Source organism: Burkholderia sp. JPY481 (assembly GCF_038900515.1).
In the GTDB taxonomy this organism is placed as follows: Bacteria; Pseudomonadota; Gammaproteobacteria; order Burkholderiales; family Burkholderiaceae; genus Paraburkholderia; species Paraburkholderia youngii.
Map to the genome: position 1 here is coordinate 55,818 of NZ_JAYMRT010000009.1, position 56,471 is coordinate 112,288.

Consider the following 56,471-nt stretch of genomic DNA (forward strand, 5'->3'; position numbering starts at 1 on the left):
ATGTCGAGTTCGTCGGTGAAATCAACGAGGCGCAGAAACCCGAGTTTCTGTCGGGAGCGAAAGCGCTGTTGTTCCCGATCGACTGGTCCGAGCCGTTCGGCCTCGTGATGATCGAGTCGATGGCCTGCGGTACGCCGGTTATCGCGTTCAACCGCGGCTCGGTGCCCGAGGTGATCGACCACGGCGTGACCGGCTATATCGTCGAGGACGTGCAAGGCGCGGTAGCGGCTCTGCAGCGTCTGGACGAGCTGTCGCGCACCGAAATCCGCGCACAGTTCGAACGCCGCTTCAGTTCGAAAACGATGGCGCAGAACTATGTCGACGGCTATTCGGCCTTGATTGAAACGTCGCGGCGCCCGGTATTGCGCCAGGTCGCGGTCGGCTAAGCGCGCTTGAAAACGGCCGGCGCTTTTACGGCCGGCCGTTTTCGGTCCGCTTTGAAGCGGCGCTGTGAACCTTCGCTTATAACGCCCAATAGCGGACGAATCCGGCATCGGTATCGTTTGCAGGACCGGAAGACGAAGTCATTCTCGCCGCCGGACGCGAAAAAGCCGCCCTGTATGGGCGGCTTTTTTAATACTGCGATGGTGGCGCTTCCACCGCGGATTAGCGCGTAGCGATTAAGCCGAAGCGGCAAAAAACCTTCAGACCGCTTGCACCGCGTCACCTCGAGCGGAGATCAGGCCGAGCCAATCAGAAAGCGCTCGCGATTCTTGCCAACGATCCATTTGGGCGGCTTGCCGCGCCCGCTCCATGTATTGCCCGACTTGGGGTCCTGATATTTTGCCGGCAGCGGCGTCTTCTTGGGCGGGCGGCCGCGCTTGGCGGCGACCGCGAAACCGAGATCCTGCGCGGTCAGACCGTATTCGGCGATCTTTTGGCGGATGTCGGCAACGACATTGTCGATTTCCGTGCGTCGCGCTTCTTCTGCCTGTGCCTGCAATTTGGCTATCTGCGCCTTGAGGTCTGCATATTGAGACATTCGGTTCTCCCCTTTCTAGAACTCATTCGACCGCAGACTAGCTGCAATTATAGAAATTCGCAATGGCCACTAATACCGGTTTAGCGAATTTTCCTCTGATAATTATTAAAGCGTGTGAATTGTAAAACATGCGCTTTATCTCGTAATAGTTTATAAATTCTGTCCAGATTGACAATCCTTGACACCTGATTTGGCGCTGCCTACCTAGAATTGCGCGCTCAACGTACGTACTCGCGGTTTCCGATGCGTGCTTCTGAAGTGCCAATTCTTTTTAGGATCACCAAACATGCAGTTGTCAAAGCGCCTCGTTGCCGAACTGTTCGGCACCTTCTGGCTCGTGCTCGGAGGCTGCGGCAGCGCGGTCCTCGCCGCCAACTTCGCCGGGCCGGTTCATGGTCTGGGCATCGGTTTCGTCGGCGTGTCGCTGGCCTTCGGCCTGACCGTGCTGACGATGGCTTTTGCGATCGGCCACGTTTCAGGCTGCCACCTGAATCCGGCGGTGAGCGTCGGCCTGACCGTCGCCGGACGATTTCCGGTGCGCGATCTGCTGCCCTATATCGCCGCGCAGGTAGTCGGCGCGGTGTTCGGTGCATTCGTGCTGTCGCTGATCGCGTCGGGCAAGCCGGGCTTCGACCTGGTCGCGAGCGGTTTCGCGACGAACGGTTATGGCGAGCAATCGCCGGGGCACTATGCGCTCGCCGCCGCCTTCGTTTGCGAAGTGGTGATGACGGGCTTCTTCCTGTTCGTAATTCTCGGCGCGACTGATCGCCGCGCGCCGGCCGGCTTCGCGCCCATCGCGATCGGCCTGTGCCTGACGCTGGTCCACCTGGTCTCGATTCCGGTCACCAACACGTCGGTCAATCCGGCGCGCTCGACGGGGCCGGCGCTATTGGTCGGCGGCGCGGCGATCGATCAGCTGTGGCTGTTCTGGGCTGCGCCGATCATCGGTGCGGTGATCGCGGGAGTCGTCTATCCGCTGATCGCCGAGGATCGCTGCAGCGATGCGAGCAAGCTGGCGCTCGACTGACGGCTGGTTCGACGCGTCGGTCGCATGAATGGGCGCCCCGGCGCCCATTACTCATTGCGAGCGCCAATGCGATATCAATGCGCGGCGGCCGCGTGCCGGAGAGCACCGCTGCTAGAATCGGGCGACTTCCCAGCCTCGCACAGGTGCTTTCGATGAACCGTTTCCGCGGATTCCTGCAAGGCGTCGCACTGTCGCTCGGCGGCTTGTGCGCGAGCGCGCTGACGTTGCCGGCCGCGTCCGCGGCGACGAACACGGCGACTGTCGTCGCAACCGCAGCCCCCGCCACGGCTGGGGCGGGCGGCAATATCGAAACCCTCGTATTCGTTCGCCATGGCGAGAAGCCTGCGCAAGGCTACGGCCAGCTAGACTGCCAGGGGCTCAACCGAGCGCTCGCGTTGCCGGCGGTGATCGCCGCCAAATTCGGCAAACCCGATGCGATCTACGCGCCGGACCCCGGCCAGCAAAAAGACGACGGCGGTCATCGGTACTATTACGTGCGCCCGCTCGCGACGATCGAGCCGACCGCGATTCAATTCCAGCTACCGGTGCAAACGCCGTACGGCTTTGCGCAGGTCGACCAGCTCGGCAACGCGCTCGTCGACCCGGCTAATCGCGGCAAGCTGATCGTGATTGCGTGGGAGCACAAGCTGATCGAGAAGCTGTTGCGGCAGCTGTTGAGCGCGCATGGCGGTCGCGCGGCCGACGTGCCGAAATGGCAAAGCGACGACTTCGACAGCATTTACATCGTCCGGCTCGACTGGCAGAACGGCATGCCGCGCGCGAGCTTCAAGCATGACCGCGAAGGGCTCGATGGCCGGGCGACCGATTGCCCTTGTGCTGCGTTGCCGGCGGTGTCGGCGTCTTCGGCAGGCGCGGCCTCTTCCGCCAGTTCGACCGCTTCGGCGCCTGCGGCGGATTAATAGGGTAATACAGATGTAAGCCACGATTACGTGGGCCGGTGCATCAAGCTGCAAGCGTGTGCGACGCGCCGCCTGCCGGCCTGGATTGTCCGGCCGCAAAGCCCCGTGGGGCGCGGCTGCCAGCGAAGTAAGGTGTCTGCGCGCAACGTCCGCGAGTTCTTTCCGCCTGCCTTCGCTGACTTCGACGATGCTTGCAGTCCGTAACATCTGGTCGCAGTCCTCCCCGGCTCGAGTGCGTACATTGGTCCTGTGCGACAAACCTACGTCGCCTCACAGGAGAGACCAACATGAAGCGCATCGTCACTCACTTGCTGGTTGCTGCCGGACTCGCGGCGGGCGCATGCGGTGTCGCGCAGGCGCATACGGATCTGAGCGTCGGCCTATCGCTCGGCGCTCCGGTTTATGCGGCGCCCGCGCGCGTCTACGCCGCGCCGGAGCCGGTGTATTACGGCGGCTGGGAACATCGCTACCCGCGCGGCGACTACTACTACCGCGACTATCACCGCGATGACCGCGGCTGGGGTCACGACAATCGTCGCTGGGGCCATGACTATCGCGGTGAGCACCGCGGCTGGCGGGATTGACGGGCCTAAGCGGAGTGCCACACGTTTCGAGCTTCGCGATTAGCGAGCAACTCCTGCGGCCTGCATCCACGCGAGTGTGGATGCGGGCCGCTTTCAATTTGAGTAATTGCGGTTCAGGACGCCAGTTCGTCGTTGAGGGCAAACAGTTTGCGCAGATGATGCGCAACTCCCGCCTCGAAATTGTTGCCGATGCGCGGCACATGCGGCAGACGCGTGATCAGATCGGGGTTGGCGTTGTTCATCATGAATGGATGGCCGGCCGTCTCGAGCAGATCGATATCGTTCATGTTGTCGCCGAACGCGACGCACTGCGACGCGTCGATAGCGAGTCGCTCGAGCACGATCTGCAGCGCGCGCCCCTTCGACACATTCGCGGTCATCACTTCGAGACAATCCGGCAACGAATAGGTCACGTATAGTCGCTCGCCGAATTCGCGTTCCAGATTGGCGGCCACCTGCGCGAGATCGGCGGGATCGCCAATATAGAGTGCCTTCGCAATGTCGACGCCATTGTGCTTCGGCAGGTCGGTCACTTCGTACGTGAAGCCAGAGTCCTGGTGAAATTCCAGCAGATGGGGCGCGTCGCGATCGATCAGCCACGCCTCGTCAGCAAACAGACTGACGATCACTCGACCATGCGCGCCGACAATTTCTGGCTGCACGAGACGCTGGACGATCGCGGGCTGCAGATCGTCGGCGTGAATCACGGTGTTGTCAGGCGCGTGAACCCGCGCGCCGTTCGACGTGATCAGGTATGGATTGATGCCGAGCAGATCGCGGATGCCCGCGACGTCGCAGTAGTGCCGCCCCGTGGCGATCACGAACTGCAGCCCGTCGCTTTCGAGCTTGCGCACCGTGGCGACCGTGAACGGGTCGACCTGGTGGTCGGCGTTGAGCAGTGTGCCGTCGAGATCCGTGGCGATGACTTTATACATGGTGAGTCCGGCGGCTGAGCCGTCGAGGCAGCGTCAAAGCCGATATTTTACAGGTCTCGTCAAGCCAGCCGCTGCGCCTCGCGCCGCGCCAGCTGCAAGCCGCCATGCGCCGAATCCGCCCGCGGCTCGCGCAGGCGCGCCTGATACGCCTCGGGCACGTACTCGCGCAGCGGCGCGCCGAGGCCTCCGCATAGCGCGACCGGCAGCGCGCCCGTCGCGTCCAGCGCGGCGATCATCTTGCCCACTTCGACGCCAGCCTCGCCGAGCAGGCGCGCCGCGAACGGATGTGCGCGGTGTTCGATCGCGATCGGTGCGAGCCGCGCGTAGGCAGTTTGATTAGCCGCGCACAGCCACACGACCAGGCTGTCGCGATCCTGAGTGCCGGTATGCGCGAGCAACGCATGCGCGAGATCGTCGACGGCAGCGCGGCCGTCTAGCGCCTGTTGCGCGTGCACGATCAGCCGCAGGCCGAGCCACGCGCCGCTCGCCTCGTCGCCTGACGGAAAGCCGTAGCCGCTGGCCATGCGGAACTCGCCGTCGTTCGCAAGCGAGGCCGCGACGCTGCCGGTGCCGAGTGCGACGATCACGCCGGGCGCGCCTTCGTGCGCGCCGAGCAAGGTCGTGTAGGCGTCGGATTCGACGGCGAGTCCGGCCAGTCGCGGCGCGTGCTCGTGAAACTCGGCGAGCCAGTCGCGATTGTTGACGCCCGCAAGTCCGCAACCGAGCACGCAGCGCGACCAGTCCAGCGCGATGCCGGCTCGCTCGAACGCTTCGCCGCAGGCGGCCTGAATGGACTGCCATGCGCGCGGGATGCCGAGCCCGAGGCCCGATGGTCCGCTTGCCGCCTGCGCCAGCTCGCGGCCCTGCGCATCGGCGAGCACGACGCGCGTGCCGGTGCCGCCGCCGTCGACGCCGATCAGAAAGAAGTCGTGGTTCATCGAATCGAATCAGTTCTGTGGGTGAATAACGCTTAGCGTGGCAGGTCAGTTTGAATCGCGCAATTAGCCGATTGGCCAGCTTGCGGCGTACACCGCTTCCGCTATGCTGGCGATCGATACGACCACGCGGGAGCGCGACAGTGACACAACGATGCAACTGGGTATCGAGCGAAGCGCTCGCACAGTACCACGACACCGAGTGGGGTGTACCCTCGCGCGACGACCAGCACCTGTTCGAAATGCTGGTGCTCGAAGGCGCTCAGGCCGGATTGTCGTGGTCGACGATACTCAACAAGCGCGCCGGCTACCGCCGTGCTTTCGCGGACTTCGACATCGACAAGGTCGCTGCCTTCACGCCGAAGCACGTGGACGCGCTCGTCGCCGATGAGAGCATCGTGCGGCATCGCGGCAAAATCGAGGCGGCGATCCAGAACGCGCGCGCCGTGCTGCAGATCCGGGCCGAACACGGCTCGCTCGCGAACTTCGTGTGGTCATTCGTCGACGACACGCCGATTCAGAACGAATGGGCTTCGTATAAGCATGCGCCTGCGTCGACGGAAGTATCGGACGCGCTGAGCAAGGCGCTCAAGCGTTATGGCTGCAAATTCGTCGGGTCGACGATCTGCTATGCATTCATGCAGGCGGTTGGCATGGTCAACGATCATGAGACGACTTGCATGTGCCGTGAGCGATGCGCGTCGCTGGGCAAGAAGGGGCGTCGTCGTAAGGCGGGGTAAGGCCAAGGGGTCCGTCGGACGCGCAAACTCGCGAATTGGCGCCTTTTTTTCATGCTCGTAGTCGGTCCTTCGTCGGACGGCGCACGGTGGATACTCATCGCCATGCGCTCGCTCGATGTGCGCTCAACAACAAATAACTACCGCCTCGGACGCGGGAGACCAACCATGAAAACTCTTCGCTTCCTGACGCATCAGGACATATACGATCGGTCCGTCACGCATCTGTTCGAACAGAAACGCGCTGCATTGCTACCGAGGGGTGGCGGCGCCTACCGCGGCTATTGTGGCGGATGCCCGGTCGGCAACCTGATCAAGCCGCGCGACTATGTGACTGCGATGGAAGGCGTGCCCGTGCGCTTCATCGGCAAACCACCGACGGAAGTGCCCGCTTACATGGATGTCGGCGTGGCCGCGCTGAAAAAAGCGCTGCTGCGCGCCCGCATCAACGTGTATGACCCCGTGACCATCGCTCTGCTCAGTTGCCTGCAAAACGTGCACGACGTGTTCGGCACGTGGGAGTGGCACGACCGGCTGGGCTCGATCGCGCGCGAATTCGGACTGTCGGCCGAGCGGCTGAGGAACGCGGCGTAACGGCTGCCCCGGCGGCGCACAAATCCGATGCCGCAAAAGCAAAACGGCGGTGTGGCTTCTGTCGAAGCTCACACCGCCGTTCGGCGTACGTAAAAGCGTGCTTAGTGCAGCTTTTTCGGCAGCATCTGGCTGCGCAGACGCTTGTGCAGGCGCTTAACAGCTGCTGCCTTCTTGCGCTTGCGAGCCGTAGTCGGCTTTTCGTACGACTGGCGCTCACGCAGTTCAGCGATCAGGCCATTCTTTTCGATTGCGCGACGAAAGCGGCGAATTGCCACTTCGAACGGCTCGTTTTCCTTCAGAAGAATCGTCGTCATGTAATTCCTAACTCAATCACTAGATACGGGTTTAATTGCTTGGCGGTAACCGCTCAGGTCACCACTTACGCACCGGCACTCCGGTCACTCCGATTCATGGCCAGTAACAGGCAAACGCGAGGCTCATAAACAACCCCGGCCAAACCACGAATGAAGCGAGAGGCAAAGCGGCCACGGAGGCCGGAAAAGAGAGGTGGGGAGTTCACCGCGGAACGCGGACAGACGTAATGCAAAAGCCGCGTCTGTTGCCGTTTCGCCAACCTTTCATCAATGAAGAACACTGACGAAACAGGCAAAGATCTCAATTCACTCCCGATGATATCAGGAAACTCTCCATCCTACCAGGGGTTTACCGATTGCGCCAGGCTTTTCCCTGGCGCCGATGGCCTTCGCGTGGGCGATCGAGGCGCCCGCCTTATCAGGCGCTCGCTTCGTCCAGTTCACGGATATCGTCGGCGGTGAGGGACAGGTGGACAGCTGCGATCAGGCTCTTCAACTGCTCGACCGAGGTCGCGCTCGCAATGGGGGCCGTAACGCTCGGCCGCGCGATCAGCCATGCAAGCGCGATCGGGGCCGGCGTGCTGCCGTGCCGTTGCGCGACACGGTCGAGCGCGCCGAGAATCCGTAGGCCGCGCCCGTTCAGGTATTTCTCGGCCCGGCTCCCGCGTGCCTTGCCGGCCAGATCGGCCTCGCTGCGGTATTTGCCCGACAGGAACCCGCTCGCGAGGCTGTAATAGACCACCACGCCGAGATGATTCGCCAGCGCCACCGGTTCGTTGTCGCCCTCGTATTGCGCGCGGTCGTACAAGTTGTATTCGGGTTGCAGCAACTGATACTCGGGCAGCCCGTGCTCGCGCGACACCGCAAGCGCTTCCTCGACGCGCGCGCCACTATAGTTAGACGCACCGATCACGCGCACCTTGCCCGCCTCGATCAGCTTCTGATACGCACCGAGCGTTTCAGCGAGCGGCGTCGCGGAGTCGTCGTCGTGGGAGAAATAGACGTCGACGTAATCGGTTTGCAGGCGGCGCAGCGAGTCTTCTACGGCCGCCTGGATATTTGCCGCCGACAGCCCCTTGCGCTGCGGATGCTTCGACACCTTGGTCGCGAGCACGATCCGTTCGCGCTTGCCGCTTCGCCGGAACCACTTGCCGAGGATCGTCTCCGACTCCCCGCCCTGGTTGCCGGGCACCCAGGCCGAGTAGACATCGGCGGTGTCGATGAAATTGAGTCCGGCTTCGACAAACGCATCGAGGATCGAGAAAGAGGTGGCTTCATCGGCCGTCCAGCCGAATACGTTGCCGCCGAACATCAGCGGGGCGACCTGCAACGAGGAAGTGCCGATCCTGCGTAGTTCCATGATGGCTCCAGACTGGGGTGGACGGAATGGCGTGAGCGAACTGCTTGGGACGATGCCGGGACCGTTGAGCATACGCCGCCTTGCACCAGGTTGCAGCCGGGACCGACGGCTACGCTGCACGCCTCGTGCCTGAACGCAGTCGATGCATGGCACAAAAGATGACGCAATTGCTCGCGCGCGCCTCGAGCATTTTCAGAACACCGCTGGAGTTTTATGAATGCCGCCCTGCATTGTGCGCATTGCTGACATCCGCTAGCACCTCGAAATGCTCAGGCTTGAGCCCATCGCACCACCGCTGCCACATGATGCGAAACGCGCGCGACGCGGCATGAGCGATCATACCCGCATCGATAAGGACCGACTGCCTGCAGTAGTCGCGAAGCTCCCGCCGCACTACCGCGAGCGCTTCGGGGTCGGCGGCCAGCGCGGCGCACTTGCGCACGAAGTCGTCCTTGTCCCGCGCGACGAAGGCCGCGTCAAGCCCGAGGTGCGAAAGCCACCCCGTGCTGCTGCGGCTCGCCATCGAAACGCCGGGCAGGGTCATGGTGGGCACGCCCATCCACAGCGCTTGCATGGTCGTGGTCGAATTGCCGAAGGGGAACGTGTCGAGACAGACGTCGATCAGATGGTGCTGCTGCAGGTAGTGCACGACGTTTCCACGCTTCAGAAAGCTGAGGCGACTCACGTCGATGCCTTCGCCCGCGAGCAGTCCGGTCAGTTTGATGATCTGCTCCGGCTCGCTAATCGCACCGATAAGCAAGCGCGAATCCGGCACCTCGCGTAGCACCCGCGCCCAGAGCGCCACAACTTCGGGGCCGATCTTGACGATCCGGCTGAAGCTGCCGAACGTGATGAAGCCGTTCGTCAGCGCGGGCAGATCGTTGACTTCGGGCGCTTGCGGATGCGGCTTGAACGGCGCGAGCGCGGGGAGGAACACGAGTTTTTCGGAGAACCAGCTCTCGAACTGCTCAAGCGGCGTGACAAACCGGTCCGACAGGTAGTAATCGACGGAATCGAGACCGGTCGTGGCTGGGTTGCCGATCCAGCTCACCTGGACCGGCGCCGGCTTGCGTGCGAAGGTCAGGAGTCGGTTGCGGCCGGTATGGCCGGACAGGTCGATAAGGATATCGATGCCGTCGTTACGGATCTTCTGTGCGACCGTGTCGTCGCTCATGCCGAAGATTTCGCTCCAAGTCTGTGCATGGGCGCGAATCTCCTCGGTGAAGCTGTCAGTCACCGTGTAGTTCGAATAGATGTGCAATGACAAGCTAGGGTCGCGCGCCAGGTGCTCCAGCACCGACAGGAAGAAATACGCAACCGGGTGATTGATAAGGTCGCCCGAAACGAAGCCAATCCGCAAACGCCGCGCTGGGTCACGGTCGTTGGTGTGCCGGGGCCGACGCGTGTTCAGCGGTGCTTCGTGACGTGCCGCGAACGCGCGGAACTCCGCGAATGCGCCTGCTGCATCGAGGTCGGGCTTGTGCATCAGGTAGAACAGCAGGTTGCTGTGTGTCACTGACTGCATCGGAGCCAGTTCGAGTGCGCGGCGAAAGGCGGTTTCGGCTTCGTCGTACAGTCCATGCTTGCCCAGCGCGCAGGCGAGCGAGTCGAATTCGTATGCATCGTTCGGCGCTAGCTCCACGGCACGGCGGAGATAGCCAATCCCCTCGGCGAATTTGCCCATTTCCAGCAAGGCAGAGCCCAAGTTGCGGTGCAGTGAAGCATTCTCGGCGTATTTTTCGAGCGCCTGTCTGCAATGCGCCTCGGCACGCTGATACTGGCGAGTGACAATGAGCCGGTCTGCCAGTATTGTCTGGGCGAGGATGTGTTTAGGCAGCAAGCGGGCGGCATGCTCGGCCGCCTCGACGGACTCGTTGAAGCGTCCCGTGAGTTGCAGGACACGCCCAAGTTCGAACCAACATTCGCCGTGCGCAGGGTATTGCTGCGTCAGTCTGCGGGCAATCTTCAGCGCAGCTTCGAGTTTCCCGCTGTCCAACAAGTGCTGGTATTGGCGCATCTCCTTGAGGCTTGCTCGGCGCGTATCGATTTTCACGCGCTCGTCCGTCTCGGGTGCCAGAGCAGGTGCGTTGCAACCGCTCGCGTCGGCCTGCGGAGCGGTTGCCTCGCCCTCCGGATCAGACATGAGCCGCTCATTTTCCCCGTTAATCCGCGCGCCCAGCGTCCGGACGGCTGCATCGGGAAGGCCTTGTTGGCGCGCGACGTCGAGCGCGATCCGCGCCGCCTCGGTCTGCTTGCTGGCGACGAGGGCGTTGATGTAATAGACCCAGATCTGCCCGTTCTGCGGCACCTGCCCGAGCACCGTCTCGAAATGCGGCACGGCCTCGGCGGGCCGCTCCGTTTGCATGAACAGCACGCCGAGGTGGTAGTGCGCGTCGGTGTGATCGCTCGCGACCTCCAAGACAGATGCATAGAGCGCTGCGGCCTCACCATATTCCTGCTTCTGATGATGGTCGATCGCGCTCTGCATGGCGAGCGCGATGTCGTGATTCTGCTGTAGTTCGGAGGCAAACGGGACGGTGTCGGCCGGAATAGGAAAAGCGGTCATGACGAAGGCGCGCGTGTGCGGCAGGAAGTCGGAACGATGAAATTATGGGGGGCGGACAATTGCGCCGATGGTCCGAGCTAGCGTCAAAACAGCCGCCAATTTGGCTTCGATTACGAGGAATACGCGGGGAATCCAGCGTGAAACTCAGCCTCAATGAGAAGAACGATGGCAGCGCAAAGGGTTTTGGGCAGTCGTGAACTCCTTCTTTCTTGCCTGAAGTGATTGCGAAAACGGTCCGTTCTCAAGTCAGAGCAACGGAAAGGCGAGAAAAAGCCCGCACAAGGCGGGCCGGGAAGCGCGCGCGCCGCGAACGGCGCGATGGAACGTTAGGGCAGCTTCAGTACCGCGCCATGTTCAGATACTGCCCGGCGTTCCGGCTCGCTTGCATGCTCGCCTGATACTCGGCGCCCAGCGCCTGCTGCGCGGCCTGCGCGGCCTCGACAATTCGGCTGTCGATCTCGTGGATCGCCTTGAGCCGCGCCATGACCTCCTGCGGCTGGGGTGCGCCGAGCGCCGTCAAGAGCGGCGAGCGCTCGTCCGCGATTTGCGCGGCACGCTCCCACTCGCCGACAGCGACCGCCAGTTCGAGCTCTTTCGTCATCTGCCAGATGCGCTCGATCGTTGCAACGTTCTGCATGACTCGCTCCTCGTTGCGCTCACTTCTTGTTCGTGGCGAGCGCGCCTGCGCTGTTGGCGCCACCGAACAGTTGCGTGAGGTATTGCGAGTTGCTGCTCATCGTCGCCATGAGCGTGTTGAGCGCCGTGAATTGCGCGGTGTACATGCTAGTGAGCTGGGCCTGCCACGCCGTGAGCGTCGTCTTCTGATTCGAGAGGCTCGTCAGCTCGCTGTTGATCGCATCCGTGCGGTTCTGGATGATGCCGCCGGACGAGGTGTAGGTCGTGATGCTGTCGTCCAGTTGCGCGGCGATGCCGTTCGTCGGGTTGAACAGCGAGGCTACCGCCGACTGGTTGTTCTGGAGCGCATTGCTGAGCGTCGTGTTGTCGACCGAGAGGGTGCCGTCCGCCTGGAGCGTGATGCCGATCGCGGCGAGCGTCGTCTTCGAGGTGCCGCTGCCCACGCCGCTGCCCACGATCTTGGCGAGCTGATTCTGGATCATGTTCACCGTAGAATCGCCGATCAGCACGCCCTGCGACGTCGAGTTCGCGTTGTACGCCGTCAGCGATCCCATCGTCGTAACGAGCGTGTTGTAGAGGCTGACGAAATTGTTGATCGCCGAGGACTCTGCGCTGGTGTTCTGCGCGATCGTGAGCGTCTGCGTGGTGCCGACCGCCGCTGCCGTGAGGTTCAGCGTTACGCCGGACACGGCCGCCGTCACGGTGTTCGAGGAGCTGGTTACGCCGACACCGCCGAGCGTAAAGTACGCATCCTCGGCGGCTTGCGTCTGGGTCCAGCCCGTGCCGGTAATGGTCGACTGGCTGGGGTTGATTGCTTTGCCGCTGCTATCGGTACCCGTGAGGTCGCTCGCACTGGAGATCGACCTGCCAGCGGTAGTCGTCACCGCGAGTTGGTTCAGGGCATCGGCGTTGCCGCTCGCATCCTTATTCGAATCGTTGACAGTGATGCTGATGCCGCTCGACGCCCCGGTCGAGGCCGATTGCAGCACGAGGTGCGCGCCGTCCGCGCCGGTCACCACGGTCGCCACTACGCCGGGATTGTCGTTTGCCGAATTGATCGCCGATGCAATGCCGGCGATCGAGCTGTTCGAGCTATTCAGGGAAATCGTGCTGCTCTTGCCGTTGACCGTCAGGGTCATCGTGGCCGCGCCGGAAGCCAGGTTCGTGGCCGAACCGTAGCCCGCCGAGGTGAGTACTTGCGACGTGGCGACCTGCGCCACATTGAGCGAGTACGAACCCGCCACCGCGCCGGTGCTGGCGGTTGCAGTCACACCGCTGCCGCTCAGGGTGGTGGAGAACGAGTTGAGCGTCGCGCCGTCGCTGAGCGGCCCGGCGGCTGCCTGCAACGCGGACAGTGCCGCGGATAGCGTGCCGTATGCCGAGATCAGCGTGTTGTCCGCGGTCTGCTCGGCAGCGATGGTCGCGGCCTGGCCGGCGGTCTTGGCGTTGACGAGCGCGCTGACGAGCGAACTTGTGTCCATCGACGAATTGGTCGAGCCGCTAATGATCGACTGGGCGGCTGCCTGCACCGTGGCGTTGGCGCTTGCGGTCGTGGTGGCGACTGCACTTGCGATCGCGCTGGTGGTGGATCCGGTTACGGTGGACATGAGAAGGCTCCGAGCGTCGGCAATGCCGGTTAAAGCGATTTAACAAGCGGGGTAACGCAGGAAAAGACAATCGGGAGGCAAGCCTCCCGACGGGTTTGCGTCCGGCGCGCATCGAGCCGCGCGCCGGATGCCTGCAACGGGAAGCGCCTTACTGGAGGAGCTTCAGGATCTGCTGCGGTTGCGAGTTCGCTTGTGCCAGAACCGAGATACCGGCTTGCTGAAGCACTTGCGCCTTGCTCAGGTTAGCCGTTTCTTGCGCGAAGTCCGCGTCCCGGATCGACGACTGTGCGCTCGACAGGTCCGTCGATTGCGCTTGCTGCGTTGAGCCAATGACGCTGAAGCGGTTTTGTGCCGCGCCCAGCGTTGCCTGGAGGCTGTTAAGCGTGTTCAACGCGTTGTCGATCGATTCCATCGCCATGCTGCCGCCGCTCTGGGTGCTGATGTCGATCTTCGCAACAGTCGACGGCGTGTTGAACGCATTGATCTGAGCAATTGCATTGGCGTTGTCGAGTCCAGCTTGAGCTGCGTCGACGGCACTTTGTGATCCGGTGCCAGCGGCGAGATTTGCCTTGGCGGTACTGAGCGCAGTCTGGTAGGCGGACGCAGAGCTCACGGCGGCATCCGCAAGCGTCATAGCCGCACCGGTGCCGTTGAAGCTGCTGGCTGCCGCACCGAACACACCCGAGACTTCAGCGCTGGTCAGTGCCTGGTTGTTCTGATCCGTGAACGTGAAGCCACCGCTGCCGTCGGAGAGCACGTTGATGGAGGTGATCGTGGCCGTTCCAGTCGTAGCAGCACCGGCCGAGTCCAGCGACAGGTTGGTGAGTGTGCCGAGCGTATTGCCCTTTACCGGCACGCCGTTGCCGAGCTTCGCAGCCGACATGTCTTGCGTCAGGTTCAGGCTGATCGTCTGGCCAACGTTCGCGCCGACCTGGAACGACACGTTGCCCATCGTACCGTCGAGCAGGTTCATGCCGTTGAACGTCGTTTGCGACGCGATACGGTTGACTTCCGAAACTTGCTGTGCAACTTCCTTCTGCAGCGCTGCACGGTCATCGTCGGTCATCGAGCCGTTCGCCGATTGCGTAGCCAGCTGGCGGATACGCTGCAGGCTGTTCGTCAGCGACGCCAGGCCGCTCGATGCCGTTTGCACCATCGAAGTGCCGTCGTTCGAGTTCGACACACCCTGGTTCAGACCGTTGATCTGGGTCTGCATGATGTTCGAGATCGCAAGACCTGCTGCGTCGTCCGCTGCGCTGTTGATGCGCTTGCCCGACGACAGGCGCGTGATCGCCTGCGACAGCGCGCTACCCGAACCAGACAGGTTCTGTTGCGCGACGAGCGAGTTGATATTGCTGTTGATTCCGAGCATTGAAATTCTCCTGATGGGGCCCTCGGCCCAGTAACGGCAGCGGTTCGTTGGTTGGCCGCCTTGTTTGTGATTACGACCCCACCCGGGAAAACTTTAGCCACTTGTTGATACGCCCCTGCCCCCTTCCTACGTCAGCGCGTCGCGGGGGACACGTCATTAGAGATCGGGGGAACCTGGGCTTCGTCCTTCGGGTTTCCGCCGTTTGAGGCTCGGGGGCGTCGATGACCTCTTTCGCGTCGCAATGCTGATGCGTCGCGGATCGCGCTCGATGTGCGCCCGACCTTACGGCTTCGAAATACAAAGCCCGCGCTGCCCGTCATCGGTCGAATTGAACCGCGCTTCGCGCTCAATTCGGGCCGCCACCGCGCGAGCTCATACCTTAAGCTGCAAATCCACGATTCCCCCACGCCCACCGTGACCGCTACGAGCCCACTCGCCCCCACGCGCCAGCACATTCTGAGCGAAGCCACCGCCCTGAGCGCCACCGGACAGTTCGCCGACGCACTGGCGCTGCTTGCGCCTCTGGTCGGCACGGAGGCCACCCCCGAGGACGCGCAGCACGCCGATGCGCTCAACCTCGCGGCCGTGTGCGCGACGGGTGCGGGGCAGCCCGCGCACGCGCAAGCTCTATGGTTGCGCTGCATTCAGGCGAAGCCGGATTTCGCCGATGCGTATCTGGGCCTCGGAGCGATGCTCGCGACCCTCAACCAGCTTGCCGAAGCGGAAGCGGTTTATGGACTGCTTGCTGCGATACGCCCCGAGGATCCCGATGTCCACAGCAATCGCGGCATTGTCCTGCACCGTCTCGGACGGCACGACACCGCCGAGGCCGCGTACCGCGTGGCGCTCGCTCTTCGCCCGAATCACGTCGACGCGAATTACAACCTCGGCATCGTGCTTCACGAGCAGCGCCGCCTCGACGAAGCGGAGGCGGCCTATCGCACAGCGCTCGCCGCGAATCCTCAATTTGCGAAGGCGAACAACAACCTCGGCAATCTTTTGTGCGAACGCGGCCGGATCGAAGAGGCTGAAGAAGCGTATCGGCAGGCTCTGCTCGCGCACCCGCAATACCCCGAGGCACTGAACAACCTGGGCGCCATTTACAGGACGCGCGGCCGGCTTCGCGAAGCCGAGCTGGCCTGCCGGCTCGCGCTTCAGATCCGGCCGGCCTACGCGGACGCGCTCAACAACCTCGGCTGTGTGCTCACCGAACTCAAGCGCCTGCCCGAGGCGGAAAACGCCTACCGGCAGACGCTTGCGTTGCGCCCCGCGTTCGCCGAGGCGCACTACAACCTCGGTTGCGTGCTGCACGCCCTGGACAAACTGGCCGATGCCGAATCCGCGTATCGCGACGCGCTTCGGCTCGCGCCGAACCGTGTCGAAGCGGCCAATAACCTGGGCTGCACGCTGCTGGCGCAAGCTCGCCTCCCCGAGGCACTCACGGCGTTTCGCCACGCGCTCTCATTGCGCGCCGATATCGCCGAAACCCACTTCAACATCGGCAGCATCGTGAAAGAACTCGGCGACCTGGAGCAAGCCGAAGCCGCCTATCGCCGCGCGCTCGCACTGCGCCCCGATTACGGCGACGCGAAGTTCCGTCTCGCCACGCTGCTCATCAGCATGGGCCGCTTCGAGGAAGGCTTTCTGCTCTACGAATGCCGCTACCACATGCCTGACTTCGCGCATCACGCCTCGCAGTCGATGCTGCGGTGCCCGCGCTGGCGAGGCGAGCCGCTCGCCGGCAAATCACTGCTCGTTTGGCAGGAGGATGGACTGGGCGACATGCTGCAATTCGGGCGCTATCTGCGCCTCTTGAAGGCTCAGGGCGCCGCTCACGTCGCGTTTGCCTGTATGGCACCGCTACAACGCCTGTTCGCCGATGTCGATGGAGTCGACGCCGTGCTCACTCATGACGAAGCCTCCGCGCGTGCCGGCGATTTCGATTGCTGGACCAGCGCGCTCAGCGCACCGCTGTATCTAGGCACGACGCTCGACACGATTCCGCCGCCCCTGCGCATCACCTTGGCCCCGTCGCGCGTCGCCCATTGGCGCGCGCGCCTTGCCGCTCTGGGCGCGGGACACCGCGTGGGTCTCGTGTGGAAGGGCAACCCGAAACACCACAACGACGTGCACCGGTCGCTACCGTTGCTCAACGCACTTGCGCCGCTGTGGAGCCTGCCGGACGTGAAGTTCGTGAGCCTGCAAAAAGGCGCGGGGGAAGACGAAGCGCTGTCATTTCCTGCGAGCCTCCCGATCCTGCCTCTCGGCGCGGACCTCGAAGACTTCACCGACACGGCTGCGGTCATCTCGCAACTCGATCTACTGATCTGCGTGGACACGTCGACAGCACATCTGGCAGCCTCGCTCGGCAAACCATGCTGGGTGCTCTTGCCGGCACGCGACGTGGACTGGCGCTGGATGCACGGCCGCGACGACTCGCCGTGGTATCCCGATACAGTTCGTCTGTTCAGGCGAGGGCTGGATGAACCGTGGCCCGCTGTCGCGGAGCGCGTGCGACAGGCCTGCGCTGCGTGGTTCGGCGCGTGACATCAACGCCGCGCTTGCGGTGCAGTGAGCAGACAATTAATTAGGCCTGTGCGCGACGCGCACCGCCGTCTGGCGATCTCCCTGGCGGCATATGCCCAACGATCATCCCGGTTTCGTCCGCGTGAGTCCCCCGCTCATGTTCGGGCGCCTTCGCATTCGGCTGCGACCGCCGGCAAAGCCGCCTCGTTCTCGATCCTCGCCCTCTTTTCCGACGCCGGAATTCAACACGCAATTTGAGCCGGAATTACCATTCTTTTCATAATTAGGCTCAACCTGCGGGACTCTATACTGCCTCGACGAAATTCCGTTCTCGAATCTGGAACGCAGCAAATGCGCGAGTCACTTGCTGCTGGTCGTCCTCCGTCATGCCGAACCAAAGCGGCAACCGGATCAGCCGGTTCGCCTGCGATTCCGTCACCGCGAGCGAGCCGTGCGTGCGGCCATAACGCAGCCCCGCAGGCGAAGAATGCAGCGGCACGTAGTGAAAGACCGCATCGATCCCGTTTTGACGCAGCCGTTCCAGAACACGCTGTCGCTCGCTGAGCGATTCGACCAGCACGTAATACATATGCGCATTGTGCTGGCAGTGCTCCGGAACGACAGGCCGCCTCAGCATGCCTTTCGCCTCGAACGGCTCCAGCATGGCGTGATAGCGCGACCAGTTTTCCAGTCGCGTTTTCGTGATCTGCTCGGCCTCTTCGAGCTGGGCCCAAAGAAAAGCGGCAATCAGCTCGCCGGGCAGAAACGACGAACCGATGGATTGCCACGTGTACTTGTCGACCTGGCCGCGATAAAACTGGCTTCGGTTCGTGCCTTTTTCACGGATGATTTCCGCGGCTTCGGCGTATTCGGGCCGATTGACCAGCAATGCACCGCCTTCGCCCGAAATCACGTTTTTCGTTTCGTGGAAACTGTAGGTGCCGAGGTCGCCGATGCTGCCGAGCGCCCGCCCCTTGTACGTCGCCATCACCCCTTGCGCGGCGTCTTCCACCACCTTGAGATTATGGCGTTGCGCGATCTCCATGATCGTGTCCATTTCGCACGCAACGCCTGCGTAATGCACCGGCACGATCGCGCGCGTACGCGGCGTGATTGCGGCTTCAATCAGACGCTCGTCGAGATTGAGCGTGTCTTCCCGAATATCGACAAATACCGGAATGCCGCCGCGCAATGCGAACGCATTGGCCGTCGATACGAAGGTATAAGACGGCATGATGATTTCGTCACCGGGCTGGATATCCAGCAACAGCGCGGCCATTTCGAGCGCCGCGGTGCACGAGTGCGTGAGCAGCGCTTTATCGCAGCCGGTCGTCGTTTCCAGCCAGGTGTGGCATCGCTTGGTGTACGGGCCGTCGCCGGCCAGTTTTCCGTTGATGTGAGCCTGTGCAATGTAGAACAGCTCTTTGCCGCCCATATGGGGCTGATTGAACGGGATCTTTTTCATTTTATGACTCTAGTCTCGACGCAGAATTGCGAGTCCGAATCCAGTCGCTCCGAACCGGTCGCCGTTGTAAAGCATGTATCGTTCGTTTTTATGATCGAACACGTACGGGTACTCGATCATGTTGGCGTCCCAACCTTGCGGTGACGGCTCGATGCCGACTTCGTCGAGCGCGAGCACCCAGTTTTTGCCGTCGGCGCTTTTTGCATAACCGATCTGATAAGGCGTGCCGCTGCCGCTGCGATACGAAAACCACATCTCGTAGCCGCCTTGCGGATGCAGACAAACGGTGGGGCGAGAAAACGCCTGTGCCGTGCCGAGTTGATGCGGCACGACCTGACCGTGACGGACCCACTGATCGCCGTCGTCGGAGGTGGCGTAGTTGAAGACGTGCAGCATTTCACCGTTACCGGCATTCCACGTCACGGTGGAGCCGTACCACATCTGCAAACCGCCGCCCTCGGCGCCCATCACCCACGGATACGACAAGCTGACGGGATCGCAGGCATCGGAGCCCATCAGCATTTCGACGCGACTTTCGTCGAGCATCAGATCGTCGGTAACGGGCACCCGGCCGATATCTCCGCGCCAATGTCCGCCTTCGGGGTTTTGCCAGCCCATGAACAGCATGTAGCGGATGCCGTTCGCGACATAGCAATTGCCGATACTCACGCCGGCGGCATAAAAACTGCCTGAGGGGCCGTGAATCAGGAATGGCTCGCGATGCGTCGCGACAATCTCGCGCCGGACAATATCGACATCGACCGCGCCGACCGACGAGCGATTTTGCTCATCGCGGCCGCTATAGAAGATGCGATAGACGTCGCCGTCCAGCTGCAAAGGCAGCGGATTAGCCGCGTGCGAACGCAGTTTGGGATGCACGCCTGTTTCGGGCGGGCAGAAGATCATTCGCTGCTTCTCCCACCGTTGCGTCCTGTTCATATCCCGCGGAGCCTTGTGCTGGGAACGCGCGAACGTTCCGTCGCCTGGCCGATATAGACGCCTTCGCTTTCGGCATCGGCCAACAGGATGGCGCCGGCGCCAACCACGCATCTATCGCCGATCTGAATATGATCGCGAAGCGTCGCATTGACACCGATAAAACACTGCTCGCCGATCTTTACGCCGCCCGACACGACAATGTGCGAAGCCACGAAGGTGTGATCGCCGATCTGCGAGTGATGGCCGATATGATTGCCGCTCCAGAGCGTCACGTTGTTGCCGATCGTGGCGAACGGCTGGATCGTGTTGTCTTCGAGGATGAAACAGTTCTCGCCGATCCGGTTGGGGTCCGGCACATACGCACGCGAGCTGACATAGCTGGCGATGCCATAACCCATTGCCTTCGCCGCCAGATATTTCTCTTTGCGAATCGCATTGAGCTTCGAATAACTCAGAGCGATGAAGATGTCGTACTTGTCAGCGGGGTAAGTCGAGGCCAGCGATTCGAACGCCACCACCGGCCGACCGCAGAACACCGGCTTGTCGATCCAGGCCTCGTCGACCGTAAACGCGGCGACTTCACGATCCGAATCGTGCGTGAAGTAGAAGTGCGCGAGCTCAGCAATGTCACCGGCGCCAAAAATCACCAAAGGTTTCTTCATGGTTTCTGCCTTACGAGGATGGTGAACTCGTACAAACCGTAGTCGTGCAACAGCGCGACGTGCGGGGAATAGCGGCGCTTGCAGAAATCGAATGCCCAGGCCGGGTCGGCGTAATAGAGGTAGTCGCGCATCTTGTCGCGGTCGGAATACGACGTCAAACAATTGAAGGAGAAACCTTCACGACTGGATTCGGCGATCACATCGAGCGTTGCTTTGACGTAGTCGAGCCACTCGCCGTCCGTGCGCTCCATCCGCACATTGAAAATGCCGCTCGCCACGCTATAGTCGGCCGGCTCGGCGGGGCGTTCGGTAAACAGGAATTTCGCGTTATCGGCTTCGGCATGGCGATTGCGTGCGGCGACCACCATGTCGTTGCTGATGTCGGTGCCGACATAACTGAAATCGCGATGCGTCGTCGACAGAAAGTCGTAATACGCGCCGTACCCGCAGCCGATATCGTTGATCGAAAACTGTCGATCTGGGGCGATCACTTTGGAAAGCTGGACGAATCGCAGCGTCTGGCCTTCCTCGCCGTTCCAGTCAACGCCGCGCGGGCTTTCCCCGTGCTCGCTGAGCTTGCCGCTGTAGTACTTCGCCACTTCGGCGCGAATCGTGTCGTTATTCCGGGTCATATTTTTTCCTGATTACTGTCGCGATTCGCGCTGCGCGAAATAAGCATCGACAGAGGCGGGCTCCTGATGACCGAAGCCTAGGATCGCCTGATCCCGGGGCGTCAACGCCGCCGAAGCCAGATTGGCTGGAATATTGATCTGCTGCTTGAGGTACGGAATGGTGAATACGTGATTCACCGCGCGGCGTTGCAATGGCGAACTGTTGATGCCGCCGCAGTGGTAAAGCATGCAGTCCAGCAGAATGAACGAGCCGGCTTTGGCTTCGACCTGAAGCGCATTGCGGCGCACGTATTCGTCGCTCGGGAATTTCTCGGACTTGTGCGAGGCCGGGAGAATAAAGGTCGCACCGTTCTGGCTCGTGAAATCGTCGACGCAAAAGAGCGCGTTGATGGCGATCGGACGCGACGCCACAAAATGCTGGTACGGCAAATCCCGGTGCCACGCGGCCTGGCTGTACGCCTCTCCAGGCGGATTCACCAGTGCATTCTGCTGATTCAGAATGAACGTTCCGGTGATGGCGCACCTGAGCGTATCGAGTAGCGCCGTATTCAAGGCCAGGTCGAGGAACGAGCGGCTATCGAGCGTCAGCGGCGAGCGCACCGTATGAAACTCGTTCAGACGGCGCAGGCGGTCTTCGCCGAAATGATCGATATAGGCGTGGCGCACTCGTTCGAATTCCGCCTGCAATGCCTGCAAACCGGCGGCGTCGTATCCGGCGTCGAGAACGGCATAGCCGACATTGCGGAGGCTTTCGGCCGCGAGTTCTGCTTCGGAGGTTCCCTGGACCTGTTCCGTTATGCCGTAACGGCCGGTGGGGACAGTGCGTTCGACGAACATGGTTTCAGTTTTCCCGTCTTCCGACATCACGACGCGACGTACTTCATATACTGCGCCGAGGATTTCCCGCAGTTGAACAGCAGGTCCAGGATGGTCACGCCGTGCGTGAACTCTCCCCACTGCTGCGGATACTCGGGATACCCGGCGTACTCGAACCACTGCAATTCGATTCCGGCATTCTGAAAAATGCTCTCGTCGACGTAGTCTTTCGCCGCCGGCCCCGAGATATAGGTCGCCCCCCCAGCTTGCGCACAGAGATCGGCCAGCCGCTCCGTTTTGCCATCCGCCAGCACGTAATCCGACGAACTCGTAATACGCGTCTTGATGCCTAGATACCCACAAATCTCGCTGATCAGACTTCGATTGAAATCCGAAAGCAAGACGAACGATTTCTCCTCGTAGAACGGCGCAAGCCAAGCCGCGATTTCTTCGAAGTGCGGCGCCCGGCGGTAGTTCTGCGTCAACGCCTTCCAGTGATTGCCGGCCCAGGGCGTATCGCTGTCTATCTCCGTTTCATTGATTTTCTGGTCGTAACGGCCCTTGACGCGCACGGGCACCGTTAGCCATTGAACGCCTTGCGGCGTTTTGATCTGATTGCGATTGCGCCAGTCGCGTCGCGTGTATTGCATGTCGTCGTAGAGAATGAACTCGTCGACGGCCGCGATCATGTCGAAATATCCTTTCCACGGAATGTAGTTGGATTGGACGATGGCAACTTTTTTCATTGCACTTGCATTCCCGCTTGAATGGTTCCCGCCTCGGTCACAAGCGCCCAATCGAAAGTCGGCAGCGCGAGCAGTTGAGCGGCGGCGGCTTCGTATTCCCGCGGATTGGCGGCTTTCAGATATCGCAGTTTCGTCGTCCATTCCGGCAGGATGTCCTGCTGAGTAGTCAGCACAACACGAATCAAATCCCTGTACGGCGTGGAGTCGATATAACCGAAGGTCCGGTCGATCTGCTCGCCGCAACCTTCGGGATCGAGAACAAGCACGCCGCGCACGATTTCCGACGCACTCTCCGTTTGCGACGGCGGCTCGGGTTGTTCGACACCCAACGCGCTCATTAGCGCGCCTTCCAAAGACGCGGGCAATTCGCGCAGCGAATGCCATCTGCGCACCTTGGCCTGCGCCGTATGCGCCAGTTGCCGGCGCAGCGACGGCGTCTCGATCAATTTGCCGATGGCATCGATCCAGTCTTGCTCGGTGTCGTTCGCCAGCAAGCCGTCGTAACCGTTTTGGATCGCCGCGCCATACGCCGCGCGCGCGCTCGCGATGGTGGCCATACCGGCCGCGGAGAATTCCAGATACGACGCCGTCGAGCCGCTTTCATTGAAAGCGGTATTGTCGAGCGGCACAAGCGCGATATCGAGCTCGAGCTCATGCAGTTGACGCGCGCGCTCGTCGAGCGTCGGCGCGACTTTGACGAACCGGGCGCCCCGGCCTGCACCCCAGCCCGCAGGAGATGTCTCGCCCACGAACGCGAATTTGACCTGGTTGCCGTAACGGTCATGAATCTTGCGAAGCGCTTTGTCGAGCACCGCGAAATTCGACGCTTCCAGCGAATTGCTGAATACACCGATACGAACCACCGGCGCGGCCGCGCGAACCGGATGCTCGAAGAGCTCGAATACCACCTGGCTCGGTACGACATGCACGCGCGACGAGATCGCGCGATACGCGTCGGCCAATTGCTCATTGGCCACGATTACCGCATGGGCATGTTGCACGGCACAGTCGATCGATGCCTTGAACTGCTCGCTCTGCGCATCGAAACGCGCGTCCGTATCGTAGACAATGGGGATGCCGAGACGGAACAACTGTTTCAGCGCATCGAGCGAGAACATGCCGACGATGGCCCGTTGAAGCACAATCAGTTGCGGCGGATTTGTAAGGTCGACGTTGACCTGACCGTCCTGCAACCCTGACACGACTTCCCAGTCGTCCGGCGCGAGACCCAGCGGCTTGATGAGGCGCATGAGCGGCGCGGTGGCGCCTGCGGGATCGGCCGACAACAAAATCACGCGCTTTTTTGCGGGAATCAGGCCGGCTTGCGCGGCTTGCGCGGCTTGCGCGGACGCGATTTTGCGCACACGCGCTTGGGTCCGATCGATGAAAGCTTCGAGTTCGCGCAGGAACGATTGATTGACCTGCTCGTAGACCTCGGGAACGCGATCGATCGTGCGCCGCGCATGCTCGATCTGTTCGGGCGAATTGCCCCACGCCGAACCGACATCGGTCAGGTAGCTCGGCGGCGGCATGTCGAGCATGACGTTATTCGGCAGATACACGACCGGGCATCCGCACAGCATCGCCTCGAAGCAGGCTGTCGAGGGCTCGTACGTGTAGAGGAATTCGGCCGACCGATAAAGCGCGGCAAGCTGTTCGGGCGTGCGCCGCACGACACGGAACGATATTTCCGTGCACCCTTCCGTAATCGGACTGAGTTGCCCCCCGCGGCCCAAATAGCGATTAATGAAGACCAGACTGCCCGAGCGCTTCGTATCGTCGACGCCGTCGCGGTTGTAAATGCTCGTATTGATGAGCGGCAGTTGCAGCAGATCCGCTTCCATACCCGCAGGAACGACACAGCTTCCATGCGCGTAAATGAGGTCGTCGGCGCCCCACGTATATCCTTTCTGATGCAGAAAGCCCGGCACATTCAGCAGATAGCGGACGACGTGGCGGGCGTTGGCAGGGTTGCCGCTCACGACCTCCGGATAAACGATGATCGGCTCGCGATTTTCGGCGCGATGACGCTCGACCTCCTTGAGCGTGAGCGTGGGCGTGCGCAGACCGGGAGACACCTTGTCGGTCGTGACGTAGGCTTCTTCGCCTGCCAGATTGAGCGCATGACACAGGTAGTGCATCGCGCGAATGCCGCCGGATGCAAGCGTGAAATCCGGCGCATAGACGTAGTACGGCGAGTTGAGCTTGGCAAATAATTGCAGCTGGCGATTCATGAGTTTCTACTTTGCCGGGAAGGGGGGCCGATCAGGGGATCGCTACAGATGAGGATGAGACTAAATCGGATTGGGCTCAAACAAACCCCCGAACTGACGGTCAAATCCTCGCCAATTCCTCTGCCAGTCCATTGAATCAGAAGAATCGGCGGTAATGGGTCGTGTTTGACGGGGGCGATCGAGGACCTGGCGTCGGCGCTTCATGCGTCGTGCGTGACGCTGCGCGGGGCCGGCGCGGCGTTGCTCGCCCGCGCGCAGGCCGACGGCGATGCGCGCGCCGATCGTGTGTTCGATTTGATTACCGGGGAGATTTTGGCGAAGCGCAGCGCGGGAACGGATTGACGAGCGTGCCTTGCCCGCGCAATCGACCGCCGACTATGAACTCTAGGGGGAAAAATTCTTGGCGCGCCCGGCTGGGATCGAACCAGCAACCCCTGCCTTCGGAGGGGACGGCTTCATGCAGCGACGGCGCAAGTATAGCGCAGATAGAACGCAGTTCGTGCGCAATAGCAGATATTGAGCGCAACTCTCGCGCAGACTGATCGAGGTCGAGCATTCTGTTGGTTGACCAAAGCACAACAATCGCGACGGCGGCCGCCGCCCGACGTCGAACACGCACTTTCGGCGCATCTCTCATAGTCGCGGCACCTACAAGACCTGCGACGTTTGCGCCGTTGTGCGCCAGTAACCGGTTCCTAATGCATCGCTGAAAAATAGGGTTTCGACCGCCGGCGTCGACAGTTGTGGGGCTCCGCAGGCTTGCATTTTTGCGTCCCCGAATCGGAGGATAAATTTTGAACCGTCAAAAACCCGCCACATAATTTGCAATCTTTTGCTTGAACTCCCGCACCACATACTTGACAATTGAAAACCAAGTTGCTCACACCCAAAAACGTGCATCCAACGCCGTGCCTGCAACCACAAACCAAGACTGAGGCCTCCCATGACTCCTGCATCCAAATTCGATCAGTACGCCGCGTTCGACGCAGCTAGCAAGCTAGTCAAGACTGAGATGGCGGGCTTCCTGCAACGGATGCAAGCAGGTAGCAAGTTGTCGCAAGCGAAAGGGTCCAAAGCGCGAGGGCCGCAGCCCAGCGGCACACGCCGGAAGACTGGCGGCGCACAGAAAGGCTAATCGCGTTAGCACTCCAATTACTGGCTAGGGAAGTACCCTAGCTTTTTTTTTGCCATGCAAAATGAATAAAAACAATAACACTCCGGCCGCCAAATCGGGAGCACTCTATACATTGCAGGACGTCGGCCGCGCGGCCCCCGTGGTTAGCGGGCAAGAATTCGAGCCTTCCGACCCGTTCCGGGCTCAGTTCCGTCGCGATTACGCACGACTCGTCCACTGTGCGTCGTTCCGAAGATTGCAAGGCAAGACGCAATTGTTCCCAGGAGTCGAATCTGACTTTTTTCGGAATCGCCTAACACATTCGATGGAAGTGGCTCAAATCGCAAAGGGCATTTCGCTCAGGCTAAATGCAACTACACCGTCGTTGAAAGGCAATGCCATCAATACGGACCTCGTCGAACTAGCTGCGCTGGCTCATGACATTGGCCACCCACCCTTTGGTCATAACGGGGAGCATGCTCTAGACGAGTGCATGGAAAATTACGGCGGATTCGAGGGGAATGCCCAGACGCTCCGCATCATTTCTCGTCTTGAGAAAAGGGAAATGAATAGCAGCAGCAATGAGTCGCAATGCGGTCTCAATCTTACCTACCGGAGCATTGCCGCGCTTCTCAAATACAACAGAAAAATTCCAACGAAGAGAAGCGATCGACCTGATCCCAAAAGGCTTGCGAAAGGATATTACATATCCGAAGGCAAATTGATTGCAGACACAAAGAAGGCCGTTGCGCCGGGGGCGCCTGATTCACGGTTCAAGACGGTTGAATGTCAAATCATGGACATCGCCGATGACATCGCTTACTCGACGTATGACCTTGAAGATGCGTTCAAAGCAGGTTTTTTTCATCCACTAGAAATAATCAGCCTCACTGCTGACAATAAGATTCTCGGGCAGGTAACGAAAAAGGTTAACGAAGCGACGAAGCTAAATTTAACCGTCGATGACATTCAGGATGTCATAGTAAAATCATTTGGAAAAATCTTTGAGCACGAGAATATCGCAGCATCTAAAGATGAATTCATGAATCGAGTGGCAAACATGATTTTCGTCTATCGGCGGTCCAAGACCATTTCTTCAGACGGATTTCTTCGAACGCAGTTCACTTCGGAGCTTGTCAAAGAATTTATTTCCGGGGTTTCCGTTAATTTCGACACGAAATTCCCCGCCCTATCTCAGATTCATGTCGATGATTATGTGAGAATAAAGATTGAGACGATCAAACATCTCACCTTTGAAGCCCTAACGATGTCTCCACGCATGCGTGTTGTGGAGTACCGTGGAAGAGACATCGTCAAAAAGATATTTTCGGCACTAGCCGAAGACAAGACAAAGGGGCATCTCTTGTTGCCGGATGATTGGCGAGACAAATATGATTCGGCGGCGAAACCGGACAAGAAACGGGTAATTTGCGATTTTGTCGCGGGAATGACTGACCGATACGCGACGGAATTTTTCGCGCGACTTACGTCGACCAATCACGAGCACTCGTTCTTCAAACCGTTTTAGTACTACTACTACGCGAATCGCGTCGTCCCGTAGAGCGCGATCAGTCCGCAGGCTTGTTGCCCATTGAACTCTGCTTGCGGCGCACGGCGCCCATAGGATCCGCGACGTCGTAGCGGCCGCCAGCGACGCGTGGCGGCCGGTAACCCCTTGTACGTGCTGTGCTCGTTTGAGAGATGACAGAGGCGCGTCAATCGTTTTGATTTTTCACACCCCTTACGCGCGTGCGCGCACCACTGGCTCCGGACGAGATCCGCGAGTACCCCAGAGTTACCCTAGACGCATCGAGGGCACAGGGACCCCGGCACAGGAAACTAATATTCGAAGGGGGCTGGAGGATTTGAAGAGAGATTCGCAACACTTGTCGGACACAGGCGGCTCGCGTTTCTACTTCATACGCAGTACGCCATTCGAGTACCGGCCCACACTCTTCCCTGTACGCCAGTCGAGAACATCGAAATTAACGTACTTGCCGCTTTGGCCGGCCATGAGAAAACAGTTAACGGTTTCGGCGAAACCCTCTTTCGCATCAATGCCAACTTTGGAGAAGGTGGGGCCGGCGACAACCTTAGGTTCCCGCGGAGGCTTCCAGTCAAGGTCGTAAAGCATCTCCAGCTTCTGTGCCTGTTTCAGCTTCGACCGGCAGACTTCGAACTGCTTGTCGGAAGCGGCATCGGCATAGGCGGCAAAGCTGGCGATCAGCAAGGGGATGGCGCAAAGATGGTGAACCTTCATAGGTGTCTCCGCATAAAGGATGACGACCTTAATCGTAGTACGTTACGTGCGCCTCACCTAACGGCCGCATCGACCCGCCCGACAATCGCGCGAGCGATGCGGACCATATCGGCGTCCGAGCCGCATCCGCGTAAGGCATTCACGCCGAGGAGCACGACGCGGAGGTTATCCGCGCTGTACGGGCCGCCGACCTCGATCCTGTCGAGGCTCGGGCGCGACGGGCCAAAACTTTTCTCCGCCTCGTCCACGTAAAACGGCAAGCCAGTAACCGCGCACCGATAATCGTTTTCGGCGAGCTTTGCCATAAGCTCCTCGACCGTGACGGTTACGGGGACGGGCGCCTTTTTGCCCGCTTGGCGTTTGCGTGCGCCCGCGATGCGCCGGCCATGCTGGCGCGGAGCTTCACGAGATAGGCGGCGCGTTCGGGGGAAAGGCCCGCATTGCGCCGGCGCGTCTCGACCGCCTTTAGCGCTGCGAGCGTGCCGGCCGAGGGCGTCCCCGGCGCGCGTGCGGGCGAGAGGCCCGCATTGCGGCGACGCGTCTCGACCGCTTTTAGCGCGCGCAGCGTAGCGGGTGACCGGGCGAGCGTGACGTCCATTTTTTCCTCCGTGTTGCCTGTTTGCGTATCCGTCACAGTGTGCGATCTGTGCGTGCGCGCGACGCGTGGCAAAACGTAGCGAATTGAATCCCTACTCAATCGCAAGGCGGCGCAATGCCACGGCTCGCGCGCGTTCCGGCATGCGAAGCCGTGGCAATCAACGCGATCCAGCTCGCGAGGGGTTTCCCGGTTTTATGGCGCCGGCTCGTCGAGCGCCATATGGTCCGCCAGCACTAGGTCCCGCTCGACCTCCTCGAACCCGAGGCGGCGCTCGCGATGATCGTCGAGCAAGCCCGCGCCGGCCGCGCGGGACGTTGCCCCTGTGTTACCCCAACAAACCCGTCACACCTTGACGCCTAGCGCAAAACCTTGTTCGACGGTCGTTCCCGGGATCCCTCAGTAACGCGCAACACTTATGGACGTTAAGTGGCGCTAGAATACCGGACGTTACTGGACTATCCCGCGAGATAATTCCCCATGTCGTCCGGCGCCCGCTGTTTTGCCTTTTCTGATCGAAAAATCGCCAGCCTCCGCGCACCGCCGGCCGATCGCGTGACATACCGCGACAGCGAGATTCGCGGGCTGGAGCTGCGCGTCTCCGCCTCGGGCGTCAAATCCTTTTCGGTTTTGAAGCGCACGCGCGCCGGCCGCCTCGAACGCCTCGGGCTCGGCCGCTTTCCCGTTGTCGATACCAAACGCGCACGCCACGAGGCCGCAACCCTCCTCGCCGAGATCTCGGCCGGCGCGAACCCGGCCGAGGCGCGTCGCGCGCTGCGCGCCGAGCCGACCCTCGACGGGCTTTTCGCGACGTTTCTCGACGATCACGCGAAACCCTTTAAAAAATCGTGGGAGGAGGACGAGGCGCAATATCGCCGTTACCTCGCCGCGCCGCTCGGCGCGCGCCGCGCCTCCGAGATCACGGACGACGTTTTGCGCGCATGGCACCGGCGGATCTCGAAAACCGCGCCGGCCGCCGCTAACCAGGCGCTCGCGCTCGTCTCGACGGTTTTCGCAAAGGCGATCGAGTGGAAACTCATTTCCGGCGAAAACCCCGCGAAACGGGTTAAAAAAAATCCCCGCGTCGAGCGCGACCGTTTTCTCTCGGGCGCCGAGCTGAAACGTTTTTTTGTGGCGATCGACGGCGAGGCAAATCCCGATTACCGCGACGCTTTCCAGCTCGCGTTACTGACCGGCGCGCGCCGGGGTTCCGTGCTCGCGATGCAATGGCGCGACGTCGATCTCGGGCGCGGCGAGTGGCGCCTCCCGACAACCAAAAACGGCGACTCGCTCGTCCTCCCGCTCGTGCCGGCGGCCGTCGAGATCCTCGCGGCGCGTGAGCGCTCGCGCGGGTTCGTTTTCCCGAGCGAGGCGAGCGAGTCCGGACACCTGGCGACCGTCGCGCGGGCGTGGCGGCGCCTGCTCGATCGCGACGAGCTGGCCGAGATCTCCGCGCGGCTCGCGGAGGCCGACGAGGCTTTCGATTCGGCGGCCGGCGCGCTCGCCGTGCGTCTACGCCACGCCCGCGCCCACGCCGAGCGCCTCGGGATCGACGTCGCCGACGCGCGACTCCCCGATCTCCGCCCGCATGACTTGCGCCGCACCGGCGCGAGCTGGCAAGCCCAGCTAGGGACAAGTCTCGCGATCATCGGACGGGGTCTCGGACACCGGAGCCAGCGCTCGACCGCGATCTATGCACGCCTCCAGCTCGATCCGGTCCGCGCCTCGGTCGAGCGCGCCACGGACGCCATGCTCGCGCAACGCGAGAGCGAGGGCGCCGAGGTCGTCCCGCTCGGTCGCGCCGGCTGAAATGCGCTTGCATAAGCCATGCCACCCGATCATTAGGAATACATGGCGATTTATTCGGGTCCTTTTCATTTAGCACAGGATCAGCGAAATTCGACTATATTTTCGTAGTCAGTATTGCTATGTCCAACGCCCGCGACGACCTCGCGGGCGTTTTCGTTTCTGGCCGCAAACCTTTATCCGGCCGGGTTTTCCGCCATTTCCCGCCGCCGTCCTCCCGATTTCTTTCGTCCGCGTCTCCCGCGAGACGATTTTATCCGGCGTTTGCTTAATTAACCCCGCGCGCGCGTCCGCCAGCGTGACGAATCCGCTCGCCTACTCACAGGAGGCCAGCATGGCCGCTCTCTCCCTTTCGAATCCGCTGCGCACGCCCCGCGAGGCCGCCGAAATGCTCGGCGTTACGACCCAAACGCTCGCGAACTGGCGCGTACAAAAGCGCGGCCCAAATTACTGCCATATGGGCTCGCGCGTGCGGTATGAGCACGACGAACTGATCGCCTTTGTCGCCCGCCAGCAAGTGCGACGCGCCGCGTGAGGGGTCGATGATGGCCCCCGACGACATTCCTTATCCGTACGACACGCGCGCCAAGGGCTGGCGTTTCGAGCTGGATCTCGAACGGATTCAACAGTCCGACACTTGGGCACTCGCCCCGCCCGAGCTGCGTCCGTGGTTACTCATGCTTTGGACGACGGCCTGGCAACAGGCGCCGTGTGGCTCCCTGCCCGATAGCGACGAGCTGATCGCCGCGCATATCGGTATGGACTCCGACACGTTCGCCCGGTCCCGCGACAAACTCATGCGGGGCTGGCGGCGCGCCGGCGACGGGCGTCTCTATCACGACACCGTCACAATTCGCGTGCTGGAAATGCTGGAAAAACGCGCGAAAGAGAGCGGGCGCAAGGCTATCCAGCGAGCCAAACTGGCCGCTGAAAATTCCGTAGTCGTCCAGGGTCTGTCCCATGGGACAGACGCGGGACTCCCAAAGGACTCCGGGGGGAGTCACGGCACCAGTACCAGTACCAGTACCAGTACCAGTACCAGTACCAGTACCAGAGGGGGTAACCCCCCCAAGCCCCCCAAAACGTCGCCGGCTCCGCCGTCGCCGCCGTTTGTCGTCCCCGCCTGGGTTCCTGTCGACGCCTGGGAGGGGTTTCTCGAAATGCGGCGCGCGATCCGCAAGCCGCCGAAAACACCGCGCGCGCTGGCGCTTCTCGTCGAGGATCTCGCGAAGCTGCGCGATGCAGGCAACGACCCGCGAGCCGTGCTCAACCGATCGACGGCCAACTCCTGGACATCGCTCCTCCCATTGCCTCGCGCCGCCAGCAGTGCGCCGGCGAAATTCGACCCGCGCGCCGTCGTCAATGAGCGGAGGTCCGCATGACGATCCCCCCGAAACTCCTCGACACCTGGAACCGGCCCGACCCGCGCCTCGATGGCCGGTCGTTGCTCGATCATCTTTTCGACCAGCTCGACGGCATGTATCCCGGCCGCTGGAGCAATCTTTTCCCGAGCCCGACGGCGATCGCCAACTGGCGCGCGGCCTGGGGCGAGGCGTTCGAGGCCGAGGCCGTCACGCCGGCCGACGTCGCCCGCGCGCTCGGCGTTTGCCAGCGCTCGCACCGTTACCCGCCGAATCTCCCCGAGTTTCTCCAGGCGATGCGCATCGACGTGGACGAGGCGCTCGACGAGGCAATCACGCAAATGAACCGGCGCGACGGCGACGGCGACGTGTGGACGCATCCGGCGATTTTCTGGGCCGCCGTGCGCGTCGGCGCGATTGAGCTGCGTTCCGAGCCGCCGAGCGCGCTACGGCCGCGTTTCGAGCGCGCATTGCGCGAGCTGGAGCGCCGCGCGGATCTCCCTCCTATCCCGAAACGCGTCCCCGCCCTGCCCCCGCCGCCGCGCCGGAGCGGCCCGACGGGATCACCGGACGCCCTGACCGCGTGCCTCGCCCAGCTCCGCATGCGCTTTTGCGTTCCGGCGAGGCCGGCGATCGACGATCCGTAGTCAGCGAAAAATCCCCGGCGAGGGAGCAAATCGGGCCGCCATGCCGTCGGCGACCCTCGACCCTTTGCCGGAGGCGCGAGCCCGTCCGGGGGTTTTCTGGAGTTTTTGAGAGGTATCCCCGCTTGTCCGCCGGGACTTTTTTGCGGGACTCCTGACCGCGATTTTTCACCCCGGCGGGTTTTTTTGGAGGTTATCGAAATGCGATTCGTTGATGAATCCGTCCACCGCGCCGGCTGTGGCTGTGTCGCGTGCTTCCGCAATCCCTCACCCCCGGCGGCCGACGCCGAGCCCGATCCGGACCGCGCACGCCGGCGCTGGCTCGCCGACTACGCGAGCGCACAGCCGTTTATGGGCGTTGCCGAAAACCCGGCCGAGTATGTCCCGCTCGCGACGCAGCAACTCGAACAGGCGCGCGAGAGCCAGCGCCAGGCCGATCTCCAGCTCGAACGCGATCGCGCCGACGAGGCCGAGCGCGAGCGTCTCGCCCGGGCGGCCCGCAATGCTGGCGCCACGGCCGCGCGCGAGCGTGCGCTCGAAAGCGCGCGCCAGGCAAACGCCGCCGCCGTCGTGGGACTCATGTCGGAGGCGCGCAAATGAGCACGATGAGAAAGGCGCCGCCGCGCGCCGCCAGCAAGCCCGCGCCTAAGCCCGCCGTCAGTTCCACGCCCCCGGCCGCGTCCCCGATCGAGGCAAGCGCGCCAGTGGCGCATACGGCCGGCGCCGGCGTGCTGATCGCGCGGCTTCAGCCGCTCCTCGTGCGCGCCCGCGAGGCGATCGAGGCAAACGAGGCGTTAAACGGGCGATTGCGCGACTCGATCGTCCAGCTCGACGAGGGCGCGGCCGGCGACACCGTCGGCGCACGCCGCACGCTCGACCGGCTCAACCGTGAGGAGGCCCAGCTCGAAACCGCCGACGGTGAGCCCGCGCAACGCTCGGCCGCGCTGCGCGCATTTCGCGAAGAACACCGCGCCGAGCGTGAGGAGCTGAGAAGCACGCTCGAACGCGACGACGACGCCGACTATCACCGCGCGCGGCGCCACGCGATCAACGAAAAAATCGGCGCGCTGATTGGCGCCCAGCTCGACGGCGTCGCGCAATACGAGACCTTGCTCCGCGAGATCGTCGCCGAGTGTCTCGCCTCGATCGACGACACGCGGCGCGCGTATGGCGCGGCCGTCTCCGCCGCGTCCGCCGCGCTCGACATGCTCGCGAAGCTCGCGCCGGTCCCGACGTTCGCCGACGGCACAACGGCGAACGTCGCGCGGCGACTGCGCGGAGTCGCGCCGATCGCGAACCCGGCACGCGACCCCGGGGTCGAGGCGCACGCCCGCGAGGCGATGGCGGGGGCGCTCGGCGACCTTTCGGCGCGTGGTTTCCGTTATCTCGTGAGCCGGCCGGCGAATGTCGGCGAGTCCGCGCGCGGCGAGCGTATGCGCCGCAATGTCCAGTAAGCCAGGGAGGGTTAGAAAATGCCTTATGTGAAAAACCATTCGAAAACGCCGTTTGTCGTTCCCAACCTCGCCGGCGGCGCCGGGACGATGCTCACGCACCGGGGTTTCCGCTCAAAAAATGGCGTTAGCGAGGTCGGCGTCGCCGACTGGACCGCGTTCAAAAAAGACTGGTTAGGAAAACTACTGATCGAGGAGGGCAAGCTCTCCGTGACGGACGAGGCGCCGGCGCCGATCCTGGCCGAGACCTCGCGCCGCGATCGCGACGACGACGGACCGCGCGCCGCGTAACGGAGCAAGGCCGACTAGCCGGTCGTGTCGGGCTCGCGGGGTTTTTGCCCCGTAACGCATGGCGGGATCTCCGCCCCGCGAGCGAATAACCCCGGCCGCCGCGCCCTCCCGAGACTCCGGGGAGGCGCGGCACTTTTCCGCGTAGCTCTGCCCCCTCCCCTCGAAAGAGACGGGAGGGGCTTTTTAGCCCGCCATTCCCGCGACGCTTATCCCTGATAAGTGGCGCGGTGTGCCTTGAAACGCCGAACACGCCCGGCGGATACTGGCCGTCAGCCTGGTAAGGTCGCACGCGTCTCCCGCACCGGGTAACGCGCGGGTAACGCGCGGGACCCACACCGACACGCCTCCCCCTCGTGTTTCCGATCGCCCTCGCGCGCGCGGGCAGTGTGAAAAATCAAAATTCCGGCCGCTGGAGCGGGGTTTTCGTCAGGAGGGTGATTTTTTTCAAACGCGCCAGTGTGGCGTTTTCCGTGTATTGCGCACTCGCGCAAGCGCTCATTTAAAGCAACGCGCCGATATGCTGGCGGAGGATCTCGGCGACGGATATATTCGTGGCGCAAAAATGAGCAAATGCACATGAAAATCTCCGACCTGAAACGCTTTGATGCGGCCGAGGATCTCGACACGTCCGAGGATCGCGCGCTGTTCCTCGACGGCGCCCTCGACGAGGACGATCCGCGCGTGCTCCCGCACATGCTCGCGATCGTCGCACGCTCGTGTGGCCGTGCGGATCTCCTTGCGACAGCCGGCCGCGCCGGCGAGCTTTCCATTTTTGAGCTGCGGGCGCTACTCGGCGAGTTGGGGCTCGAAATGACGTTCCGCGCGAAAGCCGCGCCGGCCGCATGACGGCGTCCGCCCTCTCGACGCGCGAGGCCCGCGCCGCCTACCTCGGCGCGGCGATGCGCGAAAACGTCGAGCATCCCGGCGCGTTGCTTCAGGCCACCGAGCTTGTCGCGATCGCGTGCGGCCGATCGTGTTTCGTGGCGCCCGAGGAGACAGGCTGCGAGCCGTTTCCGACATTCCTCGAAATTTTCTCGGCGGCGGAGAGCGAGCGGCCGGCGTGACAGAAAACCCGCCGGGTTTCGGGGCGCTCATTCCTCGCCGCCCTCCTCCGGCCCGGGGTCGGTCTGGTACGGCCTGTATGCGTGCAGCGGACATGCATAGCTCGTGCAATCGCGGACCTCAGCCCGCAGATCTCCCATGCAGTACAGGCAGAAAGCCTTGATAGCCTGGCGCGGAGACGCGCCGCCAGCGAATGCGCGCTCCTTGACGCCCCGATACATGATCGACGTTTGCGCCAGCTCGCGCGCCCGTCGCTCAGCCAGCTTCTCCTCGACGGGGCTCTCGTCGATGTTTTTCATGCTCAGTCTCGTTCTCTCGGCAGAGATTTACCGCCAGAAACCGCTCGCGGGGGGCGGTTGATATGCAGACAAGGCTTAAGCCCTCCAGCGGCTTAAAGCACGCGTACGCGGCGAAAAGGCCTTGCTCGCCCGAAATCGCGATCAAGCGGCACCCTGCTGGACGTCGATGGCCTTTTGAATCGCAGCGATAAGCGGCCAGCGGTCCAGTCCGTGGGTACCGATTTTCCAGCGCTTCGCTTCGGCCATTAGCTCGTCGTCCGTCATGCTGGCGAGGGATTTCGGCTTCGGTGGTTTGCGCACCTCGTCGATCATCCTTAGCCAGAAACCCGGATTGATGGCGGTCCCGTCCTTGTCCCGCTCGCGCGCTTTCACGCCCAGCTCGTGCGCCTTTCGCCCCTCGACATCGGTCGGTGCCCTCGCGGCCAGTTCGGCGACTTGCTGCGCGGTCGGCTCGCGCATGGTCTTGCCTCGCACTCGCTCCAAGCTTCGAAGCAATTCAAAACCATCAACGGCGGCGAGCGGCAGACAGTTATCCACACCCCTATCCGGTATCAAAGCCCGTACGCCGCCGTTAGAACCTATGGTGTTAACTTCTATTCCGTTCCCTTCTGTTCTCTTGGAGCCGTTTTCCTCGCGACATTGGGGGAGTGTCCCTGCGACATTCGCCAGCTGTCCCAGCGACACCATGGGGTTGTCGTCGGGACATTCAGGGGTTGTAGTCGGGACAGCCTTTTTGAGGGGTTGTCCGCACGGGCGGCCCGCCGCCAGCCAGTCGTCAAAATCGAGCGCAGCGTATTCCAGGCCGTGGCGCTCGCAGTGCTTTTTGATGCGTGCACATTCAGTCTTGAAGCGCTGGGTTAGCTTTGCCAGCCATGCCTCGCGCGCCTTTTCGGCGACGACTGGATGGTAGAGCCGCCCATCGGCGCACTTGACCCAGCCGCGCAGCGCGCCAGCTCGGATTGATAGCCACGCCTGCGGCGAACGCTGATAGCCGGTCAGCTTCGCCAACACGCGGTCGTCGTCGGGAAGTGAGGCGGCGGGAACCTGATGCCACGCCTTGCACCACAGCAGCAGCGCCGCCCAGCACGCCTCGGGAGATTCGAGCGCAGCAAGGTCGCTATCGCACAGCCTCGCCACCTCCAGCGGCATGTATGGAAAATTGCGCAGATCGCAGTCCGGCGGGGTTAGCGGCCCCGGTAATTCCGTCATTCGTGCAGACCGCCATGCGACGCGTTCGCCGCGCCGTCGTCCGGCAACTTGCCGAGCGTGAGCAGATCGAACGCGGCCGGCGCGAAACGCTCTTTATCGACCACGATCATGCGTCGTTTCGAGACCCGGCGCGCGATGCCACAAGCCAGCAATTGCTCGACGTACTTGCGCTGAAAGTTGACCCACGAATTCTGTCCACCCTTCAGGCCGAGCGGCCGGCCATAGTTCTTACAGAATTCATCCCAAGCGGCGGCGCCTGTATCCCATTTGTTCAATACTTCGCTCATGATGTGCACTCCTATACGTATTACTTGCGTAATGCTCGCTTCCGGCAGGCATGGGCGGCATTTTTAACGCATCAGGAGAGCAAAAAGAAGGGAGGAAATCTCATGAATCATCGTCGCGACATTCCAGACATGAATGCCTGGAAACTTGGTTTCAAACCGGGTGGATTATTCCTGCCACTGCAGAATATTCCGTGTTGCATGTGCTGTGAGAAAAAAACACGAAACTATGTTGCGCGCGAATGAGCGGCGACCGCGCGGACAACAAAAAAAGCCCCGGCGATACGGGGCTTGTATGTGTTGAGTGCTCGCGCGTGACTATGCCGCGTTCGACCATGATCCTTCCGCCGCCCTGCGCAATGTCTCGCTTTCGAGATGCCCGTAACGGCGCTCCAAGACCGTCGCGGAATGCCCTAACACTTGGGCGGCCACGCCGATCGTGACGCCCGATCGGAGCAACTCGGCGGCGCGATGGTGTCGCAAGTCGTGCTGATGCAGGTCGGGCCGTCCGATTGCGGCGACCAGATCCAGCCAGGATTTTTTGTAGTCGATGCACTGGCCCGGCACCTTGCCCGCAAAGAGCAGATCGTCGGGCTTGCGCTCCGACTCAGGCCATACACGGCGCACGAGCGCGGCCGTTTCCTCGGTAAAGAAAAGGGTTCTTGGTCGGTCCGTTTTGGTTTTGACGACCTCGATCGTGCGGGCGTCGAGATTCACGTCCCGCCAGCGGCGCTCGCGAACCTCTCCGCGGCGCGCGCCGGTGTCAATCAGCAGACGGACATAGGCGGCAAAGCGTCGATCGACGTAGGCGTGCGCGCCCTTGATAAGCGCGGCGATTTCCTTCTCGGAGACCTCCACGCGCCGCATCGACTCGGAATAGCGTTGCAGACCGATTGTCGGGGACGTGAAACCGGCAGGCGCCAAGTGGCGGCGATTCGCCCATTTGTAGAGTGTGCCGATCTGGCTCAGGTCGCGGTTGACGGTCGATGCCTGGTACTGGCCGGACTGCATCATCGCCTCCGCGGCCAGCGAAAGATCCCGCGTGGTGATACTCCACGCCGACTGATGGCCGAACGCCTCGACCCACTTTCTCAGGCGGAGATCGGCATTGTCGAATACGACCGCGCAATATGCGTCGGCCAGTTCACGGAAGGAAAGGTCGGCGGCCTGGTGGACGCTGACGAGGGCCATGGCGGCCCGAAGGTTGATTTTGGGTTGCACGGAAAAGGCTCCAGTCCACTGTGAGGAATGTCGCCTGCCGGAAGTCGTGGCACCCGCCGCAAACCCTTATCCAGTAAGGCTTTGCGGGTAATTCTGGCGCGCCCGGCTGGGATCGAACCAGCAACCCCTGCCTTCGGAGGGCAGTACTCTATCCATTGAGCTACGGGCGCATCACTACAAACTGCGGGGACTTAACACGAAAGCGCGACAACCAGAATGGACTCGACGCCAACGCGAGAGACCGCAAGCATACCCGGTTTCAGCCGAACCGTCCACCGGACGGCCTCCGACGCCCGCCTCAGCGTCTTCCCCGAGCCCTGTCATCGTGCATGCCGATCCGGGTAAACGCCTGCTGAACACCCTCCAGGCCCCCTCGCCGCCGCCGAAACCTTGCGTCTATAATCGTCCGTGGCTGACAAAGAACAAGAAGTTGCCGTCGCGCTGTACCGCTCACATACCCACGGAGACGAGACAAGCATGAGCGAAGCACCACACGGAGCCCCGATCAAAACCCCAGCACAGCTCATCGCCGCGGTCATCGCCGGGTTTGCTGTGCCGATCATCATCATCGTTCTGCTCGCCGTCTACGTCGATAATTCGACACGCACCGGCGCCGGCACCGACTCCCTCTCCGAAGCCGAAGTCACCTCCCGCATCCATCCGATCGCCCAGGTCGAGATCCGCGACGCCAACGCCCCGCGCGTCTACAAGACCGGCGAGGAAGTCTACAAGGCGGTCTGCTCGGCGTGTCACGCGTCGGGTGCCGCAGGCGCGCCGAAATTCACCAACACCGCCGACTGGGCGCCGCGCATCGCGCAAGGCTTCGACACGCTGTGGCACACCGCGCTGTCCGGCAAGGGTGCGATGCCGCCGCGCGGCGGCACCAGCCCCGACGACTACAGCGACTTCGAGATCGCGCGCGCGGTCGTCTATATGGCGAACAATTCGGGCGCGAGCTTCCCCGAGCCGGCGCAGCCGGCGGCGGGCGCGGCGGCGGCATCGGGTGCCGCTGCGGCATCCGGCACGGCAGCCGCATCGGATGCAGGCGCGGCCCAAGCCGCCGCGGCGATGGCCGCCATGGCCAGCGTGCCGCAGACTCCCGCCCCGGCAGCGGGCGGCGCACAAAGCGCGGATGCTTCGCAGGCCGGCAAGGCGCTGTATCAGTCGGTATGTCAGGCTTGTCACGCGGCCGGCGTGCTGAACGCGCCGAAGTTCGGCGACAAGGAAGCATGGGCGCCGCGCCTGAAGGACTCGATGGACACGGTCTACAACTACGCGCTGCACGGCAAGGGCGCGATGCCGCCGAAGGGCGGCTCGAATGCATCGGATGCGGACGTGAAGGCGGCGGTCGACTATATGGTCAGCGCGGTGAAGTAAAACGGGCGGCATCGGCCGCTAAACTAAAAATCCCTGCATGCGCTAACGCGATGCAGGGATTGTTTATGCGCAAGGACAAGCAACCGTTCCGGGCGCCACTTGAAGCGCCGCCCGCTCACGCCTTCTGCAACAGCGCCTTCAAACTCGCGAGCCGGTCCTTCGGCGACATCGGCGCTTCTTCCGGCGTCGGCGGCGGCGCATCGTCGAGCAGCATTTCGTTGATGAAGCGCGACGGTTCGCAGACGATCGTTTCCCGCGCCCGCTTGCGCTTCTTGCACCAGTTCAGATGCAGGCTGCGCTGCGCGCGCGTGATCGCGACGTACATCAGCCGGCGCTCCTCCTCGATGCGCGCGTCGTCGATCGGCTCGTCGTCCGCGCCGCCGCGATGCGGCATGATGCCTTCCTCGACGCCGACCAGAAATACGTGCGGATACTCGAGCCCCTTCGACGCATGCACGGTCGACAGCCGCACCGCATCCGGATCTTCCTCGCGGCCTTCGAGCATCGACATCAGCGCGACCGTCTGGATCAGGCCGAGCAGGTTCTTGCCGGTGTCGCCGAGGCCGTCGGCGGTGTCGTAGCCGGTCGCCTCGCTGCCGGCCGCCGGCTCCTCCTTCGTGCCCTTGCGCTTCAGCCACTCGATGAACTCGAGCACGTTCTGCCACTTCGCCTGCGCCTGGCGTTCATCGAACGCGTCGTACAGATACGCTTCGTAGTGGATCGCTTCCATCAGCTCGTCGAGCAGCGTGCCTGCCGCGTCCTTCTCCGCGCGGTCGGTCAGGCGCTGCATGAAGTCGCAGAACGCGCGCATCGGCTCGATCTGACGCGGCGACAGCCGCGCCTCGATGCCGCCCATGTAGACCGCCTCGAACAGCGACACCTTCGCCTGGCCCGCGAACGCGCCGAGCGCCTCCAGCGTCGTATTGCCGACGCCGCGACGCGGTGTCGTGATCGCGCGGATGAACGCGGGGTCGTCGTTCGCATTGGCGATCAGACGCAGGTACGCGCAGATGTCCTTGATCTCGGCCTTGTCGAAGAACGACTGGCCACCCGACAGCACGTACGGAATCCGTTCACGGCGCAGCACCTGCTCGAAGATGCGCGCCTGGAAGTTGCCGCGATACAGGATCGCGTAGTCACGGAAATTCGCGCGCCGCTCGAATTTGTGCGCGGACAGCCGAAACACGACCGACTCCGCCTCGTGCTCCTCGTCGTTGCAGCCCGTCACCGTGATCGTGTCGCCCATGCCGTGCTCGGACCACAGCTTCTTCTCGAACAGCTTCGGGTTGTTCGCGATCACGTTGTTCGCGGCGGTCAGGATGCGCACCGTCGAACGGTAGTTCTGCTCGAGCTTGATCAGGTGCAGATTCGGAAAATCCTTGCCGAGCTGGCCGAGGTTTTCGAGGGTCGCGCCGCGCCAGCCGTAGATCGCCTGGTCGTCGTCGCCGACCGCCGTGAACGCCGCGCGCTTGCCGGCCAGCAGCTTCACCAGTTCGTACTGGCACGCATTGGTGTCCTGATACTCGTCGATCAGCAGATAGCGCAGCTTGTTCTGCCAGCGGTCGCGCACCTGCTCGTTGCTCGCGAACAGTTCGGCGGGCAGGCGGATCAGATCGTCGAAATCGACCGCCTGATACGCATGCAGCGTCGCCACGTAGTTGCGATAGACGATCGCCGCCTGGTGCTCGTCCTCGGTCGATGCGGTCGCGATCGCCTGCTCGGGCATGATCAGGCCGTTCTTCCACAGCGAGATGATCGACTGGATTTTGCGGATGAAGCCCTTGTCCGTCGAGCCGACCTGTTCCTGGATCATGCCGAAGCAGTCGTCGGAATCCATGATCGAGAACTGCGGCTTCAGGCCGACGTGTTCCGCCTCCTGCCGCAAAATCTGCACGCCGAGCGAGTGGAAGGTACACACCGTCAGCTGGTTCACGGGCACCTTGCGGCCTTCCTTGCCCGGGGCGGTCAGCGTCTTGCCCTCGAGCAGCTTGCCGACGCGCTCGCGCATTTCCGCCGCGGCCTTGTTCGTGAATGTGACGGCGGCGATGTGGCGTGGCTCGAAGCCCTTCGCTTCGATCAGGTGCGCGATTTTCTGCGTGATCACGCGTGTCTTGCCGCTGCCGGCGCCGGCGAGCACGAGACAGGGACCGTCGAGATAACGGACCGCTTCACTTTGAGCGGGGTTCAGGCCTGCGGACATCGTTTGTGGATGGGTAATACGGTTGAGGGCCGCTGAGGTCGGACTGGCGGGAAGCGCCGGCCGAAGGCCCGGGGCATGCTGCGCGGCTCGATGCGCGCGAGAGGTGCGATGTTAACATGGACAACCGCGATGGACCCCGCAATGGGGTGATGCTCAGCCCCCGGTCCAGCCCGCAAATGCCACAATGATGAGATTGCGCGCCGCCGCCGCGGTGGCAAGGCGGCGCGCCGTTCCTCCAGGAAGAATCGCATGTCCGCATCGCTGAAGGTTGGATTGATGGGCTACGGCTTCGCCGGCGCGACGTTTCACGCACCGGTGATCGAACATTGCGGACGCGCGAGCGTCGCCGCGATTGCGACCGGGCAATCCGAGCGCGCGCACGCCGACTATCCGCACGCGAAGATCGTCCCGGATCTCGACGCGCTGCTCGCGCTCGACGACATCGACTGCGTCGTGATCGCGACGCCCAACGACACCCACTTCGACCTCGCGCGCCGCACGCTCGAAGCCGGCAAGCACGTGGTCGTCGACAAGCCTGTCACGCTGAGCGCCGCCGACGCCCACACTCTCGCGAATATCGCGCTCGCCCGCAGCAAGCTGTTCGCACCCTTTCACAACCGCCGCTGGGACGGCGATTTTCTGACCGTGCGCGATCTGCTCGCGCGCGTGGAGCTCGGTCGCGTCACGCACTACGAATCGCATTTCGACCGCTTCCGGCCGGGCGTGCGTCAGCGCTGGCGCGAGGACGCGACGCGCGGCGGCGGTCTGCTGTTCGATCTCGGTCCGCATCTGATCGACCAGGCGCTCGCCCTCTTCGGCGCACCGCAGACCGTCTCGGCGACGGTGCGCACGCATCGCGACGACGCAAGCGCCCCCGACTACGTGCACATCCAGCTCGGCTATGGGGAGTTCGAGGTCGTGCTGCATGCAAGCGCGTTGACCGCATTGCCGGGACCGCGCTTTGCGATCCATGGCACGCGCGGCAGCTATGTGAAGCACGGCCTCGACACCCAGGAAGATCAGCTGAAAGCCGGCCTGCGCCCCGGCGACGCAGGCTTCGGCGCCGGCAACACGCCAGGCGTGCTGCGCGTGCTCGAAGGCGACCAGGAAGTCGAGCGCGAATTGCCGACCCGCAACGGCGAGTACGCAGGCTTCTACATTGCGTTGGCCGACGCGATCCAGAACGGCGTCGCATTCCCGGTCAGCACGCGCGACGCGGTCGACGTCATGACGATCATCGAACTGGCCGCGCGCAGCTCCGAGCAGGGCGTGCGGCTGCCGTTCGAGCGCATTCGCTGAGCCTTGCATCGCTGTGCGTCGCACCGTGCTCGCGCGGTCTGTGTACCGAAAACGGGATGACCTTTCGCGCCGCGTAGGCCGTCGGCGCGGGGCTTTCCTGACGTTCCAGAAAGGAACATAACGTTACAAATTCGCCCGCTGCCGAGTCAGCGGGCGTTCCTCGTCATCCGTTGCTAGCGAGGTAGTAATCGATACGACAACGACTCCGGGAGAATCCATGTCTCGAATCATCCGTGCCCTTGTTGCATGCGCGCTGCTCGGCTCCGTCGCCGCCTGCGTGGTAACGCCGCCGCCGGCCCCGCGCCCGAGCCCCACTCCGCAGCAGATCGCGGACCAGCGCCTGCATCAGGTCGAGGGCCGCATCGACAATCTCGCGCGCCGTATCGACACTCGCGTGAATCAGGGCTATTACCCGCCGCCGCAAGGCGCCGCGCTGCATCACCGCCTCGAGACGATCCGCCAGGAAGCACACGACATGGCCACGCAGCATGGCGGCGGTTTGTCCGCGGAAGAACAGCGCGTGCTGAACCAGGAGCTGGACAATGCGGCTCACGCGATCGGCGAGTGAGTCGGCGAGCAAGCCGGCAAACCGAGTTGGCAAGCGAGCAGCGGGTGAGCACCCACTACCACTCATGGTGCGGTGACGGATAGCGCCGGGACGAGCAATTCAAAAGCGCGGGCATACGCTCCGCGCTTTTCTTTTTGACACCCCGAAACAGTCGCAGTCGCCCTCACTGCGCTCCCGGCCCTTTATTTGACAAGCCCCGGCCCGTCGCGTACATTCGCCGCACGCGTCGGGAGAGCGTGCTGGCAAGCGAAAAATCGCAGGCCGCGCCGCCGAAGGGGCACACCCGCAAACTCTCAGGCAAAAGGACCGACCGCGTCGAAAAACCCGTCTTCCGGCGGCTTTTTCGCACTCTGGAGAGCGGCAGTAGCCATCCGCGTCGCACGTCGTGCACCGCAGGCAGGCTGCCCACCGAAGGGGCGCGCGTTTCACCGCGACGAATCGAGCTCATTGAGCCCGTCGCGGCGGCGCAATCTCTCAGGTATCGAGGACAGAGGGGTCATGCAGAACCACGCTCGCAGGCACACGGCCGCGAGGCAGTGCGCCGCATGGCCTTTTTTGTTCCGCGAGACGCCCGAGGCCCCATGACCGAACTCAAACACACCCCGCTCCACGCCGCTCACCGTGCGCTCAATGCCCGCATGGTCGACTTCGGCGGCTGGGACATGCCCGTCAACTACGGCTCGCAGATCGAGGAACATCGCGCGGTGCGCACCGACGCCGGCATGTTCGACGTGTCCCACATGTGCGTGGTCGACTTCACCGGCGAGCGCGTCCGCGCGTTCTTCGAATACGCGCTCGCGAACAACGTCGCGAAGCTGCAAACCCCGGGTCGCGCGCTCTACTCCTGCATGCTGAATCCGAACGGCGGCGTGATCGACGACCTGATCGTCTATTACTTCGGCGAAGACCACTTCCGCGTGGTCGTCAACGCCGGCACCGCCGACAAAGACATCGCCTGGTTCGGCCAGCTCAACGCCGAAGGTGGTTTCGGCCTCACCATCACGCCGCGCCGCGATCTGGCGATCGTCGCCGTGCAAGGCCCGAACGCGCGCGAAAAAGCCTGGCAAACCGTGCCGGCCGCGCGCGCCGCGACCGAAGCGCTGAAGCCGTTCAACGCCGCGCGCGTCGACGGCACGCCGTTCGGCGAGCTGACCGTCGCGCGCACCGGCTACACCGGCGAAGACGGCTTCGAGATCATCGTGCCCGCTAAGCATGTCGAAGCGCTGTGGAATGCGCTCGCCGCCCAAGGCGTGCGCCCGGCCGGTCTCGGCGCACGCGACACGCTGCGCCTCGAAGCCGGCATGAATCTTTACGGCCAGGACATGGACGACAATGTCTCGCCGCTCGACGCCGGTCTCGCATGGACCGTGGACCTCACCTCGCCGCGCGACTTCATCGGCAAAAGCAGCCTCGAAGCCGGCGGCTCGCGCGCCGCGTTCGTCGGCCTGATCCTGCTGAAGGAAAACGGCAAGGCCGCCGGTGTGCTGCGCGCGCATCAGAAGGTCATCACGCCGCACGGCGACGGCGAAATCACCAGCGGCACGTTCTCGCCCACCATGCAGGAATCGATCGCCTTCGCGCGCGTGCCGAAAGGCGTGCAGCCGGGCGACACTGTGCATGTCCAGATTCGCGACAAAGCCTGCCCCGCAAGCGTGGTAAAACTGCCGTTCGTGCGCAACGGCAAGGTGCTGGCGGTTTAAGCGGCCGGCGCACGCCCCTACATTCAAACCACTACCGAACATACCGTTCAGGAGCATCCAATGAGCATCCCGGCCGATCTGAAATACACCGAATCGCACGAATGGGTCCGCACCGAAGCGGACGGCACGCTGACGGTCGGCATCACCGACCACGCGCAGGAAGCGCTCGGCGACATCGTCTTCTTCGAAGTCCAGCAACTCGGCAAGTCCGTGACCGCGGGCGACACCGTCGCCGTGATCGAATCGGTGAAGGCCGCTTCCGATATCTACGCGCCGGTTTCGGGCGAAGTCATCGAAGCGAACACGACCGTCGGCGACTCGCCGGACACCGTCAACAGCACGCCGTACGACAGCTGGCTGTTCAAGATCAAGCCGGCCGCCGACGCGTCGCTCGAGCGTCTGCTCGACGCCGACGCGTACGCGAAGTCGATCGGCGCCTGAGTTACGACCTGACTCACTGCCTGATTCAGTTTTCGTTTTAACCGTCAGGCGCGGCGCTCGCACCACGGCGCGCGCCGCGCCGCCAGGAACACCCATGAAGCTCGAACACCCGGATCGTCTGATGAACCGCACTCCTCTCTCGCTCGCCGCGCTCGAAGTGCACGACGCCTTCGCCGAACGGCATATCGGCCCGGATACGGCCGACCAGCAAGCGATGCTCGAAGCAATCGGCTTCGCGTCGCGCGCGGCATTGATCGACGCCGTCATCCCGAAGACGATCCGCCGCACCGAAGCGCTGCCGCTCGGCCCCTTCGCGCAACCGAAGAGCGAAGCCGAAGCGCTCGCGGCCTTGCGCGAACTCGCGGACAAGAACCAGGTGTTCCGCTCCTACATCGGCCAGGGCTATTACAACGCCCATACGCCGACGGTGATCCTGCGCAACGTGCTGGAAAATCCGGCGTGGTACACCGCGTACACGCCGTATCAGCCTGAAATTTCCCAAGGCCGTCTGGAAGCGCTGCTGAACTTCCAGCAGATGGTCACCGACCTGACCGGCCTCGCGATCTCGAATGCATCGCTGCTCGACGAAGCGACCGCCGCCGCCGAAGCGATGACGCTGCTGCAGCGTGTCGGCAAACCGAAGTCGAACGTGTTCTTCGTCGCCGACGACGTATTGCCGCAAACCATCGAAGTCGTGAAGACGCGCGCGACGCCGGTCGGCATCGAAGTGAAGGTCGGCCCGGCCGCCGAAGCCGCCAACGCCAACGCCTTCGGCGTGCTGCTGCAATACCCGGGCGTGAACGGCGACGTGCGCGACTACCGCGCACTGACCGAAGCGATCCACGCGGCGGGTGGCCATGTGGTCGTCGCCGCCGACCTGCTCGCGCTGACGGTGCTGACGCCGCCGGGCGAATGGGGCGCGGACGTGGCCGTCGGCAATACGCAGCGGTTCGGCGTGCCGGTCGGCTTCGGCGGCCCGCATGCCGCATACCTCGCGGTGCGCGATGAATTCAAGCGGCAGATGCCGGGACGGCTGGTCGGCGTGACCGTCGACGCGCAAGGCAACCCGGCGCTGCGGCTCGCGCTGCAAACGCGCGAGCAGCACATCCGCCGCGAGAAGGCGACCTCGAACGTGTGTACCGCACAGGCGCTCCTCGCGATCATGGCGAGCATGTACGCGGTCTATCACGGGCCGCGCGGCCTGAAGACGATCGCGCTGCGCGTGAACCGCATCGCCACGCTGCTCGCCGAAGGCGCGAAGCAACTCGGCTACAAGCTCGTCAACGAAACTTTCTTCGACACGCTCACGTTCGACACCGGCGCACGCACGCAAGCGCTGCACGACGCGGCCACGGCGAGACGCATCAACCTGCGCCACGTGAGCGCGACACAAGTCGGCCTGTCGATCGACGAAACCACCACGCGCCAGGATCTGGCCGACCTGCTCGCGGTGTTCGCGCAAGCGGCCTTCAAGAGCGACGTGCCGCAAGTCGACGCGCTCGACGCCGCGCTGAGCGCATCGAAGACCGCGTCGGTGCCGGCCGCGCTCGAACGTACGAGCGCGTACCTCACGCATCACGTGTTCAACCGTCATCACTCGGAAACGGAAATGCTGCGCTACCTGCGCAGCCTGTCGGATAAGGACCTCGCGCTCGATCGCTCGATGATCCCGCTCGGCTCGTGCACGATGAAGCTGAACGCGACGTCGGAAATGCTGCCGGTCACGTGGCCCGAGTTCGGCCAGATCCATCCGTTCGCACCGGCCGAACAGACCGTCGGCTACCGCGAGATGATCGATCAGCTCGAAGAGATGCTGGTCGCCGCGACAGGCTATGCGGCCGTATCGCTGCAACCGAACGCGGGCTCACAGGGCGAGTACGCGGGTCTGTTGATCATCCACGCATATCACGCGTCGCGCGGCGAAGCGCATCGCAACGTCTGTCTGATTCCCGCGTCGGCGCACGGCACGAACCCGGCGTCGGCGCAGATGGCCGGCATGCAGGTCGTGGTCGTCGCATGCGACGCGCAGGGCAACGTCGATATCGAAGACCTGAAGAAGAAGGCCGCGCAGCACGCCGATAAGCTCGCGGCGATCATGATCACGTACCCGTCGACGCACGGCGTGTTCGAACAGAACGTCCGCGAAATCTGCGAGATCGTGCATGCGCACGGCGGCCAGGTGTACGTGGACGGCGCGAACATGAACGCGATGGTCGGCCTGTGCGCGCCGGGCCAGTTCGGCGGCGACGTCTCGCACCTGAACCTGCACAAGACCTTCTGCATTCCGCACGGCGGCGGCGGACCAGGCGTCGGTCCGGTCGCGGTCGGCGCGCACCTCGCGCAGTTCCTGCCGAACCAGACTTCGTCGGGCTATCAGCGCGCGGAGAACGGCATCGGCGCGGTGTCGGGCGCGCCGTACGGCTCGGCGTCGATCCTGCCGATCTCGTGGATGTACATCGCGATGATGGGCGCGAAAAACCTGACGGCCGCGACCGAAACCGCAATCCTCAACGCGAACTACGTCGCGAACAAGCTCGCGCCGCACTATCCGGTGCTGTACTCGGGCCCCGGCGGTCTCGTCGCGCACGAGTGCATTCTCGATCTGCGTCCGATCAAGGACACGAGCGGCATCACCGTCGACGACGTCGCCAAGCGCCTCGCCGACTACGGCTTCCACGCGCCGACGATGAGCTTCCCGGTGCCGGGCACGCTGATGGTAGAGCCGACCGAATCGGAGTCGAAAGAAGAGCTCGATCGCTTCATCGAGGCGATGATCGCGATCCGCGAGGAAATCCGCGCGGTCGAGGAAGGCCGCTCGGACCGCGAGGACAATCCGCTGAAGCACGCGCCGCACACCGCGGCGGTCGTGATCGCCGACGACTGGAAGCATGCGTATGCGCGCGAGACCGCTGCGTATCCGCTGAAGACGCTGATCGCGAACAAGTACTGGCCGCCGGTCGGTCGTGCGGACAACGTGTACGGCGATCGCAACCTGTTCTGCTCGTGCGTGCCGATCGCCGATTACGAGTAAGAGTGAGTCAAGGGAAGTCACGCGCGGCGCTGCGAAGGTCCATCAGCGTGCGCGCGCGATCCTGTTGTTGAAAGCCGCAACCGGCTAACATCACACACCGAATCAGCCTAACGAGGAGTTTCGCATGGCGCGAAAGGTGCGATTGATGCAAAGCCGGGACGAGGCGGCGGGTGTCCGTCCGTGGCGACCGGCTTACGCTGTGCTGTTGGCCGGTGCGGCCGTGCTGTTGCCGCTGCGCGAAGCGCAAGCCGCGATGAATTTTTGCGCGGCGCCGGCGCTGCAAACGAGCGAGCGCACCAATGCCGATCCCGGCGTCAAGGCGCTCGTCGCCAACGTGCAGGCGCATCTGAACGAGCAGCCGCATGCGCTCGCGAAACTGCACACCGAAGGCACGCTGCCGCACGAGGGCATCTACGATCAGAGCGTCGAAGCGCAGAAAGATCTCGACCTGCTGCGCGACGCCGCGCTCGCGTGGCGCGCGACCAGCGACGACCGCTTCCTGAAGCTCGTCGATCGTCTGCTGTATGCGTGGGTCACGACCTATCAGCCGAGCTTCAATCCGATCGACGAAACGGGTTTCGAAGGGCTGATCCTCGCGTATGACATGACCGCGAGTGCGCTGCCCGTCAAAACGCGCAACGCGGCGATGGCGTTTCTGACGAAGTTCGCCAACGGCTATATCGCGCAGATCGACGCGCAGCCGCGGCCGCTCACCGGCACGTTCCGCAACAATTGGCAAAGCCACCGCATCAAGCTGATCGCGATGGCTGCGTTCACGCTCGACAATCGCAAGATGATCAACGCGGCGCAGCGGCTGTTCGTCGAGCATATCGGCGACAACATCGCGCCGGACGGCTCGACAATCGACTTCGGCGAGCGTGATGCACTGCACTACGTCACCTACGATCTGCAACCGCTGGTGACGGCCGCGCTCGCCGCGCGCCGCCACAACCGCAACTGGCTACAGGAAAAGGGCGCGAACGGCGCGACGCTGCTCGCCGCGCTGAACTGGCTCGTGCCCTTTGCGATGGGCGCCCAGACGCATGAGGAATTCGTGCATTCGAACGTCGCGTTCGATGCAAAACGTCGCGAGGCCGGCTTGCCCGGTTATTCGGGTCGGTGGGATCCGAAGAACGCGGCGGAACTGTTTCACCTGGCGGCGCGTCTCGATGGACGCTTTACGCCAGTCGCGCTGCAGCTCGCACCGACGCCGCCCGCGTGGCTCGCCGTGTGCCTGCCGCTGGCGGCGCGCTAAACTCTTATCTATACGCAGGGAGCAGTACATGGCAGTCAGCGTCTTCGATCTCTTCAAAATCGGCATTGGTCCGTCGAGCTCGCATACGGTCGGGCCGATGCGCGCGGCGCTGATGTTCGTCCAGGGGCTCGAGCGCGACGGGCTGCTCGATTCCACAGCAGCGGTGAAAGCAGAGCTGTACGGCTCGCTCGGCGCGACCGGCAAGGGGCACGGCACCGATCGCGGCGTGATGCTAGGTCTGATGGGCGATGCGCCCGACACCGTGAATCCCGACACGATCGCGCAACGGCTGGAAGCGGTGCGCACGTCGCGCAAACTCGCGCTGCTCGGCACGCACGAGGTGCCTTTCGTGCAGAAAGAGCAGATCGCGTTCTATCGCCAGGCATTGCCCGAGCATCCGAACGGCCTGAAGCTGTTCGCGTTCGATGCGCAAGGCGCGACGCTGCGCGAGTCGACCTATCTGTCGGTCGGCGGCGGCTTCGTCGTGACGGCTGGCGCGCCGAACACGAAGGTGCTGAGCGCCGTCGATCAGCTTCCGCACTCGTTTCGTACCGCCAATGAGTTGCTCGCGCTGTGCGCGTCGAGTGGCAAGAGCATCGCGCAGCTGATGTGGGAAAACGAACGAGTCTGGCACAGCGAGGAAGAAACGCGCGCGGGTCTGCTGAAGATCTGGGACGTGATGCAATCATGCGTCGCACGCGGGTGCGGCATCAACAATCCCGACGCCGATGGTCACTTGCCCGGCCCCTTCCAGGTGAAGCGGCGCGCGCCGCAGCTGTATCGCGCGTTGACGGGCAACCCTGAGCGCGCACTGCAGGATCCGCTGTCGATGGTCGACTGGATCAACCTGTACGCGATCGCCGTCAACGAAGAGAACGCCGCGGGCGGGCGCGTCGTCACCGCACCGACCAATGGTGCGGCCGGCATCATTCCGGCGGTGCTGCATTACTACACGCGCTTCATGCCGGGCGCGAACGAGCAGGGCGTGATCGACTTCCTGATGACGGCCGCCGCGATCGGCATCCTGTACAAGCTGAACGCGTCGATTTCCGGCGCGGAGGTCGGCTGCCAGGGGGAAGTCGGCGTCGCGTGCTCGATGGCCGCGGGCGCGCTGGCCGCCGTGATGGGCGGCACGCCGAAGCAGGTCGAGAACGCCGCGGAAATCGGCATGGAGCACAACCTCGGGCTCACTTGCGATCCGGTTGGCGGCATGGTGCAGATTCCGTGCATCGAGCGCAATGCGATGGCATCGGTGAAGGCGGTCAATGCCGCGCGCATGGCGTTGCGCGGCGACGGCAGCCACTACGTGTCGCTCGATTCGGTGATCAAGACGATGCGCGAAACCGGCGCGGACATGAAGACCAAGTACAAGGAAACGTCGCGCGGCGGCCTCGCGGTGAATATCGTCGAGTGTTGAGGCGTTGAGCGCGGCATCCAATTGCATGCGATGGAATCGGAAAAGCGCGGGCCCTGTGGCCCGCGTTTTTCATTTGGGCAACCGCGTTGCGCCTACGCCGATCGAACAGTTGCGCTGCGCCATGACAACGCCCACGTGCTCGGCGTAAGCTGTCAAATCGCCCATCGGCCGCTGTTGCAGGTTCCGCCGATGCGGCTCCATTCCAACGCACTCACGCACTGCCAGGAGGCTTCTTCGCAATGTCGCTGCCGAATGCTCCCGCTGCCCATTCCGCTTCCCATACCGCACGCACGACCGGCGCGCGCCTCGTCGTCAATGCGTTGCTCACGCACGGCGTCGAACGTGTTTTCTGCGTTCCCGGCGAAAGCTTTCTCGCCGTGCTCGATTCGCTGCATGACGAAACCGGGCGCATCCAGACGATCGTCTGCCGTCACGAAGCCGCGGCCGCGAACATGGCCGAAGCGGTCGGCAAGCTGACCGGCCGCCCGGGTGTCGCGCTGGTCACGCGCGGACCGGGCGCGACGCATGCGTCGATCGGCGTGCACACCGCGTTTCAGGACTCCACGCCGATGATCCTGCTGATCGGCCAGTGTGCGCGCGAACATCTCGATCGCGAGGCGTTCCAGGAGATCGACTACCGGCGCATGTTCGGTCAGATGGCGAAGTGGGTCGCGCAGATCGACGACCCGAAGCGCATCCCCGAATATCTGAGCCACGCGTTTCATACGGCCACCTCGGGGCGGCCGGGGCCTGTAGTGCTGGCATTGCCCGAAGACGTGCTGAGCGATGCCTGCGACGCGGTGCCTGGCGCGCCCGCTTATCAACGCGTGGCGGCGTCGCCATCGGCAGCGCAGATCACGAAGCTGCGCGAGTTGCTCGAAGGCGCGCAACGTCCAATGGTGATCGCCGGCGGCAGCGGCTGGACAACGACCGCATGCGCGGACCTGCGGCGATTCATCGAAAACTGGCAGCTGCCGATCGGCCTCGCGTTCCGCTTCCAGGACACCTTCGACAACGAGCATCCGAACTATGCGGGCGACGTCGGTCTCGGCATCAATCCCGCGCTCGCTCAGCGCATTCGCGATGCGGACCTGCTGCTCACGCTCGGTCCGCGCCTCGGCGAAGCGACGACCAACGGCTACACGCTGCTCGATATCCCGAAGACGAAACAGACGCTGGTGCATGTGCATCAGGGCGCGGAAGAACTGGGGCGCGTCTATGCGGCCGATCTGCCGATCGTCTCCGGCATGCCTGAACTCGCGGCGATGCTCGCAGAGCTGGAACCGTCGTCGTCCGGCAAGCTCGCCTGGGCGGGTGCCGCTGAAGAAGCGCATCGCGCGTATCTGGAATGGCGCAAGCCGCGTCCGGTTCCCGGCTACGTGCAGATGGGTGAAGTGATCCAGCAGTTGCGCGCGCATTTGCCCGAGGACGCGATCGTTACCAACGGCGCGGGCAATTACGCGACGTGGCTGCATCGGCATTTCTCATATCGACACTTCCGTTCGCAGCTCGCACCGACGAGCGGCGCGATGGGCTACGGCGTGCCGGCGGCGCTCGCGGCAAAGTCGCTGTATCCGCAACGCGCGGTGGTCGCGCTCGCCGGCGACGGCTGCTTCATGATGGCCGCGCAGGAGCTGGCAACCGCGATGCAGTATGACCTGCGCGTGCTGTTCATCGTCGTCAACAACAGCCATTTCGGCACGATCCGCATGCATCAGGAGCGGCACTATCCGCATCGCGTGCATGGCACCGGTCTCACGAATCCGGACTTCGCGGCATTCGCCCGTTCGTTCGGTGCGCATGGCGAGACCGTTGAACGTACCGGGGATTTTCTGCCGGCGTTGCAGCGCGCGATCGAATCGCAGCTGCCGGCCGTGATCGAGATCCGGATGCCGCAGGAGGCGAGCACGCCCGCGGCGACGCTCGATATGATTCGTGAGCAGGGGAGGAAGATGCGGGGGGAGTGAAATTGCGCCGCCGTCAATCAAAAAACCCCGCACAAGCGGGGTTTTTTGTGGCTTACGTGGTTCAGCAAGAAACTTACTTGCCGCCCACGCTTTGCAGCGTCGTCCACTTGCCGTCGACGACCTTGTACAGCGTAATACCGCCGTTCTTCAGATCGCCGCGCTCGTCGTACGCGAGGTTGGCCGTCGTGACGGCCGGCTTCGACGTCTTGGCGAGCACCGGCAGGTACTTGGCCGGATCGGTCGAGTTCGCGCTCTTCATCGCGGTGAACATCGCCATCGCGCCATCGAACGCGTACGGCGAGTACGTTTGCACGTCTTCGTTGAAGCGCGCCTTGTACTTTTCGACGTACGCCTTGCCGCCCGGCATTTCTTCGAGCGGCAGACCGGCGAGCGAAGCCACCGTGCCGTTCGCCGCGTCGCCGGCGAGCTTGATGAAGGTCGGCGTGTGGACCATTTCGCCGCCCATCAGCGGCGCCTTCACGCCGAGCTGCTTCATCTGCTTGACCATCGGCGCTGCTTGCGAATCCGCGCCGCCGTAATAGATCAGATCCGGGTTCGACGACTTCAGCTTGGTCAGGATCGACTTGAAGTCGACGGCCTTGTCGTTCGTGTATTCACGATCGACGATCGTCGCGCCGGCCGCCTTCGCTGCCTTTTCGAACTGATCCGCAAGACCCTGGCCGTAAGCGGTGCGATCGTCGACGATCGCGATCTTCTTCATGCCGAGGTTCTTCACCGCGAACGTGCCAGCGACCGAGCCTTGCTGCGTGTCGGACGTCATCATGCGGAAGGTGGTCTTGAAGCCCTGCTGCGTGTATTCCGGCGCGGTCGCCATCGCGATCTGCGGAATGCCCGCGTTCGCGTAGATGCGCGAGGCCGGAATCGTCGTGCCCGAGTTGAAGTGGCCGAGCATGCCCTTGATGCCGTCATCCACGAGCTTCTGCGCGACCGTCGTGCCGGTACGCGGGTCGGCCTGGTCGTCGGCCGAGTCGAGCACGATGCGAACCGGCTTGCCGCCGATCACCGGCTTGGTCGCGTTGAACTCTTCGACCGCGAGCGTGATGCCGTTCTGGAAGTCCTTGCCGTAGTGCGCCTGTGCGCCCGTCATCGGACCGGCGAAGCCGACCTTCACGTCTTCCGTCGATTGAGCGTTGGCCGTCCCCGCCAGCGACATAGCGGCAACCAGAGCTGCGCCTGCCAGCTGTTTCATTTTGTGTTGCATAGCTTCTCCTTGATACCAGGTGTGGATGAAGCGGTGTCGGGGTCGCCGTGCCCGCTTCCTTTCTATTGAAGAAATCGCCGAGGTTCGCTCAACCGATCGTCATCAAATTCGCATTACCGCCTGCCGCCGCGGTATTCACGCTGACCGAGCGCTCGGTCAGCAGACGCTCGAGCGCGTAGTCCTCGTCGCCGCTCGCGAGCGCCCGGGCCGCGACGCCCTGCACCGACACGATCGGCCCCGCGCGCTTCGCGACCTCTTTCACGAGCGTGAGCAGTTCGTCGCTGTCACCTTCGAACAGCACGGCGTCGAATGGCGCGTCGGCGCTCTTCTTCACGCTCGCATGCGCCTTCAGCGACGCCGGCAATTGCGAGACCAATTGTTCCCCCGCCGCGCCTTCGAACAACGCACGATTTCCCGTAGCCAGCACCGCCGCGAACTGCACGCGTGCGCCGCTCGCCGTCGATGCGATGCACAGCACCGTGCCGCGCGGGCCCAGCGTGTAGGTATTGCGCTCGCCGGTCGGCCCAGACAGTACCGCGGTTGCGCCCGCTGGCACATGCGACAGATAGCCGTCACAACGCGCGGCAAGCTGCGGCTCGCGCTCGTCGATCAGCCAATCGCGGAATGCGGTCAACGCGGCCGCCGGATTGTCGCCCTTTTCTGCTGCCTGCGCCGCCTGCGGCACTTCGACCACCAGCGCCTGCGCGAGCGACTTCGGCAAACCAGCCGGACGGGTCGCGAGCAGGCGCTGCAGATACAGCGCGCCGCCGGCCTTCGGCCCCGTACCCGACAGCCCTTCGCCGCCGAACGGCTGCACCCCGACCACCGCGCCGATCACGTTGCGGTTCACGTAGATGTTGCCCACGTGTGCGCGGCTGATCACGTGCGCGATCGTTTCGTCGATGCGCGTGTGAATGCCGAGCGTCAAACCGTAACCGGTCGCGCGAATCTGTTCGAGCAGCTTGTCGAGCTGGCTACGGCGATAGCGCACCACGTGCAGCACCGGGCCGAACACTTCGCGCTTCAGCTCGTCGATGCTGTCGAGTTCGATCAGCGTCGGCGGCACGAACGTGCCTTGCGTCGCGCCTTCCGGCAGCGGCAGTTGCTCGACCTTGCGGCCTTTGTCGCGCATCGCCGCGATGTGGGCGTCTATGCCGCGCTTGGCGTCGAGGTCGATCACCGGGCCGACGTCGGTCGACAGCCGGTCCGGGTTGCCGAGCGCGAGTTCGCGCATCGCGCCGGTCAGCATTTCGAGCGTGCGGTCCGCAACATCGTCCTGCAGACATAGAACGCGCAACGCCGAACACCGTTGACCAGCGGAGTCGAAAGACGATTGCAGCACGTCGGCGACGACCTGCTCGGCGAGCGCCGACGAGTCGACGATCATCGCGTTCTGGCCGCCGGTTTCGGCGATCAGGGGGATCGGTTTGCCATCCGGATCGAGCCGGCCGGACAGCGTCTTGTTGATCAGACGCGCGACTTCGGTCGAACCGGTGAACATCACCGCCCGCGTGCGCGGATCGGCGACCAGCGCGGCGCCGACCGTCTCGCCATTGCCCGGCAGCAGCTGCACCGCGCCCGCCGGCACGCCCGCTTCGCGCAGAATCCGCACCGCTTGAGCCGCGATCAGCGGCGTCTGCTCGGCTGGCTTCGCGAGCACCGTGTTGCCGGCCGCGAGCGCGGCGGCCACCTGGCCCATGAAAATCGCCAGCGGGAAATTCCACGGGCTGATACAGACCACCGGACCGAGCGGCCGATGCGTGTCGTTCGAAAACTCGTCGCGGATCTGCGTCGAGTAGTAGCGCAGG

53 protein-coding genes, 2 tRNA genes and 2 riboswitches (2 of these 57 cut by a window edge) are annotated in these 56,471 nt (G+C 63.1%); of the genes, 27 read left to right on the forward strand and 28 right to left on the reverse strand.

All coding sequences use genetic code 11. The features are described 5' to 3' along the window. Positions 1–386, forward strand: partial view of a glycosyltransferase family 4 protein gene (locus VSR82_RS21600; protein ID WP_152852578.1) — the end only. Its footprint begins 679 nt before the window's first position; only the last 386 of its 1,065 coding nucleotides appear in the window; the start codon falls outside the window, past its left edge; its stop codon occupies positions 384–386. Between the two features lie 293 nt (positions 387–679). Here the strand turns inward: VSR82_RS21600 and VSR82_RS21605 are convergent, their stop codons facing one another. Further along, on the reverse strand, positions 680–982 hold the full coding sequence (locus VSR82_RS21605; RefSeq protein ID WP_013090908.1) for an H-NS histone family protein: 303 nt from the start codon (positions 980–982) through the stop codon (positions 680–682). 286 nt (positions 983–1,268) lie between these two features. Here VSR82_RS21605 and aqpZ point away from each other — a divergent pair, with 286 nt between their 5' ends. From aqpZ to VSR82_RS21620, 3 genes are all read left to right on the forward strand, one after another. Beyond that, positions 1,269–2,009, forward strand: a complete 741-nt coding sequence (gene aqpZ / locus VSR82_RS21610) for an aquaporin Z (RefSeq protein WP_429461271.1) — start codon at positions 1,269–1,271, stop codon at positions 2,007–2,009. A gap of 152 nt (positions 2,010–2,161) precedes the next feature. Next, a complete protein-coding gene (locus VSR82_RS21615) occupies positions 2,162–2,929 on the forward strand; it encodes a histidine phosphatase family protein (protein ID WP_498858046.1) in 768 nt (255 codons plus the stop codon). A gap of 287 nt (positions 2,930–3,216) precedes the next feature. Further along, positions 3,217–3,513 carry a PXPV repeat protein gene (locus VSR82_RS21620; protein ID WP_429461275.1) on the forward strand — a complete coding sequence of 99 codons (297 nt, stop codon included), beginning with the start codon at positions 3,217–3,219 and terminating at the stop codon, positions 3,511–3,513. 113 nt (positions 3,514–3,626) lie between these two features. On the opposite strand, the gene VSR82_RS21625 is transcribed toward VSR82_RS21620, so the two are convergent. Continuing rightward, positions 3,627–4,448: a Cof-type HAD-IIB family hydrolase gene (locus tag VSR82_RS21625; RefSeq protein WP_176109960.1), complete on the reverse strand. Its 822-nt coding sequence runs from the start codon at positions 4,446–4,448 to the stop codon at positions 3,627–3,629. Positions 4,449–4,507: 59 nt separating this feature from the next. Next, entirely contained in the window at positions 4,508–5,386 is an 879-nt protein-coding gene (locus VSR82_RS21630; protein ID WP_410852142.1) for a glucosamine kinase nucleotide-binding domain-containing protein, read from the reverse strand. 140 nt (positions 5,387–5,526) lie between these two features. Between VSR82_RS21630 and VSR82_RS21635 the strand changes: the two genes are divergently transcribed. After that, positions 5,527–6,123, forward strand: a complete 597-nt coding sequence (locus VSR82_RS21635) for a DNA-3-methyladenine glycosylase I (RefSeq protein WP_429461278.1) — start codon at positions 5,527–5,529, stop codon at positions 6,121–6,123. A gap of 165 nt (positions 6,124–6,288) precedes the next feature. Next, a complete protein-coding gene (locus VSR82_RS21640; RefSeq protein WP_368585642.1) occupies positions 6,289–6,714 on the forward strand; it encodes a hypothetical protein in 426 nt (141 codons plus the stop codon). A gap of 101 nt (positions 6,715–6,815) precedes the next feature. Here the strand turns inward: VSR82_RS21640 and rpsU are convergent, their stop codons facing one another. The 6 genes from rpsU to VSR82_RS21670 all read right to left on the reverse strand — a co-directional run bounded on the left by rpsU (position 6,816) and on the right by VSR82_RS21670 (position 14,569). Continuing rightward, positions 6,816–7,028, reverse strand: coding sequence for a 30S ribosomal protein S21 (gene rpsU / locus VSR82_RS21645; RefSeq protein ID WP_006050883.1), 213 nt, complete (start codon positions 7,026–7,028; stop codon positions 6,816–6,818). 418 nt (positions 7,029–7,446) lie between these two features. After that, positions 7,447–8,388 carry an aldo/keto reductase gene (locus VSR82_RS21650; protein ID WP_429461280.1) on the reverse strand — a complete coding sequence of 314 codons (942 nt, stop codon included), beginning with the start codon at positions 8,386–8,388 and terminating at the stop codon, positions 7,447–7,449. 211 nt (positions 8,389–8,599) lie between these two features. After that, entirely contained in the window at positions 8,600–10,954 is a 2,355-nt protein-coding gene (locus tag VSR82_RS21655) for a tetratricopeptide repeat protein (RefSeq protein WP_498858047.1), read from the reverse strand. A gap of 337 nt (positions 10,955–11,291) precedes the next feature. Then, on the reverse strand, positions 11,292–11,591 hold the full coding sequence (fliT, locus tag VSR82_RS21660) for a flagellar protein FliT (RefSeq protein WP_429461284.1): 300 nt from the start codon (positions 11,589–11,591) through the stop codon (positions 11,292–11,294). Positions 11,592–11,610: 19 nt separating this feature from the next. Then, positions 11,611–13,197, reverse strand: coding sequence for a flagellar filament capping protein FliD (fliD, locus tag VSR82_RS21665; RefSeq protein WP_429461286.1), 1,587 nt, complete (start codon positions 13,195–13,197; stop codon positions 11,611–11,613). Between the two features lie 148 nt (positions 13,198–13,345). After that, positions 13,346–14,569, reverse strand: a complete 1,224-nt coding sequence (locus VSR82_RS21670; protein ID WP_368585637.1) for a flagellin — start codon at positions 14,567–14,569, stop codon at positions 13,346–13,348. A 414-nt stretch (positions 14,570–14,983) separates the two neighbouring features. Between VSR82_RS21670 and VSR82_RS21675 the strand changes: the two genes are divergently transcribed. Continuing rightward, positions 14,984–17,116: a tetratricopeptide repeat protein gene (locus VSR82_RS21675; protein WP_498858048.1), complete on the forward strand. Its 2,133-nt coding sequence runs from the start codon at positions 14,984–14,986 to the stop codon at positions 17,114–17,116. Positions 17,117–17,399: 283 nt separating this feature from the next. On the opposite strand, the gene rffA is transcribed toward VSR82_RS21675, so the two are convergent. The 7 genes from rffA to VSR82_RS21710 are packed head-to-tail and all read right to left on the reverse strand — an operon-like array spanning position 17,400 to position 24,589. Continuing rightward, the gene (gene rffA / locus VSR82_RS21680) at positions 17,400–18,560 is read right to left on the reverse strand and encodes a dTDP-4-amino-4,6-dideoxygalactose transaminase (protein WP_429461290.1); all 1,161 of its coding nucleotides are present in this window, start codon (positions 18,558–18,560) and stop codon (positions 17,400–17,402) included. 9 nt (positions 18,561–18,569) lie between these two features. After that, positions 18,570–19,439, reverse strand: coding sequence for a glycoside hydrolase family protein (locus VSR82_RS21685; RefSeq protein WP_429461292.1), 870 nt, complete (start codon positions 19,437–19,439; stop codon positions 18,570–18,572). A gap of 56 nt (positions 19,440–19,495) precedes the next feature. Further along, a complete protein-coding gene (locus VSR82_RS21690; protein ID WP_498858049.1) occupies positions 19,496–20,146 on the reverse strand; it encodes an acetyltransferase in 651 nt (216 codons plus the stop codon). A gap of 11 nt (positions 20,147–20,157) precedes the next feature. After that, positions 20,158–20,793, reverse strand: coding sequence for a class I SAM-dependent methyltransferase (locus tag VSR82_RS21695; RefSeq protein ID WP_429461296.1), 636 nt, complete (start codon positions 20,791–20,793; stop codon positions 20,158–20,160). 12 nt (positions 20,794–20,805) lie between these two features. Continuing rightward, positions 20,806–21,657, reverse strand: a complete 852-nt coding sequence (locus tag VSR82_RS21700) for a phytanoyl-CoA dioxygenase family protein (RefSeq protein ID WP_498858088.1) — start codon at positions 21,655–21,657, stop codon at positions 20,806–20,808. Then, entirely contained in the window at positions 21,657–22,298 is a 642-nt protein-coding gene (locus tag VSR82_RS21705; protein ID WP_498858050.1) for a WbqC family protein, read from the reverse strand. Before VSR82_RS21705 ends, VSR82_RS21700 begins: the two co-directional genes overlap by 1 nt. 53 nt (positions 22,299–22,351) lie before the next feature. Then, the gene (locus VSR82_RS21710; RefSeq protein ID WP_498858051.1) at positions 22,352–24,589 is read right to left on the reverse strand and encodes a glycosyltransferase; all 2,238 of its coding nucleotides are present in this window, start codon (positions 24,587–24,589) and stop codon (positions 22,352–22,354) included. A gap of 165 nt (positions 24,590–24,754) precedes the next feature. Between VSR82_RS21710 and VSR82_RS21715 the strand changes: the two genes are divergently transcribed. Then, complete coding sequence (locus VSR82_RS21715; protein ID WP_410852130.1) at positions 24,755–24,931, forward strand: SbtR family transcriptional regulator; 177 nt, start codon at positions 24,755–24,757, stop codon at positions 24,929–24,931. A gap of 59 nt (positions 24,932–24,990) precedes the next feature. Here VSR82_RS21715 and VSR82_RS21720 read toward each other — a convergent pair. Then, positions 24,991–25,061: transfer RNA gene (locus tag VSR82_RS21720), tRNA-Arg, on the reverse strand. Positions 25,062–25,785: 724 nt separating this feature from the next. On the opposite strand from VSR82_RS21720, the gene dgt reads away from it, so the two are divergent. Beyond that, on the forward strand, positions 25,786–27,231 hold the full coding sequence (dgt, locus tag VSR82_RS21725) for a dGTP triphosphohydrolase (RefSeq protein WP_498858052.1): 1,446 nt from the start codon (positions 25,786–25,788) through the stop codon (positions 27,229–27,231). 384 nt (positions 27,232–27,615) lie between these two features. Here the strand turns inward: dgt and VSR82_RS21730 are convergent, their stop codons facing one another. Genes VSR82_RS21730 through VSR82_RS21740 form a run of 3 tightly spaced genes read right to left on the reverse strand, consistent with a single transcriptional unit; the run spans position 27,616 to position 28,561 of the window. Further along, a complete protein-coding gene (locus VSR82_RS21730) occupies positions 27,616–27,963 on the reverse strand; it encodes a hypothetical protein (protein ID WP_498858053.1) in 348 nt (115 codons plus the stop codon). A 53-nt stretch (positions 27,964–28,016) separates the two neighbouring features. Then, positions 28,017–28,268, reverse strand: coding sequence for a hypothetical protein (locus tag VSR82_RS21735; protein WP_498858054.1), 252 nt, complete (start codon positions 28,266–28,268; stop codon positions 28,017–28,019). A 20-nt stretch (positions 28,269–28,288) separates the two neighbouring features. Continuing rightward, on the reverse strand, positions 28,289–28,561 hold the full coding sequence (locus VSR82_RS21740) for a hypothetical protein (protein WP_498858055.1): 273 nt from the start codon (positions 28,559–28,561) through the stop codon (positions 28,289–28,291). Between the two features lie 477 nt (positions 28,562–29,038). On the opposite strand from VSR82_RS21740, the gene VSR82_RS21745 reads away from it, so the two are divergent. From VSR82_RS21745 to VSR82_RS21785, 9 genes are all read left to right on the forward strand, one after another. Further along, positions 29,039–30,367: a tyrosine-type recombinase/integrase gene (locus VSR82_RS21745; RefSeq protein ID WP_498858056.1), complete on the forward strand. Its 1,329-nt coding sequence runs from the start codon at positions 29,039–29,041 to the stop codon at positions 30,365–30,367. A 331-nt stretch (positions 30,368–30,698) separates the two neighbouring features. Beyond that, positions 30,699–30,899: a helix-turn-helix domain-containing protein gene (locus VSR82_RS21750; RefSeq protein ID WP_498858057.1), complete on the forward strand. Its 201-nt coding sequence runs from the start codon at positions 30,699–30,701 to the stop codon at positions 30,897–30,899. A gap of 7 nt (positions 30,900–30,906) precedes the next feature. Beyond that, positions 30,907–31,746: a phage replication initiator YdaU family protein gene (locus VSR82_RS21755; RefSeq protein ID WP_498858058.1), complete on the forward strand. Its 840-nt coding sequence runs from the start codon at positions 30,907–30,909 to the stop codon at positions 31,744–31,746. Then, on the forward strand, positions 31,743–32,372 hold the full coding sequence (locus tag VSR82_RS21760) for a hypothetical protein (RefSeq protein ID WP_498858059.1): 630 nt from the start codon (positions 31,743–31,745) through the stop codon (positions 32,370–32,372). Before VSR82_RS21755 ends, VSR82_RS21760 begins: the two co-directional genes overlap by 4 nt. A gap of 198 nt (positions 32,373–32,570) precedes the next feature. Then, positions 32,571–32,969 (forward strand): hypothetical protein, encoded by a 399-nt coding sequence (locus VSR82_RS21765; protein ID WP_498858060.1) that lies wholly within the window; start codon positions 32,571–32,573, stop codon positions 32,967–32,969. 128 nt (positions 32,970–33,097) lie between these two features. Next, a complete protein-coding gene (locus tag VSR82_RS21770; RefSeq protein WP_498858061.1) occupies positions 33,098–33,823 on the forward strand; it encodes a hypothetical protein in 726 nt (241 codons plus the stop codon). A gap of 18 nt (positions 33,824–33,841) precedes the next feature. Next, the gene (locus VSR82_RS21775; RefSeq protein ID WP_498858062.1) at positions 33,842–34,111 is read left to right on the forward strand and encodes a hypothetical protein; all 270 of its coding nucleotides are present in this window, start codon (positions 33,842–33,844) and stop codon (positions 34,109–34,111) included. A 576-nt stretch (positions 34,112–34,687) separates the two neighbouring features. Further along, entirely contained in the window at positions 34,688–34,957 is a 270-nt protein-coding gene (locus VSR82_RS21780; RefSeq protein ID WP_498858063.1) for a helix-turn-helix domain-containing transcriptional regulator, read from the forward strand. Further along, positions 34,954–35,175 carry a hypothetical protein gene (locus VSR82_RS21785; RefSeq protein ID WP_498858064.1) on the forward strand — a complete coding sequence of 74 codons (222 nt, stop codon included), beginning with the start codon at positions 34,954–34,956 and terminating at the stop codon, positions 35,173–35,175. Before VSR82_RS21780 ends, VSR82_RS21785 begins: the two co-directional genes overlap by 4 nt. A gap of 27 nt (positions 35,176–35,202) precedes the next feature. Here VSR82_RS21785 and VSR82_RS21790 read toward each other — a convergent pair whose 3' ends face one another. From VSR82_RS21790 to VSR82_RS21810, 5 genes are all read right to left on the reverse strand, one after another. Further along, positions 35,203–35,472 carry a hypothetical protein gene (locus VSR82_RS21790; RefSeq protein WP_498858065.1) on the reverse strand — a complete coding sequence of 90 codons (270 nt, stop codon included), beginning with the start codon at positions 35,470–35,472 and terminating at the stop codon, positions 35,203–35,205. 141 nt (positions 35,473–35,613) lie between these two features. Then, entirely contained in the window at positions 35,614–36,681 is a 1,068-nt protein-coding gene (locus tag VSR82_RS21795) for a DUF1376 domain-containing protein (RefSeq protein ID WP_498858066.1), read from the reverse strand. After that, positions 36,678–36,968, reverse strand: a complete 291-nt coding sequence (locus tag VSR82_RS21800; RefSeq protein ID WP_498858067.1) for a hypothetical protein — start codon at positions 36,966–36,968, stop codon at positions 36,678–36,680. The genes VSR82_RS21795 and VSR82_RS21800 overlap by 4 nt, the downstream gene beginning before the upstream one ends. 315 nt (positions 36,969–37,283) lie before the next feature. After that, positions 37,284–38,186 (reverse strand): tyrosine-type recombinase/integrase, encoded by a 903-nt coding sequence (locus tag VSR82_RS21805; RefSeq protein WP_498858068.1) that lies wholly within the window; start codon positions 38,184–38,186, stop codon positions 37,284–37,286. A 94-nt stretch (positions 38,187–38,280) separates the two neighbouring features. Then, positions 38,281–38,356: transfer RNA gene (locus VSR82_RS21810), tRNA-Arg, on the reverse strand. Between the two features lie 307 nt (positions 38,357–38,663). Between VSR82_RS21810 and VSR82_RS21815 the strand changes: the two genes are divergently transcribed. Continuing rightward, positions 38,664–39,563, forward strand: a complete 900-nt coding sequence (locus VSR82_RS21815; RefSeq protein ID WP_368585627.1) for a c-type cytochrome — start codon at positions 38,664–38,666, stop codon at positions 39,561–39,563. Between the two features lie 115 nt (positions 39,564–39,678). Here the strand turns inward: VSR82_RS21815 and VSR82_RS21820 are convergent, their stop codons facing one another. Next, on the reverse strand, positions 39,679–41,763 hold the full coding sequence (locus VSR82_RS21820; protein WP_176109948.1) for a UvrD-helicase domain-containing protein: 2,085 nt from the start codon (positions 41,761–41,763) through the stop codon (positions 39,679–39,681). A 249-nt stretch (positions 41,764–42,012) separates the two neighbouring features. On the opposite strand from VSR82_RS21820, the gene VSR82_RS21825 reads away from it, so the two are divergent. The 8 genes from VSR82_RS21825 to VSR82_RS21860 all read left to right on the forward strand — a co-directional run bounded on the left by VSR82_RS21825 (position 42,013) and on the right by VSR82_RS21860 (position 53,441). Further along, positions 42,013–43,062, forward strand: coding sequence for an oxidoreductase (locus VSR82_RS21825; RefSeq protein WP_429461406.1), 1,050 nt, complete (start codon positions 42,013–42,015; stop codon positions 43,060–43,062). A 217-nt stretch (positions 43,063–43,279) separates the two neighbouring features. Then, positions 43,280–43,630: a hypothetical protein gene (locus VSR82_RS21830; RefSeq protein WP_368585625.1), complete on the forward strand. Its 351-nt coding sequence runs from the start codon at positions 43,280–43,282 to the stop codon at positions 43,628–43,630. A 217-nt stretch (positions 43,631–43,847) separates the two neighbouring features. Next, positions 43,848–43,949: riboswitch (glycine riboswitch) on the forward strand. A 21-nt stretch (positions 43,950–43,970) separates the two neighbouring features. Beyond that, positions 43,971–44,131, forward strand: a riboswitch (glycine riboswitch). Positions 44,132–44,211: 80 nt separating this feature from the next. Continuing rightward, positions 44,212–45,330, forward strand: a complete 1,119-nt coding sequence (gene gcvT, locus VSR82_RS21835) for a glycine cleavage system aminomethyltransferase GcvT (protein WP_368585624.1) — start codon at positions 44,212–44,214, stop codon at positions 45,328–45,330. Positions 45,331–45,390: 60 nt separating this feature from the next. Further along, complete coding sequence (gcvH, locus tag VSR82_RS21840; RefSeq protein ID WP_368585623.1) at positions 45,391–45,771, forward strand: glycine cleavage system protein GcvH; 381 nt, start codon at positions 45,391–45,393, stop codon at positions 45,769–45,771. Between the two features lie 94 nt (positions 45,772–45,865). Then, positions 45,866–48,802, forward strand: a complete 2,937-nt coding sequence (gene gcvP, locus VSR82_RS21845) for an aminomethyl-transferring glycine dehydrogenase (RefSeq protein WP_429461409.1) — start codon at positions 45,866–45,868, stop codon at positions 48,800–48,802. 124 nt (positions 48,803–48,926) lie between these two features. After that, positions 48,927–50,057 carry an alginate lyase family protein gene (locus VSR82_RS21850; protein ID WP_429461411.1) on the forward strand — a complete coding sequence of 377 codons (1,131 nt, stop codon included), beginning with the start codon at positions 48,927–48,929 and terminating at the stop codon, positions 50,055–50,057. A gap of 28 nt (positions 50,058–50,085) precedes the next feature. Continuing rightward, positions 50,086–51,474: an L-serine ammonia-lyase gene (locus VSR82_RS21855; protein WP_176109942.1), complete on the forward strand. Its 1,389-nt coding sequence runs from the start codon at positions 50,086–50,088 to the stop codon at positions 51,472–51,474. 239 nt (positions 51,475–51,713) lie between these two features. Continuing rightward, complete coding sequence (locus VSR82_RS21860) at positions 51,714–53,441, forward strand: thiamine pyrophosphate-binding protein (protein WP_498858069.1); 1,728 nt, start codon at positions 51,714–51,716, stop codon at positions 53,439–53,441. Between the two features lie 73 nt (positions 53,442–53,514). Here VSR82_RS21860 and VSR82_RS21865 read toward each other — a convergent pair whose 3' ends face one another. After that, positions 53,515–54,663: a branched-chain amino acid ABC transporter substrate-binding protein gene (locus VSR82_RS21865; protein ID WP_368585618.1), complete on the reverse strand. Its 1,149-nt coding sequence runs from the start codon at positions 54,661–54,663 to the stop codon at positions 53,515–53,517. A gap of 88 nt (positions 54,664–54,751) precedes the next feature. Then, positions 54,752–56,471, reverse strand: partial view of a trifunctional transcriptional regulator/proline dehydrogenase/L-glutamate gamma-semialdehyde dehydrogenase gene (putA, locus tag VSR82_RS21870; RefSeq protein WP_368585617.1) — the final stretch only. 2,219 nt of this gene lie beyond the right edge of the window; only the last 1,720 of its 3,939 coding nucleotides appear in the window; its start codon lies beyond the right edge, outside the window; the stop codon is at positions 54,752–54,754.

What these genes read in the sequence shown, in the direction of transcription:
- VSR82_RS21650 (WP_429461280.1), bottom strand. Translation starts at nt 8,388, where the DNA reads ATGGAACTACGCAGGATCGGCACTTCCTCGTTGCAGGTCGCCCCGCTG.
- VSR82_RS21735 (WP_498858054.1), bottom strand. Translation starts at nt 28,268, where the DNA reads ATGGCAAAGCTCGCCGAAAACGATTATCGGTGCGCGGTTACTGGCTTG.
- fliD (WP_429461286.1), bottom strand. Translation starts at nt 13,197, where the DNA reads ATGTCCACCGTAACCGGATCCACCACCAGCGCGATCGCAAGTGCAGTC.
- VSR82_RS21740 (WP_498858055.1), bottom strand. Translation starts at nt 28,561, where the DNA reads ATGGACGTCACGCTCGCCCGGTCACCCGCTACGCTGCGCGCGCTAAAA.
- VSR82_RS21755 (WP_498858058.1), top strand. Translation starts at nt 30,907, where the DNA reads ATGATGGCCCCCGACGACATTCCTTATCCGTACGACACGCGCGCCAAG.
- VSR82_RS21655 (WP_498858047.1), bottom strand. Translation starts at nt 10,954, where the DNA reads ATGACCGCTTTTCCTATTCCGGCCGACACCGTCCCGTTTGCCTCCGAA.
- VSR82_RS21605 (WP_013090908.1), bottom strand. Translation starts at nt 982, where the DNA reads ATGTCTCAATATGCAGACCTCAAGGCGCAGATAGCCAAATTGCAGGCA.
- VSR82_RS21775 (WP_498858062.1), top strand. Translation starts at nt 33,842, where the DNA reads ATGCCTTATGTGAAAAACCATTCGAAAACGCCGTTTGTCGTTCCCAAC.
- VSR82_RS21785 (WP_498858064.1), top strand. Translation starts at nt 34,954, where the DNA reads ATGACGGCGTCCGCCCTCTCGACGCGCGAGGCCCGCGCCGCCTACCTC.
- VSR82_RS21730 (WP_498858053.1), bottom strand. Translation starts at nt 27,963, where the DNA reads ATGAAGGTTCACCATCTTTGCGCCATCCCCTTGCTGATCGCCAGCTTT.
- gcvP (WP_429461409.1), top strand. Translation starts at nt 45,866, where the DNA reads ATGAAGCTCGAACACCCGGATCGTCTGATGAACCGCACTCCTCTCTCG.
- VSR82_RS21855 (WP_176109942.1), top strand. Translation starts at nt 50,086, where the DNA reads ATGGCAGTCAGCGTCTTCGATCTCTTCAAAATCGGCATTGGTCCGTCG.
- VSR82_RS21630 (WP_410852142.1), bottom strand. Translation starts at nt 5,386, where the DNA reads ATGAACCACGACTTCTTTCTGATCGGCGTCGACGGCGGCGGCACCGGC.
- fliT (WP_429461284.1), bottom strand. Translation starts at nt 11,591, where the DNA reads ATGCAGAACGTTGCAACGATCGAGCGCATCTGGCAGATGACGAAAGAG.
- aqpZ (WP_429461271.1), top strand. Translation starts at nt 1,269, where the DNA reads ATGCAGTTGTCAAAGCGCCTCGTTGCCGAACTGTTCGGCACCTTCTGG.
- VSR82_RS21795 (WP_498858066.1), bottom strand. Translation starts at nt 36,681, where the DNA reads ATGACGGAATTACCGGGGCCGCTAACCCCGCCGGACTGCGATCTGCGC.
- rffA (WP_429461290.1), bottom strand. Translation starts at nt 18,560, where the DNA reads ATGAAAAAGATCCCGTTCAATCAGCCCCATATGGGCGGCAAAGAGCTG.
- gcvH (WP_368585623.1), top strand. Translation starts at nt 45,391, where the DNA reads ATGAGCATCCCGGCCGATCTGAAATACACCGAATCGCACGAATGGGTC.
- VSR82_RS21695 (WP_429461296.1), bottom strand. Translation starts at nt 20,793, where the DNA reads ATGACCCGGAATAACGACACGATTCGCGCCGAAGTGGCGAAGTACTAC.
- VSR82_RS21865 (WP_368585618.1), bottom strand. Translation starts at nt 54,663, where the DNA reads ATGCAACACAAAATGAAACAGCTGGCAGGCGCAGCTCTGGTTGCCGCT.
- VSR82_RS21615 (WP_498858046.1), top strand. Translation starts at nt 2,162, where the DNA reads ATGAACCGTTTCCGCGGATTCCTGCAAGGCGTCGCACTGTCGCTCGGC.
- VSR82_RS21750 (WP_498858057.1), top strand. Translation starts at nt 30,699, where the DNA reads ATGGCCGCTCTCTCCCTTTCGAATCCGCTGCGCACGCCCCGCGAGGCC.
- VSR82_RS21625 (WP_176109960.1), bottom strand. Translation starts at nt 4,448, where the DNA reads ATGTATAAAGTCATCGCCACGGATCTCGACGGCACACTGCTCAACGCC.
- VSR82_RS21780 (WP_498858063.1), top strand. Translation starts at nt 34,688, where the DNA reads ATGAAAATCTCCGACCTGAAACGCTTTGATGCGGCCGAGGATCTCGAC.
- VSR82_RS21620 (WP_429461275.1), top strand. Translation starts at nt 3,217, where the DNA reads ATGAAGCGCATCGTCACTCACTTGCTGGTTGCTGCCGGACTCGCGGCG.
- VSR82_RS21670 (WP_368585637.1), bottom strand. Translation starts at nt 14,569, where the DNA reads ATGCTCGGAATCAACAGCAATATCAACTCGCTCGTCGCGCAACAGAAC.
- rpsU (WP_006050883.1), bottom strand. Translation starts at nt 7,028, where the DNA reads ATGACGACGATTCTTCTGAAGGAAAACGAGCCGTTCGAAGTGGCAATT.
- VSR82_RS21825 (WP_429461406.1), top strand. Translation starts at nt 42,013, where the DNA reads ATGTCCGCATCGCTGAAGGTTGGATTGATGGGCTACGGCTTCGCCGGC.
- VSR82_RS21820 (WP_176109948.1), bottom strand. Translation starts at nt 41,763, where the DNA reads ATGTCCGCAGGCCTGAACCCCGCTCAAAGTGAAGCGGTCCGTTATCTC.
- VSR82_RS21700 (WP_498858088.1), bottom strand. Translation starts at nt 21,657, where the DNA reads ATGTCGGAAGACGGGAAAACTGAAACCATGTTCGTCGAACGCACTGTC.
- VSR82_RS21830 (WP_368585625.1), top strand. Translation starts at nt 43,280, where the DNA reads ATGTCTCGAATCATCCGTGCCCTTGTTGCATGCGCGCTGCTCGGCTCC.
- VSR82_RS21710 (WP_498858051.1), bottom strand. Translation starts at nt 24,589, where the DNA reads ATGAATCGCCAGCTGCAATTATTTGCCAAGCTCAACTCGCCGTACTAC.
- VSR82_RS21860 (WP_498858069.1), top strand. Translation starts at nt 51,714, where the DNA reads ATGTCGCTGCCGAATGCTCCCGCTGCCCATTCCGCTTCCCATACCGCA.
- dgt (WP_498858052.1), top strand. Translation starts at nt 25,786, where the DNA reads ATGAATAAAAACAATAACACTCCGGCCGCCAAATCGGGAGCACTCTAT.
- gcvT (WP_368585624.1), top strand. Translation starts at nt 44,212, where the DNA reads ATGACCGAACTCAAACACACCCCGCTCCACGCCGCTCACCGTGCGCTC.
- VSR82_RS21760 (WP_498858059.1), top strand. Translation starts at nt 31,743, where the DNA reads ATGACGATCCCCCCGAAACTCCTCGACACCTGGAACCGGCCCGACCCG.
- VSR82_RS21790 (WP_498858065.1), bottom strand. Translation starts at nt 35,472, where the DNA reads ATGAAAAACATCGACGAGAGCCCCGTCGAGGAGAAGCTGGCTGAGCGA.
- VSR82_RS21850 (WP_429461411.1), top strand. Translation starts at nt 48,927, where the DNA reads ATGGCGCGAAAGGTGCGATTGATGCAAAGCCGGGACGAGGCGGCGGGT.
- VSR82_RS21640 (WP_368585642.1), top strand. Translation starts at nt 6,289, where the DNA reads ATGAAAACTCTTCGCTTCCTGACGCATCAGGACATATACGATCGGTCC.
- VSR82_RS21765 (WP_498858060.1), top strand. Translation starts at nt 32,571, where the DNA reads ATGCGATTCGTTGATGAATCCGTCCACCGCGCCGGCTGTGGCTGTGTC.
- VSR82_RS21800 (WP_498858067.1), bottom strand. Translation starts at nt 36,968, where the DNA reads ATGAGCGAAGTATTGAACAAATGGGATACAGGCGCCGCCGCTTGGGAT.
- VSR82_RS21815 (WP_368585627.1), top strand. Translation starts at nt 38,664, where the DNA reads ATGAGCGAAGCACCACACGGAGCCCCGATCAAAACCCCAGCACAGCTC.
- VSR82_RS21745 (WP_498858056.1), top strand. Translation starts at nt 29,039, where the DNA reads ATGTCGTCCGGCGCCCGCTGTTTTGCCTTTTCTGATCGAAAAATCGCC.
- VSR82_RS21705 (WP_498858050.1), bottom strand. Translation starts at nt 22,298, where the DNA reads ATGATCGCGGCCGTCGACGAGTTCATTCTCTACGACGACATGCAATAC.